Origin of the sequence: Micromonospora sp. NPDC049903 (assembly GCF_044460945.1) — a bacterium.
Taxonomy (GTDB): domain Bacteria; phylum Actinomycetota; class Actinomycetes; order Mycobacteriales; family Micromonosporaceae; genus Micromonospora.
The window spans coordinates 1-45235 of sequence record NZ_JBITKL010000036.1 but is presented as its reverse complement, the minus strand read 5'-3'; the positions used below and the strand labels follow the sequence as shown (position 1 = coordinate 45235).

Annotated in this window: 41 protein-coding genes and 1 pseudogene; 28 read left to right on the top strand and 14 right to left on the bottom strand. The window is 72.7% G+C overall.

Annotated elements, in window-relative coordinates; translation table 11 throughout:
* Nucleotides 1-378 precede the first annotated feature (378 nt).
* Nucleotides 379-807 (bottom strand): cytochrome c oxidase subunit 4, encoded by a 429-nt coding sequence (locus tag ACIBO1_RS30075; protein ID WP_396752363.1) that lies wholly within the window; start codon nucleotides 805-807, stop codon nucleotides 379-381.
* 11 nt (nucleotides 808-818) lie between these two features.
* Nucleotides 819-1790, bottom strand: coding sequence for a cytochrome c oxidase subunit II (gene coxB / locus ACIBO1_RS30070; protein ID WP_350696240.1), 972 nt, complete (start codon nucleotides 1788-1790; stop codon nucleotides 819-821).
* A gap of 195 nt (nucleotides 1791-1985) precedes the next feature.
* Between coxB and ACIBO1_RS30065 the strand changes: the two genes are divergently transcribed.
* Nucleotides 1986-3137: a cysteine desulfurase family protein gene (locus ACIBO1_RS30065; protein WP_396752361.1), complete on the top strand. Its 1152-nt coding sequence runs from the start codon at nucleotides 1986-1988 to the stop codon at nucleotides 3135-3137.
* Nucleotides 3134-3358 (top strand): sulfurtransferase TusA family protein, encoded by a 225-nt coding sequence (locus ACIBO1_RS30060; protein ID WP_396752359.1) that lies wholly within the window; start codon nucleotides 3134-3136, stop codon nucleotides 3356-3358. The genes ACIBO1_RS30065 and ACIBO1_RS30060 overlap by 4 nt, the downstream gene beginning before the upstream one ends.
* 154 nt (nucleotides 3359-3512) lie before the next feature.
* Here ACIBO1_RS30060 and ACIBO1_RS30055 read toward each other — a convergent pair whose 3' ends face one another.
* The 3 genes from ACIBO1_RS30055 to ACIBO1_RS30045 form a co-directional block, all read right to left on the bottom strand.
* Nucleotides 3513-4490 (bottom strand): carbohydrate kinase family protein, encoded by a 978-nt coding sequence (locus ACIBO1_RS30055; protein WP_396752357.1) that lies wholly within the window; start codon nucleotides 4488-4490, stop codon nucleotides 3513-3515.
* A 358-nt stretch (nucleotides 4491-4848) separates the two neighbouring features.
* Nucleotides 4849-5217 (bottom strand): iron-sulfur cluster insertion protein ErpA, encoded by a 369-nt coding sequence (gene erpA / locus ACIBO1_RS30050; protein ID WP_007072244.1) that lies wholly within the window; start codon nucleotides 5215-5217, stop codon nucleotides 4849-4851.
* 184 nt (nucleotides 5218-5401) lie between these two features.
* Complete coding sequence (locus tag ACIBO1_RS30045) at nucleotides 5402-6541, bottom strand: glycerate kinase (RefSeq protein ID WP_396752355.1); 1140 nt, start codon at nucleotides 6539-6541, stop codon at nucleotides 5402-5404.
* Between the two features lie 68 nt (nucleotides 6542-6609).
* On the opposite strand from ACIBO1_RS30045, the gene nadA reads away from it, so the two are divergent.
* The 3 genes from nadA to ACIBO1_RS30030 all read left to right on the top strand — a co-directional run bounded on the left by nadA (nucleotide 6610) and on the right by ACIBO1_RS30030 (nucleotide 10041).
* The gene (gene nadA / locus ACIBO1_RS30040; protein ID WP_350696232.1) at nucleotides 6610-7785 is read left to right on the top strand and encodes a quinolinate synthase NadA; all 1176 of its coding nucleotides are present in this window, start codon (nucleotides 6610-6612) and stop codon (nucleotides 7783-7785) included.
* 213 nt (nucleotides 7786-7998) lie between these two features.
* Entirely contained in the window at nucleotides 7999-9354 is a 1356-nt protein-coding gene (gene murA / locus ACIBO1_RS30035; RefSeq protein ID WP_396752353.1) for a UDP-N-acetylglucosamine 1-carboxyvinyltransferase, read from the top strand.
* Nucleotides 9355-9438: 84 nt separating this feature from the next.
* Nucleotides 9439-10041: a DUF3043 domain-containing protein gene (locus tag ACIBO1_RS30030; protein WP_396752351.1), complete on the top strand. Its 603-nt coding sequence runs from the start codon at nucleotides 9439-9441 to the stop codon at nucleotides 10039-10041.
* Between the two features lie 55 nt (nucleotides 10042-10096).
* Here ACIBO1_RS30030 and ACIBO1_RS30025 read toward each other — a convergent pair whose 3' ends face one another.
* Nucleotides 10097-10405, bottom strand: coding sequence for an AzlD domain-containing protein (locus ACIBO1_RS30025; protein WP_176094924.1), 309 nt, complete (start codon nucleotides 10403-10405; stop codon nucleotides 10097-10099).
* Nucleotides 10399-11268, bottom strand: coding sequence for an AzlC family ABC transporter permease (locus ACIBO1_RS30020; protein ID WP_396752349.1), 870 nt, complete (start codon nucleotides 11266-11268; stop codon nucleotides 10399-10401). Before ACIBO1_RS30020 ends, ACIBO1_RS30025 begins: the two co-directional genes overlap by 7 nt.
* Nucleotides 11269-11334: 66 nt before the next feature.
* On the opposite strand from ACIBO1_RS30020, the gene ACIBO1_RS30015 reads away from it, so the two are divergent.
* From ACIBO1_RS30015 to ACIBO1_RS30005, 3 genes are all read left to right on the top strand, one after another.
* On the top strand, nucleotides 11335-11895 hold the full coding sequence (locus ACIBO1_RS30015; RefSeq protein ID WP_396752347.1) for a helix-turn-helix domain-containing protein: 561 nt from the start codon (nucleotides 11335-11337) through the stop codon (nucleotides 11893-11895).
* A gap of 425 nt (nucleotides 11896-12320) precedes the next feature.
* Nucleotides 12321-17324, top strand: a complete 5004-nt coding sequence (locus ACIBO1_RS30010; RefSeq protein WP_396752345.1) for a WG repeat-containing protein — start codon at nucleotides 12321-12323, stop codon at nucleotides 17322-17324.
* A 139-nt stretch (nucleotides 17325-17463) separates the two neighbouring features.
* A complete protein-coding gene (locus tag ACIBO1_RS30005; protein WP_350696219.1) occupies nucleotides 17464-18462 on the top strand; it encodes an aldo/keto reductase family protein in 999 nt (332 codons plus the stop codon).
* 52 nt (nucleotides 18463-18514) lie between these two features.
* Here the strand turns inward: ACIBO1_RS30005 and ACIBO1_RS30000 are convergent, their stop codons facing one another.
* Together ACIBO1_RS30000 and ACIBO1_RS29995 are read right to left on the bottom strand one after the other, a co-directional pair.
* Nucleotides 18515-19306: a site-2 protease family protein gene (locus tag ACIBO1_RS30000; protein WP_396752367.1), complete on the bottom strand. Its 792-nt coding sequence runs from the start codon at nucleotides 19304-19306 to the stop codon at nucleotides 18515-18517.
* Nucleotides 19306-19506, bottom strand: coding sequence for a hypothetical protein (locus ACIBO1_RS29995; RefSeq protein ID WP_350696218.1), 201 nt, complete (start codon nucleotides 19504-19506; stop codon nucleotides 19306-19308). Before ACIBO1_RS29995 ends, ACIBO1_RS30000 begins: the two co-directional genes overlap by 1 nt.
* Nucleotides 19507-19685: 179 nt before the next feature.
* Between ACIBO1_RS29995 and ACIBO1_RS29990 the strand changes: the two genes are divergently transcribed.
* The 4 genes from ACIBO1_RS29990 to ACIBO1_RS29975 all read left to right on the top strand — a co-directional run bounded on the left by ACIBO1_RS29990 (nucleotide 19686) and on the right by ACIBO1_RS29975 (nucleotide 23997).
* The gene (locus ACIBO1_RS29990) at nucleotides 19686-19892 is read left to right on the top strand and encodes a hypothetical protein (protein ID WP_176094926.1); all 207 of its coding nucleotides are present in this window, start codon (nucleotides 19686-19688) and stop codon (nucleotides 19890-19892) included.
* A 63-nt stretch (nucleotides 19893-19955) separates the two neighbouring features.
* Nucleotides 19956-21878, top strand: coding sequence for a bifunctional adenosylcobinamide kinase/adenosylcobinamide-phosphate guanylyltransferase (cobU, locus tag ACIBO1_RS29985; protein WP_396752341.1), 1923 nt, complete (start codon nucleotides 19956-19958; stop codon nucleotides 21876-21878).
* Entirely contained in the window at nucleotides 21868-22641 is a 774-nt protein-coding gene (locus ACIBO1_RS29980) for an adenosylcobinamide-GDP ribazoletransferase (protein WP_396752339.1), read from the top strand. Before cobU ends, ACIBO1_RS29980 begins: the two co-directional genes overlap by 11 nt.
* Before the next feature lie 66 nt (nucleotides 22642-22707).
* Complete coding sequence (locus tag ACIBO1_RS29975; RefSeq protein ID WP_396752337.1) at nucleotides 22708-23997, top strand: DUF2314 domain-containing protein; 1290 nt, start codon at nucleotides 22708-22710, stop codon at nucleotides 23995-23997.
* A 21-nt stretch (nucleotides 23998-24018) separates the two neighbouring features.
* Here ACIBO1_RS29975 and gcvT read toward each other — a convergent pair whose 3' ends face one another.
* On the bottom strand, nucleotides 24019-25143 hold the full coding sequence (gene gcvT / locus ACIBO1_RS29970) for a glycine cleavage system aminomethyltransferase GcvT (protein WP_396752335.1): 1125 nt from the start codon (nucleotides 25141-25143) through the stop codon (nucleotides 24019-24021).
* Between the two features lie 165 nt (nucleotides 25144-25308).
* Between gcvT and ACIBO1_RS29965 the strand changes: the two genes are divergently transcribed.
* Nucleotides 25309-26880: a leucyl aminopeptidase gene (locus ACIBO1_RS29965; RefSeq protein ID WP_396752333.1), complete on the top strand. Its 1572-nt coding sequence runs from the start codon at nucleotides 25309-25311 to the stop codon at nucleotides 26878-26880.
* A gap of 113 nt (nucleotides 26881-26993) precedes the next feature.
* On the opposite strand, the gene ACIBO1_RS29960 is transcribed toward ACIBO1_RS29965, so the two are convergent.
* The gene (locus ACIBO1_RS29960; protein ID WP_117228376.1) at nucleotides 26994-27323 is read right to left on the bottom strand and encodes a hypothetical protein; all 330 of its coding nucleotides are present in this window, start codon (nucleotides 27321-27323) and stop codon (nucleotides 26994-26996) included.
* A 179-nt stretch (nucleotides 27324-27502) separates the two neighbouring features.
* On the opposite strand from ACIBO1_RS29960, the gene lpdA reads away from it, so the two are divergent.
* Entirely contained in the window at nucleotides 27503-28894 is a 1392-nt protein-coding gene (gene lpdA, locus ACIBO1_RS29955) for a dihydrolipoyl dehydrogenase (RefSeq protein ID WP_396752330.1), read from the top strand.
* A 71-nt stretch (nucleotides 28895-28965) separates the two neighbouring features.
* Nucleotides 28966-30771 (top strand): 2-oxoglutarate dehydrogenase, E2 component, dihydrolipoamide succinyltransferase, encoded by a 1806-nt coding sequence (gene sucB / locus ACIBO1_RS29950; RefSeq protein ID WP_396752328.1) that lies wholly within the window; start codon nucleotides 28966-28968, stop codon nucleotides 30769-30771.
* Nucleotides 30772-30842: 71 nt separating this feature from the next.
* On the opposite strand, the gene ACIBO1_RS29945 is transcribed toward sucB, so the two are convergent.
* Nucleotides 30843-31784, bottom strand: a complete 942-nt coding sequence (locus ACIBO1_RS29945; RefSeq protein WP_396752326.1) for an SDR family NAD(P)-dependent oxidoreductase — start codon at nucleotides 31782-31784, stop codon at nucleotides 30843-30845.
* A 137-nt stretch (nucleotides 31785-31921) separates the two neighbouring features.
* On the opposite strand from ACIBO1_RS29945, the gene ACIBO1_RS29940 reads away from it, so the two are divergent.
* The 10 genes from ACIBO1_RS29940 to ACIBO1_RS29895 all read left to right on the top strand — a co-directional run bounded on the left by ACIBO1_RS29940 (nucleotide 31922) and on the right by ACIBO1_RS29895 (nucleotide 40519).
* Nucleotides 31922-32500 (top strand): TetR/AcrR family transcriptional regulator, encoded by a 579-nt coding sequence (locus ACIBO1_RS29940; RefSeq protein ID WP_396752323.1) that lies wholly within the window; start codon nucleotides 31922-31924, stop codon nucleotides 32498-32500.
* A 46-nt stretch (nucleotides 32501-32546) separates the two neighbouring features.
* Complete coding sequence (locus ACIBO1_RS29935; RefSeq protein ID WP_396752320.1) at nucleotides 32547-33875, top strand: low temperature requirement protein A; 1329 nt, start codon at nucleotides 32547-32549, stop codon at nucleotides 33873-33875.
* A 41-nt stretch (nucleotides 33876-33916) separates the two neighbouring features.
* Nucleotides 33917-34186 (top strand): type II toxin-antitoxin system Phd/YefM family antitoxin, encoded by a 270-nt coding sequence (locus tag ACIBO1_RS29930; protein ID WP_176094937.1) that lies wholly within the window; start codon nucleotides 33917-33919, stop codon nucleotides 34184-34186.
* On the top strand, nucleotides 34176-34592 hold the full coding sequence (locus ACIBO1_RS29925) for a type II toxin-antitoxin system VapC family toxin (protein WP_396752317.1): 417 nt from the start codon (nucleotides 34176-34178) through the stop codon (nucleotides 34590-34592). Before ACIBO1_RS29930 ends, ACIBO1_RS29925 begins: the two co-directional genes overlap by 11 nt.
* Nucleotides 34593-34687: 95 nt before the next feature.
* Nucleotides 34688-35587, top strand: a complete 900-nt coding sequence (locus tag ACIBO1_RS29920; RefSeq protein ID WP_396752315.1) for a TIGR01777 family oxidoreductase — start codon at nucleotides 34688-34690, stop codon at nucleotides 35585-35587.
* A 153-nt stretch (nucleotides 35588-35740) separates the two neighbouring features.
* Nucleotides 35741-37558, top strand: a complete 1818-nt coding sequence (locus tag ACIBO1_RS29915; RefSeq protein WP_396752312.1) for a DUF2079 domain-containing protein — start codon at nucleotides 35741-35743, stop codon at nucleotides 37556-37558.
* A 64-nt stretch (nucleotides 37559-37622) separates the two neighbouring features.
* A complete protein-coding gene (gene lipB / locus ACIBO1_RS29910; RefSeq protein WP_396752310.1) occupies nucleotides 37623-38264 on the top strand; it encodes a lipoyl(octanoyl) transferase LipB in 642 nt (213 codons plus the stop codon).
* Between the two features lie 245 nt (nucleotides 38265-38509).
* Complete coding sequence (locus ACIBO1_RS29905) at nucleotides 38510-39214, top strand: SRPBCC domain-containing protein (protein ID WP_396752308.1); 705 nt, start codon at nucleotides 38510-38512, stop codon at nucleotides 39212-39214.
* Nucleotides 39211-39885: a DUF4166 domain-containing protein gene (locus ACIBO1_RS29900; RefSeq protein ID WP_396752305.1), complete on the top strand. Its 675-nt coding sequence runs from the start codon at nucleotides 39211-39213 to the stop codon at nucleotides 39883-39885. The genes ACIBO1_RS29905 and ACIBO1_RS29900 overlap by 4 nt, the downstream gene beginning before the upstream one ends.
* Before the next feature lie 10 nt (nucleotides 39886-39895).
* A complete protein-coding gene (locus ACIBO1_RS29895; RefSeq protein ID WP_396752365.1) occupies nucleotides 39896-40519 on the top strand; it encodes a TetR/AcrR family transcriptional regulator in 624 nt (207 codons plus the stop codon).
* A 201-nt stretch (nucleotides 40520-40720) separates the two neighbouring features.
* On the opposite strand, the gene aspS is transcribed toward ACIBO1_RS29895, so the two are convergent.
* A complete protein-coding gene (gene aspS / locus ACIBO1_RS29890; RefSeq protein WP_396752302.1) occupies nucleotides 40721-42007 on the bottom strand; it encodes an aspartate--tRNA(Asn) ligase in 1287 nt (428 codons plus the stop codon).
* A 473-nt stretch (nucleotides 42008-42480) separates the two neighbouring features.
* On the opposite strand from aspS, the gene lipA reads away from it, so the two are divergent.
* A complete protein-coding gene (gene lipA / locus ACIBO1_RS29885) occupies nucleotides 42481-43470 on the top strand; it encodes a lipoyl synthase (protein ID WP_396752300.1) in 990 nt (329 codons plus the stop codon).
* 242 nt (nucleotides 43471-43712) lie between these two features.
* Entirely contained in the window at nucleotides 43713-44405 is a 693-nt protein-coding gene (locus ACIBO1_RS29880) for a DUF4191 domain-containing protein (RefSeq protein ID WP_396752297.1), read from the top strand.
* A 15-nt stretch (nucleotides 44406-44420) separates the two neighbouring features.
* Here ACIBO1_RS29880 and ACIBO1_RS29875 read toward each other — a convergent pair whose 3' ends face one another.
* A complete protein-coding gene (locus tag ACIBO1_RS29875) occupies nucleotides 44421-44828 on the bottom strand; it encodes an RDD family protein (RefSeq protein ID WP_396752296.1) in 408 nt (135 codons plus the stop codon).
* Nucleotides 44829-45087: 259 nt separating this feature from the next.
* On the opposite strand from ACIBO1_RS29875, the pseudogene ACIBO1_RS29870 reads away from it, so the two are divergent.
* A pseudogene (locus ACIBO1_RS29870) lies at nucleotides 45088-45235 on the top strand (glutamine synthetase); the annotation flags it as partial.

The following is a 45235-nucleotide window of genomic DNA, read 5'->3' as shown; positions in this document are numbered from 1 at the left end:
ACCCGAAGATCACCTCTTCGTGGACCTGCTCAAACACCCACCACCACCCCACCGTCAAGACCTCCTGGCCAGCGGATTCAGGATGGAACTACTTCCAAGAAGTTGCGCGGATCATGAGGGTGACGGCGATCGAAGCCGTCCGGGGGTGCGGCACCACGCGCCACTACCACGTCCCGCTCGACGCGAGGGAGACAAGGGCGTCCTCCTCACCCTCGCCGCTCCGGTCCAGCAGCACGCGACACCTCCCCGCATCCCCCGTCCGCAGGCACGCGACACACCTCGTCCGCCGCAGCGACCGCACGCACGGACACGGAGACACGGACACGGGAAAGCCCGCCTCCCTCAAGGAGGCGGGCTTTCACCAGGTCGGTGCGCCGATCAGTGCTCGGCGGTGCGCCGGGTGCCGCTGTAGTACTCGAACAGCAGGCCGCAGGTGGCGAAGACCACTGCCACCATGCCGGCGACGAGCAGCCAGAGCTGCCAGAACACCAGGCCGAGGCCGGCGATGGCGGCGGCCAGGGCCAGACCGAAAGGCCAGTAGCTGCCGGGGCTGAAGAAGCCGATCTCGCCCGCGCCGTCGGCGATCTCACCGTCGGGACGGTCCTCGGGACGCAGGTCGATCCGGCGGGAGACGAACCAGAAGAAGCCGCCGCACATGGAGCAGAGCAGGAACGACAGCAGCAGGGCCACGGTGCCGATCCACTCGACCCGACCGCCCGAGTCGGCGAAGGTCCAACCGCCGTAGAGGGCGGTGGCGAACAGCAGGAACGCGGCGATGATGAGGAAGATGCGCCACTCGGTCTTCATCCGGGGTTACCTCAGTTTCCCGCGCCGGCCGTGGTGCTGGCCTGGTTGAAGTTGTCCTGGGTACGGCGCGTCTCGAACGGCTTGGTGGTGATCGCGTACGGCTCCTCGCCGATCGCGGTCAGCGCGTCCTGGGTCGACGCCCCGTCCTGCTTGGCCGCGAGGAACCGGTCGAAGTTCTCCGGCGAGACGACCCGCAGCTCGAAGTTCATGAAGGCGTGGTAGCTGCCGCACAGCTCGGCGCAGCGGCCCACGTACGCGCCCTCGGACTCCAGCGAGGAGACCTCGAAGACGTTGCGGATGCTGCCCGGCATCACGTCCCGCTTGAACAGCATCTCCGGCACCCAGAAGGAGTGGATGACGTCGCGGCTGGTCTCCTCGAACCGGATGGACCGGTTGCTCGGCAGCACCAAGATCGGGATGACCTCGCTGGTGCCCAGCACGGAGGCGGTGGTGTTCGCGTCCACACCCTGGCCGTCGCGGTAGTTGAACTGCCAGTTCCACTTGAAGGCGACCACCTCGACGGTCACGTCGGGGTTGTTGGTGGTCTTCACCACGTCGGTCTGCACGACCGCGGTGTAGTAGAAGAGCACGGCCACGACCAGCACCGGCGCGATGGTGTAGAGGAACTCCATCGGCAGGTTGTATCGGGTCTGCACCGGCAGCTCGTTGCCGCGCTTGCGGTAACGCACCACGCACCAGAAGATCAGGCCCCAGACGAAGACGCCGACCACCAGCGCGGCGATGCACGAGGCGATCCACAGGTCGTACATCCGCCGGGATTCCGGCGTGATGCCGCCCTGGGGCCAGCCGAAGCCGCCGAACGCCGCGCCGACATCACAGCCCGTGAGCAGGACCAGCAGCGCCGCCCCGCCGAAGCCGAGCCCGGCAAGACGCCCGGCGCGACGCCCCCGACGCCCGACGGCTCCTGGGGATGCGCTGCTCCGCACGGCCGTCGGCCGTACCTCCGAACTCCTTGCGACCACCTGGTCCTGCCTCCCTAGCGCGCCGCGGTGCTTCCTCGGTCCGGCCGGCTCCGCCGAGCGGAACCACCACACCAGCGGCAAAGGCGTCACCGACGGTCGCAGATTACTCGACCATGACGGGCTCGACCCGGTTGGGGTCAGTCTCCGCCCTGGACGGGGGATCTTGCGCGGACCGAGGCGATAGCGTGGGCAGACGTGATTCCTTCCCCGGTCTACCTGGACGCGGCCACCGCCGCGCCGCTGCATCCGGTCGCTCGGCAGGCGCTGCTGGCCGCCCTCGACGACGGTTGGGCCGACCCGGATCGGCTCTACACCCAGGCGCGCCGCGCCCGCCAGTTGCTCGACGCCGCCCGCGAGGCGGCGGCGGACACCCTCGGCGTACGCCCCGACGAGCTCTCCTTCACCCCCAGCGGTACGAGCGCGGCGCACGCGGCCGTGCTGGGTGGCCTGGTCGGCCGTCGGCGTGTCGGGGCGGGGCTGGTGCACTCGGCGATCGAGCACTCGGCGGTGTTGCACGCCGCCGAGCAGCACGTGGCGCGGGGCGGCACCACGACCGAGGTGCCGGTCGACCGGTCCGGCCGGCTGGACCTGGACGCCTGGTCGGCGGCGGTGGCGGGGCCCGGGGTGGCGCTGGCCGCGCTGATCGCCGCCAGCCACGAGGTGGGCACCGTGCAGCCGGTCGAGGACGCGGCGGCGGCCTGCGCCGAGGCGGGGGTGCCGCTGCACGTCGACGCCGCCCAGGTCGTGGGGCGGGTACCGGTGCCGGCCGGCTGGTCGGTGTTGACCGCGAGCGCCCGCAAGTGGGGCGGCCCCCCGGGCGTCGGGCTGCTGGTGGTCCGCAAGGGCACCCGCTGGGAGTCGCCGTGGCCGTCGGACGAGCACGAGTCGGGGCGTACCCCCGGCACGGTCAACCTGCCGGCGGTGGTCGCGGCGGCGGCGAGCCTGCGCGCGGCGGCGGCCGACGCCGACGCCGAGGCGGCCCGGCTGACCCCGCTGGTGGACCGGATCCGGGCCCGGGTGGCGGCCGACGTGCCGGATGTCGAGGTGGTGGGCGATCCCGAGCGGCGGCTGCCGCACCTGGTCACCTTCTCCTGCCTCTATGTCGACGGCGAGGCGCTGCTGCACGCGTTGGACCGGCGGGGCTTCGCGGTGTCGTCGGGCTCTTCCTGCACCTCGTCGACGTTGCGCCCGTCACACGTGCTGGAGGCGATGGGGGTGCTGTCCCACGGCAACGTCCGGGTCTCGCTGCACCGGGGCACCACCGAGGCGGACGTGGACCGGTTCCTCGCCGAGTTGCCGCAGATCGTGGCCGACCTGCGGGCCGAGGCGGGGGTGGTGGGGCTGTGACGACCCCCGACGAGGTGCTCGACTGTCTCGGCCAGCGGTGCCCGCTGCCGGTGATCGCGCTGGCCCGCCGGCTGCCGTCCCTGCCCGTCGGCGCGGTGATCCGCGTCCTCGCCGACGACCCGGCGGCGGCGGTGGACATCCCGGCCTGGTGCCGGATGCGCCAGCAGGAGTTCCTGGGCGCCGCACCCGGCCCCGGCTACGACGTCCGCCGGTCTCTGTGAAAGGAAGGGCACCTTATTAACGCCTCGTGCATAGGAAGGGCCCCCTGCTAACACCGCACCTAACACACGATCGGCTCTCGATCCCGTCCGCCGCAGCGGAACCGCTCGGAATCGAGAGCCGGGACACCGTACGGACGCCGCGACGGTGCAGTGGTCAGGGCAGCAGGTGGGGGCGGACCTCGTCGGCGGCCTCGTCGCCGTACGACTCGGCGAGGCGCTTGACGAACAGGTCGCGGCGCACCTGGTACTCCTGGGTGCCGACGGTCTCCAGCACCAGGGCGGCCAGCAGCGAACCGACCTGCGCGGCGCGCTCCAGCCCGACACCCCAGGAGAGCGCGGTGAAGAAGCCGGCGCGGAAGCCGTCGCCGACGCCGGTGGGGTCGATCGCCTGGGCCTCGCGGGCGATCGGCACGTGGATCGGGGCGAAGTCCCGCCCGGCGATCTCCACTCCGTGCTTGCCCAGCGTGGTGACCCGGATTCGGACCCGGTCCAGCAACTGCGCGTCGCTCAGCCCGGCCTTGGTCTGCAGCAGCGACTTCTCGTAGTCGTTGGTCATCAGGTACTCGGCGCCGTCGATCAGCGACACCACGTCCTCGCCATCCATCCGGGCGAGCTGCTGGGACGGGTCGGCGGCGAACCGGTAACCGCGCTCGCGGCACTCGGCGGAGTGGCGCAGCATCGCCTCCGGGTCGTTGGCGCCGACCAGGACCAGGTCCAGCCCGCCGAGCCGCTGCGCGACGGGGTGCAGCTCGATGTTGCGCGCCTCGCTCATCGCGCCGGCATAGAACGAGGCGATCTGGCACATGTCGGTGTCGGTGGTGCAGACGAAGCGGGCGGTGTGCGCCACCTCGCTGATGTGCACCGAGTCGCAGTCCACCCCGTGCCGCTCCAGCCAGGAGCGGTAGTCGGCGAAGTCGGCGCCGACGGCCCCGAGCAGCACCGGACGCAGGCCGAGTTGTCCCATGCCGAACGCGATGTTCGCCGCCACTCCGCCCCGGCGTAGCACCAGATCGTCCACCAGGAAGGAGAGCGAGACCTTGTGCAACTGGTCGGCGATGAGCTGGTCGGCGAACCGGCCCGGGAAGCTCATCAGGTGGTCGGTGGCGATCGAGCCGGTCACGGCGATCTTCATGGCAACCCTCGGGGTCGGGATCAGGGCGCGGTCAGCCTACCGGCACCACGCCCACCGAGCGACCAGCCCGCTCAACCTCCCCCACCGCCCACTTACCCACCCACCACCCCAAACCATCCCGCCCCCGGCCAACCCACCAACCACACCCCCGTACCCACCCCGGCCGGCCAGGTTGATCAAGGAGTTTTCGCCCTCCCGGCCGCCCTCACGTGACCAAAACCTCTTGATCACCGGCAGCAGGGCGGGCGGGGGCGGGCGGGAGCGCGGAGCCCGGGTGGGGGTGGGTGGGTGGGGGGTGGGAACGCGCGACGGCGGAACGGCCGGGGGGCCGTTCCGCCGTCGGAGGTTGGTTGGAGACTCAGCTGAAGGAGTCGCCGCAGGCGCAGGAGTTGCCTGCGTTGGGGTTGTCGATGGTGAAGCCCTGGGCGTCGATCCGGTCGGCGAAGTCGATGGTGGCGCCGGTCAGGTAGGGGGCGCTCATCCGGTCGACGACCACCTCGACACCGTCGTAGTCGGTGACGACGTCACCGTCGAGCGAACGCTCGTCGAAGAAGAGCTGATACCGCAGGCCGGAGCAGCCACCCGGCTGCACGGCGACGCGGAGCCGCAGGTCGTCGCGGCCCTCCTGCTCGATCAGGGCCTTGACCTTCTGCGCCGCGACGTCGGTGAGGACGACGGACGTGGGGGCCTTGGCCTCGGTCGACTCGGTCTGCGCTGGCGTGGTCACGTGGAATTCTCCCTGCGCGCGTTCGAAGAAGTGGTCTTCCCCTGGCCAACGTCGTTCGCCGGTCAGCGATTCCCACAGCGGTCCAGCTTCTGATTGTAGGCCGCCGAGCGCCCGGTGACCCGGCAGCGTGACGGGCCCCTCCGGCGCAGGCCGGACACCGGGGTGCTCCGGGGACGAGCTGCGGTCAGCGGCTCCACTGCCGGGCCAGTCGGGAGCCGAGTTCCCGCAGCCCCTGGGCCGGACGTTCCATCGCCGCCGCCAGCCCGCCGCGCTCCTCGCCGCCGAAGTGCTCCACCAGGCTGTACGCGTCGGTCACGCCGACCGACGCCGCCTCACGCCGACCGGTGCTGACCTGGCCGGCGAGCACGACGCAGGGTACGCCCCGGTCCCGGGCCGCGCCCGCCACCCCGGCCACCACCTTGCCGCGCAGCGACTGGTGGTCGAACTTGCCCTCGCCGGTGACCACCAGATCGACCTCGTCGAGCACGGTCTCCAGCCCGATCGCACGGCTGACCAGTCCGATGCCGGATTCGCACCGGCCACCGAGGGCGAGCAGTGCGGCACCGACACCACCGGCCGCGCCTCCGCCGGGCAGCGCGCCGAGCCCGCTGGGGCAGCCCGGCAGGTCGCGTTCGAGCACCTCGGCCCAGCGCCCGAGCGCGGCGTCGAGCAGCAGCACGTCAGCCCGGTCGGCGCCCTTCTGCGGCCCGAAGACGTTGCTCGCGCCGTGCAGCCCGAGCAGGGGGTTGTCGACGTCGGTGGCGGCGATCAGGCGGGCGTCGCGCAGCCGGGGCGCCCCGTCGAGCGTGGCGGCGGCGGCCAGCGCGGCACCGCCGTACGGCAGAGCGTTGCCGGTGTCGTCCAGCGGGACGGCACCCAAGGCGGTGATCATCCCGGCGCCGCCGTCGTTGGTGCCGGAGCCGCCCAGCCCGACGACCACCGTCCGGGCGCCCGCCTCGACCGCGGCGGCGATCAACTGACCCAGCCCGTACGACGTGGTGGCCCTGGGGTTGCGTTCGGCGGGGTCGAGCAGGTGCAGTCCGCACGCCTGGGCGCTCTCCAGCCAGGCGGTCGCGCCGTCGTCGGTGAGCAGGATCTCACCGGTGACGGCACGGCCCAGCGGATCGGTCGTCGGCACCGGCACCCGCCGGCCGGACAGCGCGCCGGCGAGCACGTCGAGGAAGCCCGGCCCGCCGTCGGCCAGCGGCCTGACCAGCAGATCGTCGCCGGGCGCGATCTCCCGCCAGCCGTCGGCCACCGCAGCGGCGACCTCGGGGGCCGGCAGCGTGCCGGCGAACTTGTCCGGACAGAGCAGTACGCGCATGCCTGGCAGTGTGGCAGCCCACACCGGCTCGGGCGGCACGCTGGTCATGCTGTGGGACCATGGTCAGCGTGACGTCGACCTGGGTTGAGCCCTCCAACACCGCGACTGCGCTGCTGCTTCTCGGCCGTGGCAGCGACCCCGCCACCGAGCGTGGCGTGGAGTGTCCGGGTGACCTGCCGGCACCGAGCGACCCCGATCTGGTGTCCCGGGCGGCGGCGGCCAAGGCCGCGCTCGGCGACCGGGTCTTCGTGCTGGGGCACCACTATCAGCGCGACGAGGTGATCCAGTTCGCCGACGTGACCGGTGACTCGTTCAAGCTGGCCCGCGAGGCGGCCGCCCGGCCGGACGCGGAGTACATCGTCTTCTGCGGTGTGCACTTCATGGCCGAGAGCGCCGACATCCTCACCTCGGACGCGCAGCAGGTGATCCTGCCGGACCTGGCGGCGGGCTGCTCGATGGCGGACATGGCCGCGCTGCCGCAGGTCGAGAGCGCGTGGGACGTCCTGACCGAGCTGGGCATCGCGGCGCAGACGGTCCCGGTGACCTACATGAACTCGTCGGCCGACATCAAGGGCTTCGTCGGTCGCAACGGCGGGGTCGTCTGCACCTCGTCGAACGCCAAGCGGGCCCTGGAGTGGGCCTACCAGCAGGGCGAGAAGGTACTCTTCCTGCCCGACCAGCACCTGGGCCGCAACACGGCCGTGCTGGAGATGGGCTTCTCGCTGGACGACTGTGTGCTCTACGACCCGCACAAGCCGGGCGGTGGGCTGACGCCCGAGCAGCTTCGCGACGCGCGGATGATTCTGTGGCGGGGGCACTGTTCGGTGCACGGCCGGTTCACCCTCGACAGCGTCAACGACGTACGCGAGCGGGTGCCAGGCGTGAACGTGCTGGTGCACCCCGAGTGCCGGCACGAGGTGGTCAACGCCGCCGATCTGGTCGGTTCGACGGAGTACATCATCCGTACGATCGAGGCGGCTCCGGCCGGTTCGGCATGGGCGGTCGGCACCGAGCTGAATCTGGTCCGCCGACTCGCGCTGGCGCACCCGGACAAGCAGATCATGTTCCTGGACAAGGCCGTCTGCTATTGCTCGACGATGAACCGCATCGATCTGCCGCACCTGGTGTGGGCGCTGGAGGAGCTGGTCGCGGGTCGGGTGGTCAACCGGATCACCGTCGACGCGGACACCGCGCACCACGCGCGGGTGGCGCTGGACCAGATGCTCGCACTACCGGGCGCCTGATCACTCTCGGCAACCATTGCCGTACACAAAAGTGCCGGATCACCGATAAATGCCCCCAGGGGTAGTGTGACCGGATCCATTCTCATCACAGAGGGCTATGCTGCCGGGCGGACGAGACACCGCGGGCGTGTGCGTTTGGCCGCGACCGCGCCGTGGGTAGCCACCTGCGGTGACCCAGATCGATACGGCAGCACGCACGCGCTGGAGGTTGCGTTGACCGACGACGTCCTGGTCGTACACGGAGGCACCCCGCTTCAAGGGCGGATCCGCGTGCGCGGTGCGAAGAACCTGGTTTCCAAGGCGATGGTCGCCGCCCTGCTGGGCGACAGCCCGAGCCGGTTGTTCGACGTACCCAAGATTCGCGACGTGGAGGTGGTCCGGGGCCTGCTCGGGCTGCACGGCGTCAAGGTGACCGACGGCCTCGAGGACGGCGAGCTGGTCTTCGACCCCGCCAACGTGGAGGGCGCCAGCACCGACCAGATCAACGTGCACGCCGGTTCCAGCCGGATCCCGATCCTGTTCTGCGGACCGCTGCTGCACCGCCTCGGGCACGCCTTCATCCCGGACCTGGGCGGCTGCCACATCGGCCCCCGGCCGATCGACTTCCACCTCCAGGCGCTGCGGGAGTTCGGCGCCACGGTCGAGAAGACCCCCGAGGGGCTGCACCTGTCCGCCCCGAACGGCCTGCACGGCACCAAGTTCTCTCTGCCCTACCCGAGTGTGGGCGCGACCGAGCAGGTGCTGCTCACCGCCGTGATGGCCGAGGGTGTCACCGAGCTACGCAACGCCGCCGTGGAGCCGGAGATCATCGACCTGATCTGCATCCTGCAGAAGATGGGCGCGATCATCAAGGTGCACACCGACCGGGTCATCGAGATCCAGGGCGTGCCCCGACTGCACGGCTACACGCACCGGCCGATCCCGGACCGGATCGAGGCGGCGAGCTGGGCCGCGGCGGCCCTGGCCACCCGGGGTCACGTCGAGGTGCTCGGTGCCGAGCAGGCCGACATGATGACCTTCCTGAACGTCTTTCGCTCGGTCGGCGGCGAGTACGAGGTGACCGACGCCCGCCCGCCGAAGCTGGGGCACCCGGGTCAGGAGGGCGGCATCCGGTTCTGGCACCCGGGCGGCGAGCTGAACGCGGTGGCCCTGGAGACCGACGTGCACCCGGGCTTCATGACCGACTGGCAGCAGCCCCTGGTGGTGGCGCTGACCCAGGCGCGGGGCCTGTCGATCGTCCACGAGACGGTCTACGAGCAGCGGCTGGGCTACACCGAGGCGCTCAACACGATGGGCGCGAACATCCAGGTCTACCGGGACTGCCTGGGCGGCACGCCGTGCCGCTTCGGCCGGCGCAACTTCAAGCACTCGGCGGTGATCGCCGGGCCGAGCAAACTGCACGCGGCCGACCTGGTCATCCCCGACCTGCGGGCCGGTTTCAGCCACCTGATCGCCGCGCTGGCCGCCGAGGGCACCTCCCGGGTGTACGGCGTCGACCTGATCAACCGGGGCTACGAGGACTTCGAGGCGAAGCTCGCCGACCTCGGCGCGCACGTCGAGCGACCCTGACCTCGACCGGGGACTCCGGCCCCTCCCGCACGGGTCCGGTGCACCGATGTGCACCGGCCTCGTGGCGTTGGCTACCCTTGCCGCGTGCCGTCGCTGTTTCGTCGTAAGTCCGCCGACCTCGCCGATCCCGTCACCGAGCCGGAGACCCCGGCCGAGGAGGAGTCGGATTCCACTCGTGCGCGTGGTTACACGCCGGGCAAGGGACGGGAGACGCCCAAGCGGCCCGTCACCGGCCGTCGGCCGGCCGGCGCGACCAAGCCGCTGAGCAAGGACGAGGCCAAGGCGCTGCGTCGCCAGCGGCGCGCCGAGGCGTCGGCGGAGTTCCGGCGCGAGGGCGGTCCGCGCGACCGGGGCCCGGAGCGGCTGCTCGCCCGCAACGTGGTGGACTCCCGGCGGACCGTCGGCACCTGGTTCTTCGGCGGCGCGCTGGTCGTGCTGATCGGCTCCAACCAGGCGATGCCCCCGGAGATCCGGCTCGCCTCGAACCTGCTCTGGGGCGCGCTGGCGCTGGGCGTGGTGATCGACTCCGTGCTCATCTCGCGCAAGATCAAGAAGCTGGTCCGGGAACGTTTCCCCCGCACCGACCAGCGGATGGGCTCGCTCTACTTCTACGCGATCATGCGGTCGATCACCTTCCGCAAGCTGCGTACCCCGGAGCCTCGGGTCGCCCTCGGCGACCCGGTCTGACCCGCCGGTCGCCGCCGCGCCGCGGCGACCCTCTCCGGCCCGTGACCGGCACCGGTCACGGCACGCCGAGCAGGCGCAGCACCGCAGCGGTGCCGGCGGCGGCGAGGACCACCACCACGAACGGCGCGCGTCGCCAGGCCAGCGCCACCCCGACCAGCACCCCCGCCGGTCGGGCCCAGCCGGCGAAGCCGCCCGCCTCGGTCAGCGCCGCAGTGGCCGCCAGCGCCGCCAGCAGGGCCGCCGCGCCGACCGGCAGCAACTGCCGCGCCCACGCCGGCAGGTCGAGCCGGTCCCGCAGCAGCACCCCGGCGACCCGGAAGGCGTACGTCCCGACGGCCAGCGCCACGATCGCCGCGATCAGCACGGCTCCTTCTCCCCTCGCCCGGCCGGCACCGGATCGGCCCCCGGCACGTCGACCGTCGGTGTGTCGACCGGCTGCGTAGCGATCTGCAGCGGATTCCCCGACGCGGGTGCCTCCAGCGCGTCGACCGGCCTGGAGTTCTGCGGCGTACCGCCCGGCGCGGAGGTCTGCGCTGCGTCGATCCGCGTACGGCCGGTCCGGATCCGCTGGACGGCCAGCAGCCCCGGGCCGGCCAGGGCGAGCAGCACCGGCAGGCCGGCGGGGAGCAGCGGCGTGGTGAGTACCGCCACCACGGCACCGGCCAGCGCCATCCGCCGGGTCTCGGGATCACGCAGGCTGGGCAGCAGCAGGGCGATCAGGCCGGCCGGGAAGGCCGCGTCCAGGCCGAGTGCGGCCGGGTCACCGGCCACCCCGCCGGCCAACACGCCGAGCACGGTGCCGGCGTTCCAGGCCAGGAAGAGCAGCACCCCGGCGAGCCAGAACGCCCGGCGGCGGTCGGCACCGGGCGGCCGGGCCAGGGTGAACGCGGTCGCCTCGTCGGTCATCAGGTGACTGCCGAGCAGACGGTGCCGCAGTCGGCGGCCGATCGTGTCACCGAGGGTCAACCCGAACGGCAGATGCCGGGCGTTGAGCAGCAGCCCGGCGAGGACGGCGGCGACCGGGTTGCCGGCGGCCAGCAACCCGACCGCCATGAACTGCGCGCCTCCGGCGTACACCAGGACCGACATCGTCACGGCGGCCCAGCCGGGAACTCCGGCCGCCACGGCGACCGCGCCGAACGAGGCGCCCACGGCGACCATCGCCGCCGCGATGGCGGCGACGTCCCGGAGGACGCCGGCCCCCGGTGTTCGTTCTGGCGTACGCATGGTTCATCATGATGAACACGCCGCTGATGTTCGTCAAATAGAACAGCATGACCGACGGAGCGAACCATGGCCCCCGAACCCACTCCCCCGTTGGCCACCATCGCCGCCGCCCTCCGCTACGAACGGCAACGGGTGGGCATCTCCCTCACCGAGCTCGCCCGGCGGGCCGGCATCGCCAAGTCGACGCTGTCGCAACTGGAGTCCGGCGTCGGCAACCCGAGTGTGGAGACACTGTGGGCGCTGGGAGTGGCGCTCGACGTGCCGTTCAGCCGGCTGGTCGAGCCGCCGGCCACCACGGTCCGGGTGGTCCGGGCCGGGGACGGCCCCCGCATCCGTTCCGAGCACGCCGACTTCGTCGGCACGCTGCTGACCGCCGGAGCCGCGCACGCCCGCCGGGACGTATACCTGATCGAGCTGGAGCCGGGCCGGGTACGTACCGCCGACCCGCACACCCCGCGCAGCGTGGAGCACGTGGTGGTGGGCGCCGGTCGACTGCGCTGCGGCCCCGAACAGGACCAGGTGGAACTCGGCCCGGGGGACTACGCGACCTTCCCGGGCGACGCCCCGCACCGCTACGAGGCCCTCGCACCGGGTACGTTCGCGGTGCTGGTGATGGAGCATCCCTGACTCGCGACCGGTGCCGCGACGGCGAGTTGACCAAGGGTTGCGGATCGCGGGAAGTCCGACCCGATCAAAGCCCTAAATGTCCTGATCAATAGGATAACGTTTGAGTTCGACGAGGGTGCCGCAGTGGCGGTGAACGAGCCCACGCCGCTACCCTCCATGCGCAGCCATTCGGTGCCGGGACGAGCGACTTCACCGGCCCGCAGGGGTGCCCAGCGCGACCATTTCCGACGAGGTGACATCGGCGTGAGCGAGCGGACGCGAGCCGACCACCGGGGCGCGCCCGTGAACGGGCGGACGTCGGTCCCGTGGTCTGCCGTGACCTTGCCTTCCGGTGTCGCGCCGTCCGTCGGGCCGGCCCGAGACCGCCATGCCGCAGCCGGCGCCGCCACCCGGCGACGTCCCGGCCGCAGCGACAGGCCCCGCGGATGAGTCGCGGCTACGCCGACCGGTGGCCGGGCCCCGCCGATCCGTCCTGGGTCGTCGAACCGACGGCCGAGTGGCAACCCCAGTTCCCGGGCCAGCGATACCCGGGTGACATCGGCCTCGACCACCAGCCGCCACCCGGCCGCAGCCGGTCCAGCGCGGTCGGCCGCGCCGAGGTGCCGCCACTCGCCCCGACACGGCCGGACGGCACGTACGTGGGCAGGTCCTGGGACGACGAGCCGGACGGTCGGCCGGGACGGCAGGAGATCCCGGAGCCCCGACGCCACGACGGGCCCACCAGCGCGCCACCGTACGACCGGTCGCTCGCCGGTGCGCGTCCGGAGCGACCCGGCCCCGAGGGCCGATGGTCCGAGCGCGAACGGGACGGGATCACCTGGTCCGAGATGGGCGCCCAGGGTGCCGCCGGTACACCGACTCGCCACGACCAGCGCGACCCCGACCGGTACCCGCCGAGGGACCCGGACCGCCGCGACCGGTACGCCCCGCCCGACCCGGACCGCCGCGACCAACGGGAACCCGACCGGTACGCCCGACGCGACCCGGACCGCCGCGACCCACGGGAACCCGACCGGTACGCCCGACGCGACGCCGACCGCCGCGACGCCGACCGCTACGCCCGCCGTGACCCAGACCGCCGTGACCCAGACCGGCGCGACCCAGACCGGCGCGACCCGGACCGGCGCGACCCAGACCGACGGGACCGGGACCGTTTCGGCTGGGACGCCCCCGAGCGCGGTGACGCCGACTGGTATGACCGCGATCCGGACCGACGCGACGCCAACCGACGCGACCCAGACAGGCGCGACCCAGACCGGCCTGCCCCGGACCGGCGCGACGCAGACCGGCCTGCCCCGGACCGGCGCGACGCAGACAGGCGCGCCCCGGACCGGCGCGAACCGGACGGCCGTGACCCGGACCGGTACGCCCGCCGTGATCCGGACCGACGCGACGACCGAGACCCCGACCGGTACGCCCGCCGTGGGACCGACCCACGCGACCCGGACCGCTTCGCCCGACGCGATCCGGACCGACGCGACGACCGTGCCCCGGACCGCTATGCCCGACGCGATCCGGACCGACGCGACGACCGGGATCCGGAGCGCTATGCCCGGCGTGGCCCGGACCGGTGGGACGAGCGCGACCCCGACCGCCACCCCCAGCGCCCACGTCGGTCCGAACCCGTCGGGCGCGACGGCCGCTGGGACCGGGATGCGCCGACCTCCCCGGCCGGACGCGCGGAGCCCGGTTGGGCCGCCGAGCCGGACGACGACCGGCGTCGGCCCTCCGCCGCGCGTCGACCGGCCGAGGACGCCGACCGGCGGCCGACCGGTGAATCCTCCTCACGGCCCCGCTACCAGTGGAGCAGCCACCCTGGCGAGCCGTCGGTCGACGACCGGCCGTCGGTGGAGCGGTACGACTACCGCGACGACTTCAGCGTGGGCGACCCGGACAGCGCCCCGTACCCGGACGGCTACGTCGACGAGGAGCCGATCCGCACCCGCGACGAGTGGGAGCGTCCCGAACCACCGGAACGGGATGCGGCGCCCACGAGCGGGGACCTGCCATGGCCTGCCCCCGGGCCGCTGCGCCCGAGCACCGGACGGGACCACCGCGAGTACCAGCGACCGGCGGCTCCCGAGCCCGGTACCGACCGGCACCGACCGGACGAGCGTCGCCGCGCCGACGAATTCCCGGACCCGGCGGGGCCCGAGCGGTTCGACTCGGACCGCCCAGCCGCCCGACGGCCCGACCTCGACCGGCCCGTCTCCCCGGCTCCCGACGACGACGTTCTCCGGACTGGCCGCCCCCATCTGTCGGTGGTCCCCGACCGACCGGTCTCCCCCGCGCCGGACTCGGACCGCCCGGTGTCGCCCGCCGCCGGTCGCGCCCGGCCCGTATCCCCCGCACCGGAGCGTGGTCGGCCCGACGTCACGCACCGGGACCGGCCGCTCACCGTGGTCCCGGACCGGCCCGACGACACCGACCGCGAGCGGGCCACCGGTGGCCGGCCAGATCGGGAACGTCTCGACCGTCCGGACCCGAACCGGGACCGGCCCGCCGCAGCCGCCGGGAACCGCACGCCGGCCGGGGACACCGTCCGGCCGGCACCACTGCACCAGCACGAGGTACGCCCGGCTCCGCTGCACGAGCACCAGGTTCGTCCCGCTCCCCTGCACGACCAGCCGGTCGTCGCCACCCCGCCGCCGACCCCGGCACCCTCGGTCGCGGCGGCACCACCCGCCGCCGGTCCGTCACCGGTGCGTCCGGTCTCCGCGCCGCCCACGCAGCGCGCCGTTCCGCCGCCACCGGCCCCCGCCACGCCGCCGGTCTCCGCACCCCCGAACCACCGACCGGTCAGCGGACCACCGAGCCACCGGCCCGCCGTTGTCCCGCCGCCGGTCTCCGCACCATCCTTCTCCGCGCCACCGAGTCAGCGTCCAGTCAGCGCACCGCCAGCAGCCTCGGCACCGCCGAGTCACCGCCCGGTCTCCGCACCGCCCACGCACGCGCCTACGACCGCCGGGCCGGCACGCCCACCACTCGACCACACGCCCATCGACCGCAGGCCGCTCGACCGCACGCCGATCGAACGGCCACCGGCCGACCGTCCACCACTCGACCGCAGGCCGCTCGACCGCACGCCGGGCGAGCGGCCACCGGGCGAGCGGTCCGGGTCGGAGACGTCGGAGCCACGGCCCGCCGCCCGGAAGCCGACCCGGTTCCTCCCGCCGCCGGCCGAGCCGGCCGCGCACTCGCCGTCCCCGGCACCGGCGGAGAGCGGAGCCGGGTGGTTCGGGGCAGCAGATCCCGGTCCGGCGGTCACCCCCGACCGGCCCGCCCGTCACGGTTCCCCCGAGGCACCTGAGCCGTCGTGGTTCAGCGCCGGGCCGGCCGAGACGGACCGGCCGGTCTCGGCACCGGCGACGCCGTCCCTCTCGACGCCGTCGTTCCGCGCCGATGCCGACATGTCGGCACGCCCGGCCTCCGGGCCACCTGCGACACCGGTCTCCGGACCACCCGCACGGCCGATCTCCGGACCGCCGGACCGACCCGTCTCCGGAATCCCGGACCGGCCGATCTCGGGACCGCCGGCCCGACCGGTGTCCGCGCCCGTGTTCCCGGAGACGTCCGTGGCGTCCGCCGCCGGGCCGTCCGATCCTTACTCGACGGACCCGGTACCGCAGCTCGCCATCCCGGTCTCCGCGCCGCCGGTCCTCGACACCTCGACGCCGGTCTCCGCACCACCCGGACCGCGCCCGGCGGAGCGGGACTTGCCGGCACCGGTCTCCGCACCGCCCGTCGCCCCGGTCTCCGCCGTGCCCTCCACCCCGTTGGATCGGACGAGCGTCACGGGCACCTCGCCGGAGACGGAGAGGTTCCCGGACCTCGACGACTCGTCGACGCCCGCCGCGCCGGTGTCCGCACCGCCGCACGACCCGACCACACCGTCGGACACCTCAGCGCCGTCGGACACCTCAGCGCTGCCGGACGACGCAGCAGCACCGACCGCCGGCGCCACGCCGTCCAGCGCCGCTACCGCGCCGTCGGCCACCGGAATGCCAACGGCGGACACCGACGACTCGCTCTCCGGGACCGATCGCCCGGCCACGGACGCCCGCTCGGCCGCATCGGACGACGAGCCGGAGCCCGACGAGGCACCAGAGCCGGAGGACGAACCCGAGGCACCGGCCGACCCGGAGCAGCTGCTGGCGCACTATCCCTGGCGGCTCGACCCGACGACGCTGCGCGAACTGGTCGACGATCCCGCGGAACTGCGGGAGCTTCGGCAGGGGCTCACCGACAAGCTCGCCTCCGCCCTGGACAACCGTTCCCGGGCCCGGTTGCTGAGCCTGCGGGCGGTGGCGTCGCGCGTACTCGGAGATCTCGACGACGCGGTGGACGACGGCCGGATGGCGCTGACCTACGCGGAGGCGACCGGCGAGCTGCGGCGGTCCGCGCTGGCGCAGGCCCGGTTGGCGCACGTGCTGCGCTGGCGGGGCGAGTTCGCCGAGGCCGACCGGTTGTTCGCGGAGGCCAACTCGGTGGAGCTGCCGGACCGGTTGCGCGCAGCGTTGCACGAACACGCCGCGCGCTCCTGCTACGACCAGGGTCGCCTGATGGAGGCGTGCCACCACTTCGAGCGCGCCCTCGACCTGCGCGGCGAGGGGGACGCCGAGTTGCTGGCCCGGGTACGCGTCGGGCTGGACGCGATCGCCGCGCGCGCCGAGGCGGGCGGCTTCGGGCCGTACCCGCGGAGTTGGGACGAGGTGTTGGAGCGGGAGCGGCCGCCGGTGCCGGCCCGCGACGGCGACGAGGGCCTGTGGGGGTACGCGGACGGCGAGGGTGACCTGGTCGTGCCGGCCCGGTACGCCGAGGCCCAGCCGTTCCGGGAGGGCCTGGCCTGGGTACGCGGCACGCAGAGCGACCGGTGGTCGTTGATCGACCTGACCGGCGAGACAGTGGTCGAGCCGACCTACCTCGCGGCCCGGCCCTTCTCCGACGGGCTGGCCTGGGTAATGCGCGACGACAGCGGCTGGCTGGCGGTGGACACCGCCGGTGCGGTGGTGGTGCCGCCCGGCTTCGCCGAGGTGCGGCCGTTCCGCCGGGGCGTGGCGGCGGTCCGGCGGGACGGGTGGGGTGCCGTCGACCGCACCGGGCAGATCGTGGTGCCGACCCGCTACCACGGTTTCCACACCACCCTCGCCGACGGCCGGTACGTCGACGGGTTCACCGACGAGGGGCTGGCCGTGGTCGACCTGGCCGGACGCAAGGGCGTGGTGGACCGGACCGGTCAGGTGCTGGTCGCCCCGGCGCACCCGGTGCTGCTGATCCATCCGGTGGCGTTCCTGGCCACCAACGGCGTCGGACAGTGGGGCGCGCTGGACCGGCGCGGCGGGTCTCTCATCGATCCGATGTTCCGCAACCCGGACGAGGTCGTCGCCGAGATCGAGGGACTGCTCAGCGACGCCAGCCCGATGCTCTGACCTGGACGGACCGCTCGTCGCGACCGAGGTGCGGCGGTCGTCCGCAACCGGCACGCCACCGACGACGGTGGCCACGTCGGCCGGTGCGTCGAGAATCGCCCCTGGCCGTTCGTACCCCCGGTGGGGCTAGGGTCGTGGCATGGAATTCCGACACCTGGGCCGCTCCGGCCTGATGGTCAGCGAGATCTCGTACGGCAACTGGATCACCCATGGCTCGCAGGTCGAGGAGGACGCCGCGTTCGCCTGCGTCCGAGCCGCCCTGGACGCCGGCATCACCACCTTCGACACCGCCGACGTGTACGCCGGCACCCGCGCCGAGGACGTCCTCGGCCGGGCGCTGGAGCAGGAGCGGCGCGAGGGCCTGGAGATCTTCACCAAGGTGTACTGGCCCACCGGTCCGGGCCGCAACGACCGGGGCCTGTCCCGCAAGCACATCATGGAGTCGATCAACGGGTCGCTGCGCCGGCTGCGGACCGACTACGTCGACCTGTACCAGGCCCACCGGTACGACTACAGCACGCCGCTGGAAGAGACGATGGAGGCGTTCGCCGACGTCGTGCACTCCGGCAAGGCGCACTACATCGGGGTCTCCGAGTGGAAGGCGTCGCAGATCCGCGAGGCCCACGCCCTCGCCCGTGAGCTGCGCATCCCGCTGGTCTCCAGCCAGCCGCAGTACTCGATGCTCTGGCGGGTCATCGAGAGCGAGGTCGTACCGACCAGTGAGGAACTGGGCATCGGTCAGATCGTCTGGTCCCCGATGGCGCAGGGCGTCCTCACCGGCAAGTACCTTCCCGGCCAGCCGCCGCCCGCCGGTTCCCGGGCCACCGACGAGAAGTCCGGCGCCGGCTTCATCGCCAAGTGGCTCACCGACGACGTGCTGACCCGGGTGCAGCAGCTGCGGCCGCTGGCCGACCAGGCCGGGCTGACCATGGCCCAGCTCGCCGTCGCCTGGGTGCTGCAGAACCCGAACGTCTCCTCGGCGATCATCGGTGCGTCCCGCCCCGAGCAGGTGCACGACAACGTCAAGGCGGCCGGGGTCAAGCTCGACGCCGGTCTGCTCAAGGCGATCGACGAGATCGTCGAGCCGGTCACCGAGCGGGACCCGGCGCGTACCGAGTCGCCGGCCGAGCGGCCCTGACCCGGCCCGTTCCCGGCCGAGGCAGGCACGTGCCCCGGCCGGGGACGGCGGTTCAGCTCTGCCAGAAGCGGACCAGGTCCAGGCCGGTGGCGTAGAGCCAGGGCGGCAGGCCCAGGACGTCACCGATGGCGAAGACCGCGTCGAAGAACCAGCCGCCGATCGTCGGGTTCCACAGCAGCGCGAACAGCAGGATGAAGCCGTACGGCGCGAAGAGGTCGTACATCCGCCGGTAGGGCGGGCTCAGCCAGGGCTGGATCATGTTGCCGCCGTCGAGTCCCGGCACCGGGAGCAGGTTGAGCAGGCTGGCGGTGATCTGAAGGAAGGCGAGCAGGGCGACGGCGGCCCAGAACTCCACCGGCCCGCCGCCGGACGCGCCGAGGCGCAGCACCGCCACCAGCACCAGCGCGAACACCACGTTGGTGGCCGGGCCGGCGAGGCTGACCAGGGTGTGTCGCAGTCGTCCGGCGATCACGTGCCGGTCCACCCAGACCGCGCCGCCGGGCAGTCCGATGCCGCCGAGCAGCACCACCGCCACCGGCAACGCGATGGACAGCAGAGGGTGGCTGTACTTGAGCGGGTTGAGCGTCAGGTAGCCGCGGTGGGCCACCCCCCGGTCACCGAACCGGTACGCGACCACGGCGTGGGCGTACTCGTGCAGGCAGAGCGAGACCAGCCAGCCGGTGACCACGAAGCCGAACACGGCGAGTCGGACGTTGCCCACCCCGTGCCAGGCCAGCAGCGCGCTGGTGACCAGCAACGCGACCAGGGCGAGGAACACCGGGCTGGGCCGGAACGCGGCCCGGGGTACCCCCAGCACCAGCGGCTCGGAGTCCCGGGATGGCATCACTGGGCCGGAGGTTGGAGGCTCATCCGGTAGTCCACCCGGTCGTCCTCCAGCAGCGTGACCGAGGTGACGCCGGACGCCGCGAGCTCCCGCCAGGTCTGGCCGATCCAGGACTCGGCGTCGGCCTGGCTGCCGAACGACTCCCCCGGCCCGTCGACCGACTCGCCGTTCGCGCCCTCGTACCGCCAGCTCCACGCCATGTGCGCGTCTCCCCTCGCCGCTGATGTCCCGCTGGGACGAACCCCCGCCAGCGTAGTCGCACCGCACCGCCGACCGCCCGGCCACGGGCGTCGATCGAGGGCGGACCGGTGCGCGGTCGGTGGTTGACCGTCGCCGGGCCGGGTATCTCCGGGGGAACCGGATCTTCACGGAGGCGACGATGACGACACCCATCCCGGAGATGGACACGGCACAGCTTCGCGACATCGCGGTACGCGGCGGTATCCAGGGCGCACGCGAGATGGACCGGGAGGAACTGGTCGACGCCCTGGTCGCCCGCCCCGGCGAAGGCGCCTGGCAGGAGGACCCGAAGCCGGCGGACGTCAACCCCAACGACTACATGTACCAGTCCCCCGAACCTCGGTGAGCTGGCGCGGGAGCGTGGCCCTGCGATGCCGCTCCCGCCCGGCCGGCCGTTAAGGTACGAGCCATGTCCCTAGACGGGTGGAACACGCTCCTGGTGCTCGGCGGCATCCGCTCCGGCAAGTCGGAGTTCGCCGAGGCCCTGGTGGCCGACGCGGTCACGGTCCGGTACGTGGCCACCGCCGCCGGCGGAGGCGACGACGACGCGGAGTGGGCGGCTCGGATCGCCACGCACCGCGAGCGCCGGCCGACGACCTGGAGCACCGAGGAGACGGCGGACGACCCGCGCCGGCTGGCCGACGTGATCGCCAGCGCCCGGCCGGACGAGACCCTGCTCGTCGACGACCTCGGCGGCTGGGTCACGGTGCTGCTCGACCCGGCCCACCAGCCGGCCGACGACACCGCGACCGTCGCCGAGCTGGCCGCCGCCGTCCGGGACTGCCCGGCACGGCTGGTGCTGGTCAGTCCCGAGGTCGGGCTCTCCCTGGTGCCGACCACGCCGCTGGGCCGGGCCTTCACCGACGCGCTCGGCGCGGTCAACCGGGCCGTCGCCGACGCCTGCGACACCGTGGTGCTGGTGGTCGCCGGCCAGCCGGTCCGGCTGAAGCCGGCCACGCCCGAGCCGGCGCCGACCGTCGAGACCTCGCCGGGTCCGTCCGCCGCCGTCAACGGCACGGCGGTGCCCGCACAGGCCGGCCCGAGCGACGCGCGACCGGCCGACGGCGCCGTGGCACTGCCCGCGTCGCCTCCGGTGACCACCCCGGAGGTACCGGCCGCACCGGCGCCGGTCCCGGCCGCCGACGACACCGGGTGGACCGCGCCCACCATGACGCTGCCGGTGGCCGACACCGGCCTGGTCATCCAGCCGGGCATGGACCTTCCGATGCCCGACGACTACGCCGGTCCGCAGGCGGTGGACCGGCTGGCCACGCTCGACGTGCCCGGCACCGGGCTCGGCGTCCTGGAACAGGTGGTCTCGTTCGCCGCCGCCACCCAGGGCACCCCGACCCCGGCACCCTGGCAGTCGGTCCGGGTGCTGCTGCTGCACGGCGACCACGACGGCGGAAGCTCCGCCGGTACCCGGGCCGGGGAGTCGGCCCGGCGTGCCGAGGCGGCCCGCGCCGGTCAGGGTGTGCTCGCCCGGCTGGCCGCCGAGAGCGGGGCGAGCCTGCAGGTGGTGGAGGCGCCCACCGCCGCCGCCATCGAGCACGGCCCGGCGCTCACCGCCGAACAGGTCGACGCCGCGCTGCGGTACGGCTGGCGGCTGGCCGAGGAGGCCGTGGACTCCGGCGTACAACTGCTGGTGGTGGCGGCGTGCGGCGCCGGCACCGAGGCTGCTGCGGCGGCGGTCCTGGCCGCGACCGCCGGTGCCGAGGCGCCCGCCGTGCTCGGCCGGGTGATCAACGAGAACGGCGAGATCGACGACGTGGCCTGGATGGCCCGGTGCGCGGCCGTCCGGGACGCCCTGCACCGCACCCGGCGGGCCTCCCGGGACGCCAAGGACGTGCTGGCCCAGCTCGGCGGTGGGGACATCGCCGTAGCCACCGGCCTCCTGCTGGGTGCGACCGCGCGACGCACGCCGGTGCTGCTGGACGGGCCGGTCGGCGTGGCCGCCGGCCTGGTCAGCCGGGACCTGGCCGGGCAGGCGCGGCACTGGTGCATGCTGGCCGACCACGGCGGGCACCCGGCCGTCAAGCTGGCCTCCGACGTGCTCGGCCTGAGCCCGCTCGCGCAGCTACGGCTGGACCTCGGCGAGGGCGCCAACGCGTTGACCGTGCTGCCGCTGCTGCGCTCGGTGCTGGCGCTGGCCGCCGCGCTGCCGCCCCGCCCGTCGCACGACCCGGCCGACGGCGTGGACGAGGCCGAGGAGCCGGAGCCGGACGAGCCGGACTTCCGCGAGCCCGAGCCGGCGGGCCCGGGACCGACCAGCACCGACCCGGCAGGACCGGCCGGCACCGACCCGGCGGAGCAGGGCACGCGTGCCGGCTGAGCCCCGGCTCGGCGACGGGGCGCGGCTGGCCCTGACCACGTTCACCATCCTGCCGGTACGCGCCGGCCGGATCGACCGGACCACGGCCGGTACGGCGATGGCGCTCGCCCCGCTGGTCGGCGCCCTGCTGGCCGTGCCACTCGGCGCTCTCCTGCTGCTGCTCGACGCGGTCACCGCGCCGCTGGTCGCCGCCGGGGTGACCGTCGCGGCGGGCGCCCTGCTCACCCGGGGTCTGCACCTGGACGGGCTGGCCGACACGGTGGACGCGCTCGGGTCGTACCGGAGGGGGCCGGCCGCGCTGGAGATCATGAAGAAGCCGGACGTCGGGCCGTTCGGCGTGGTCGCCCTGGTGCTCGTCCTGCTGGTGCAGGCCGCGGCGCTGGCGGAGCTGGCCGGCCGGCCCCGGCCGGCAACGTTCGCGGCGGTGCTGGCGGCCGTGGCGGCCGGTCGGCTCGGGGTATCGCTGGCCTGCCGGCGGGGTGTCCCGGCGGCCCGTCCGGACGGGCTCGGCGCGCTGGTCGCCGGCACCGTCGGGCCGGTCACGCTGGCCGTGGCGACGGTCGCCGTGGCGCTGGCGGCGGTCCCGGCCGTGCCGGATCGCCCCTGGCAGGGACCGCTGGTGGTGCTCGCCGCGCTGGCCGTCGCGGCCGGGCTGCTGCGACACGTGGTACGCCGTCTCGGCGGCATCACCGGCGACGTGCTCGGCGCCACCGTGGAGCTGGTCACCACGCTGGTCTACCTGGGTCTGGTGCTGTCCGGCTGAGCAGTGCGGTCGCCGGCGGGTAGCGTTCCTTGTCGACAGCACCGGCGCGGCCACCCTGGGGACGACATGCTCATCACCGACGACTTCCTGCCCGTACCGGTCCCGGAGTCGCTCACCGCGACCTATCTGGTGCCGACGGTGGGACTGCCGTCGGTGACCGCCCGCACGGCGGTCCGTGGACTGGCCGGTCGACTGGCCGAGCCGGTGCACGGGCTGGCCGTGCAGATGCTGGACAGCCCGCTGATGAGCGTCGACATCCGCCCGATCGGCGAGTTCCCCGAGCTGCCGCCGGACCTGCTCACCGCGTTCGGCGCCACCGAGGAACAGCTCGGCCGGCTGGCCGCCGCGAGCCACCTGGTGGTGGTGCAGGCCGAGTACCGGCCGGGCTGGCCGCCGGCCCACGAGTGGGCGGCCCGGGCGGTGGCCGCCGCCGTGGCCGAGGAGGTCGGCGGCGACGTTGTCGACGTGTTCGGGTTGCAGTTCCTGGACCCGGCGGCGGCCCTGCGCTCGCTGCCCGACGCCGAGGGCCGGGTCCGGCTGGTCGACTGGGTGCTGGTGCCGTACTCCTCGGACGCCGAGGGGCTCTGGTTCACCACCAAGGGGCTGCGCCGCTTCGGTCTGCTGGAGTTGCAGACCCAGGGTGTGCCGGACCACCTCACCCGGGCCTGGGGCGCGGTGATGACCGGCGCCGCCCGCCGACTGCTCCGGGACTGGACCGACGGGCTGGCCGGCGAGGAGGTGCCGGCGTTCGTGCCGCTGCCGGTGCTGGCCACGGTCACCGGGCACGACATCGCGGTCGCGTACGGCAATCCGGAGCAGCACGGCGCGACCGCGCCGGTGCTGCTGCGGCTGGAGCTGGACCCGGCCACCGACCCGGACGCCGACTCGTTCCTGAGCCTGCGGCCCCCGGCCGGGCACCCCGGCCCGGACGGGCGCTACTTCGCCGCCGCCTGCGGCACCCTGTTCGCCGGTATCCAGCCCGACGTGCGGTACGCGCGCTCCGGCGACGCGATGAGCCGGGCGGTGGCCACCGCCCGCGCCGGACTGGGCGACGTCCGGGCCCGGTTCCGCGCCGGACAGCTCCCGCCGCAGACCCAGCTCGTGGTGAAGTACGGGCTGCCCGGCGACGACGGCCCGGAGTACGTCTGGGCCGGGGTGACCGCCTGGGACACGCCCGAACGGATCGTCGGCACCAGCGCCAGCGACGCCAACACCGACCCGACGGTCCGGATCGGCTCGCCGGTGCAGGTCGAGACCGCCGACATCGTCGACTGGGCCGTCCTGGACACCTCCGGCGTCATCGAGGGCGGCTGGACCCAGGCCGTGCTGGACGCCGGGGAGCCGCCCCGCTCCTGAGTCACCGCACGCGGTCGCCGGTCACTTCACCGAGGGGTCGACGAACGGCGGCCGGGCCAGCCGGACCGGCAGGCGACGACCGCGCACGTCCACCTGGAGTTCGGTGCCGTCGGTCAGGGCCGAGGCGGTGTCGACCAGCGCCAGGGCGATGCCCTGCTTCCGGGTCGGGCTGAACGTGCCGCTGGTGACCGTGCCGACCCGGTTGTCACCGTCGTACACCGCCATGCCGGGGCGCGGGATGGCCCGGTCGACCGCCTCCAGGCCGCGCAGCGTACGCGCCGGACCGGCGGCCTTCTCCGCGAGCAGCGCGTCCCGGCCCCAGAAGGCCGGCTTGTCCCAGCCCACCGCCCAGCCCGAACGGGCCTGCACCGGGCTGATCTGAAGCGACAGGTCCTGCCCGTGCAGCGGGTACCCCATCTCGGTGCGCAGGGTGTCCCGGGCGGCCAGCCCGCAGGCGCGCGGCGCGGGCTCGGCGGCGAACAGCGCGTCCCAGACGGTCACCGCGTCGGCCGCCGGGACCACCAGCTCGAAGCCCAGCTCACCGGTGTAGCCGGTGCGGCACACGGTCAGCGCGACGCCGTCGAGGGTGGCCGGCGAGAAGCTCATGTAGCCGTGGTCGGTGGGCAGGCCCAGCCCGGCCAGCAGCGCCGCCGAACGCGGTCCCTGGACCGCCAGCACCGCGTACGCCTCGTGCTCGTCGATGACCGTGACCTGCTCCGGCGCGGCGGCGCGCAGCCGGCGCACCACCTCGGCGGTGTTCGCGGCGTTCGGGATCAGGAAGACGTGGTCGTCGGCGTACAGGTAGGCGATGATGTCGTCCACCACGCCGCCGGTGGCCTCGTCGCAGCAGAGCGTGTACTGCGCTCGGCCGGGCCCGATCCGCCCCAGGTCGTTGCTGAGGCAGGAGTTCACGAACTCCGCCGCGCCCGGCCCGGTCACCCGCACCTTGCCCAGGTGCGAGACGTCGAACACGCCGACGTCGGTACGCACTGCGGTGTGTTCCCGCAGCACCCCGCCACCGGCGTACTCCAGCGGCATCTCCCAGCCGCCGAACGGGGCGAACTTGGCACCGAGTGCGGAGTGTCGCTCGGCCAGCGGAGAACGACGCAGCCGGGTCTCGGCGGCGTCGGTGGTCACGTCGGTCATGGGTGGGAACTTACCGGGGCGGACCGGTCTGGTTAGCATCGGCGGGACCCACCGGAGGAACCGGCGGGGCAGCACCGACGTCCGACGGGTACCTCATCCGTCGGCACCAACCGAACCGCCGGTACGCCACACGCGGCCGGCCCGGCCCGCCCGGGAGCAGCTTCCGTGACATCGCCCAGCACCACCCTGAGCCTGGTCGACACCGACCCCGCCGAACTCGCCGTCGACGCCATCGTGATCGGCGTGCACAGCACGACCGGTGAACAGGACGCCACCAGCGGCCTCGCCGGCACCCTGCTGCTCGCCAGCGGCGCCGAGAGCATCGCCGCCGCCTTCGACGGCAAGCTGACCGAGACGCTGGCACTGCTCGGCGCGACCGGCGGCCCCGGCGAGGTGATCAAACTGGCCACCCTGGGCACCGTCACCGCCCCGCTGGTCGCCGCCGTCGGCCTCGGCCCGGAGCCCACCGGCGCGGCACCCGCCCCGGAGACCCTGCGGCGGGCGGCGGGGGCCGCCGTACGGGCGCTGGCCGGTGCGTCCCGGGTGGCGCTCGCGCTGCCGCTGCCGGACGACGCCGACGGCCCCGCCGCGCTGCGCGCGGTCGGCGAGGGAGCGCTGCTCGGCGGGTACCGGTTCGCCGGCTACAAGACCCGCCCGCAGCCGACCCGGCGCGAGCCGGTGGCCGAGGTGCTGGTCGCCGTCCCGGACGCCGCGGACGCCGGAGCGCAGGCCGAGGTGACCCGGGCCCGGACGGTGGCCGCCGCGGTCCGGCAGACCCGCGACTGGGTCAACGTGGCGCCGAACGAGCTGCGCCCGCCGGTCTTCGCCGACGCGGTCGCCGAGGCCGGCCGGGCGGCGGGCCTGGAGGTCGAGGTGCTCGACGAGGTCGCCCTGCGCGAGGGCGGCTACGGCGGCATCATCGCGGTCGGTCAGGGCTCGGAGGCCCCGCCGCGCCTGGTCAAGCTGACCTGGACGCCGGAGGGCGGCGGCACCGGCAAGCGGGTGGCGCTGGTCGGCAAGGGCATCACCTTCGACACCGGCGGCATCTCGATCAAGCCGGCGCAGGGCATGTGGGAGATGAAGTCGGACATGGCCGGGGCGGCGGCGGTGGCCGCCACCATGCTGGCCGTAGCGGAGCTGAAGCCGGCGGTGACGGTGACCGCGTACGTGCCGATGGCGGAGAACATGCCGTCCGGGACGTCGTACCGGCCGGGTGACGTGATCACCATGTTCAACGGCAAGCGGGTCGAGGTGCTCAACACCGACGCCGAGGGCCGGATGATCCTCGGTGACGCGATGGCCCGGGCCTGCGCGGACGGCTGCGACTACCTCTTCGAGACCTCCACCCTCACCGGCGGGCAGGTGGTGGCGCTGGGCAAGCGGATCTCCGGTCTGATGGGCACCGCCGAGCTGTGCGAGCGGGTCCGCGACGCCGGTGACGCGGTCGGCGAGCCGGCCTGGCCGATGCCGCTGCCGGACGACGTGCGCAAGGGCATGGACTCGGACGTGGCCGACATCTCGCAGGTCAACGCCGGCATGGACCGGGCCGGTCACATGCTCCAGGGCGGTGTGTTCCTGCGCGAGTTCGTCACCGACGACGTCGCCTGGGCGCACATCGACATCGCCGGTCCGTCGTACCACGCGGGCGAGGCGACCGGTTACTGGACCAAGGGCGGCACCGGGGTCCCGGTCCGTACCCTGCTGCACCTGATCGACGACGTCACCGCGAACGGCTGATCTGCGGGTAGGGATTCATGCAAGGAGGGGTCCCCTGCTAACGCCTGGTGCATAGCAGGGGACCCCTCCTAACATCCGAGCTGAGCCGCACGGGCACGGCGCGGTGGGACGGGTCAGTACTGCTCGGGGCGGCGCTTGCGGCGCTCGTTGTAGTCGCGCATCCGCTGCGGGTAGCCCATCAGGGCGATGTCGTAGACGGGGATGCTGACCCGGTACGCGAAGCGGCGCGCCCCGTCCGGCCCGTCGATGCGGCGCCGGGTCCACTCGCCGTCGTCGGCGATCAGGATGACGGTGGTCTCGGTCACCGTGGTGCGGGGTTCGATGAACGCCTCGACACCCTTGCGGGTCCGGACAAAGTTCTCCAAGTGCTCCAGATCCGCGCGATTGGCCGTACGGTCGGAGTCAACCGCGCGTGCCTGCTTGCGTCGCCGGAACAGTCCCACCGAGCCGTCTCCCCACGCGTCCGTCGTCGAAGGCAGTGCCAAGGGTACGTGGCGGCAACGTGTCGTTGGGCACCTCGGTACGCGGCTTCCGCACGGTGGTGACAAGATGGCCGAGGTGGGGTGTGTCCCTGTTACCCCGCCGTGACCCCCGATGCAGCGACGCGACCTGGGAGTTGGACGTGAGCGAGCCGAACGACGCAACCTTCGACATCGTCATCCTCGGAGGTGGCAGTGGCGGCTACGCGACCGCCCTGCGCGCCGCCCAGCTGGGCCTGAACGTCGCGCTGGTCGAGAAGGGCAAGCTGGGCGGGACCTGCCTGCACAACGGCTGCATCCCGACCAAGGCGCTGCTGCACGCGGCCGAGATCGCCGACCAGACCCGCGAGTCGGAGCAGTTCGGCATCAAGGCCGAGCTGGTCGGCATCGACATGGCCGGGGTGAACGCGTACAAGGACGGCGTGATCTCCCGCCTCTACAAGGGCCTGCAGGGCCTGGTCGGCGGCTCCAAGAACATCACCTTCGTGGCCGGGGCCGGCAAGCTGGTCGCCCCGAACGCGGTCGAGGTGGACGGCAAGCGGTACACCGGCCGCAGCGTGGTGCTGGCCTCCGGCTCGTACGCCAAGAGCCTGCCGGGCCTGGAGGTCGACGGCGAGCGGGTCATCACCAGCGACCACGCCCTGACCCTGGACCGGGTCCCGAGTTCGGCGATCGTGCTCGGCGGCGGTGTGATCGGCGTCGAGTTCGCCAGCGTGTGGAAGTCCTTCGGGGTGGACGTGACCATCATCGAGGCGCTGCCCCGCCTGGTCGCCGCCGAGGACGAGGAGTCGTCGAAGGCGCTGGAGCGGGCGTTCCGCAAGCGGAAGATCAACTTCAAGGTCGGCAAGCCGTTCGAGAAGGTCGAGAAGACCGACAACGGCGTCAAGGTGACCATCGCCGGCGGCGACACGGTCGAGGCCGAGCTGCTGCTGGTCGCCGTCGGCCGGGGCCCGAACACCGCCGACCTCGGCTACGAGGAGCAGGGCGTCAAGACCGACCGTGGGTACGTGCTGACCGACGAGCGGCTGCGCACCAGCGTGCCGAACGTGTACGCGGTCGGCGACATCGTGCCCGGCCTCCAGCTCGCCCACCGCGGCTTCCAGCAGGGCATCTTCGTCGCCGAGGAGATCGCCGGCCAGAACCCGGCCGTGATCGACGAGGCGGGCATCCCCCGGGTCACCTACTCCGAGCCGGAGCTGGCCTCGGTCGGCCTCACCGAGGCCAAGGCCAAGGAGCAGTACGGCGCCGACAAGATCAAGACCTACAACTACAACCTCGGCGGCAACGGCAAGAGCCAGATCCTCAAGACGGCCGGCTTCGTGAAGCTCGTCCGGGTCGACGACGGCCCGGTGGTCGGCGTGCACATGGTCGGCGCTCGGGTCGGTGAGCTGGTCGGCGAGGCGCAGCTGATCTACAACTGGGAGGCGTACCCGGGCGAGGTCGCGCAGCTCGTGCACGCCCACCCGACGCAGAACGAAGCCCTGGGCGAGGCGCACCTGGCCCTCGCCGGCAAGCCGCTGCACGCGCACGCCTGACCACGACAACCCGCGGCGTCCGGCGACGGGCGATGATCCCCCCACCAGGGAAATGAAGGAGTCTGGAGAACATGCCGGTATCGGTCACCATGCCCCGGCTCGGCGAGAGCGTCACCGAGGGCACCGTCACGCGCTGGCTCAAGCAGGAGGGTGAGACCGTCGAGGTCGACGAGCCCCTGCTCGAGGTTTCCACCGACAAGGTCGACACCGAGATCCCGTCGCCCGCGGCCGGCGTGCTGACCCGGATCGTGGTGGGCGAGGACGAGACGGCCGAGGTCGGCAGCGAGCTGGCGGTGATCTCCGGCGAGGGCGAGTCGGCCGGCGGCGAGGCCGCCCCGCAGCAGCAGGAGGCCCCCGCCGAGCAGGCCGCCGAGGCGGCCGAGGAGCCGCAGGCCGAGGCGGAGCAGTCGGCCGTCGAGGAGCCGGCCCAGCAGCCGGCCCAGGCCTCCGCGCCGTCGGGCGAGGGCACCCCGGTGCAGATGCCGGCCCTGGGCGAGAGCGTCACCGAGGGTACGGTCACCCGCTGGCTCAAGCAGGTCGGCGACAGCGTCGAGGTGGACGAGCCGCTGCTGGAGGTCTCCACCGACAAGGTCGACACCGAGATCCCCTCTCCGGTCGCCGGCACCGTCCTGGAGATCAAGGTCCCCGAGGACGAGACCGCCGAGGTCGGCGCCACGCTGGCCGTCGTCGGTGCGGCCGGTGCCGCCCCGGCCGAGGCCACGCCGGAGCCGAAGCCCGAGCCCAAGGCGGAGCCGAAGGCCGAGGCCAAGCCCGAGCCGAAGCCGGAGGTCTCCGAGCCGACGCCGGGTGCCTCGTACAACGAGCCCGCGCCGGAGGCCGAGCAGGCCAAGGAGCCGGCAAAGGCCGAGCAGGCCGCCCAGCCGGCCGCTCCCGCCACGCAGCGCGCGGCGGCCCCGTCGAACGGTGGCGAGCAGGCGGCCGGCTACGTGACGCCGCTGGTCCGCAAGCTGGCCGGTGAGCACGGCGTCGACCTCGCCTCGGTGAACGGCACCGGTGTCGGCGGGCGGATTCGCAAGCAGGACGTGCTGGACGCGGCCGAGAAGGCCAAGGCCGCCCAGGCCGCGCCCGCTGCGGCGCAGCCGGCCGCCGCCACGGCTCCGGCCAAGCCGGCCGCCAAGCCGCAGCCGAGCGCCAAGCGCGGCACCACCGAGAAGCTGCCCCGGATCCGTTCGGCGATCGCCAAGCGGATGCAGCAGTCGCTGCACGAGATGGCGCAGCTCACCACCGTGATCGAGGTGGACGTCACCAAGATCGCCAAGCTGCGGGCGCAGGCCAAGGACTCGTTCCTGGCCCGGCACGGCGTCAAGCTGTCGTTCCTGCCGTTCTTCGCCCTCGCCGCGATCGAGGCGCTCCAGACGTACCCGATCGTCAACGCCCGAATGGACCTCGACGGCGGGACGATCACGTACCCGGACGCCGAGAACCTCGGCATCGCCGTGGACACCGAGCGCGGCCTGCTGGTGCCGGTCATCCACAACGCCGGCGACCTCAACCTGGGCGGCATCGCCAAGCGGGTGGCCGACCTGGCCGAGCGCACCCGGACCAACAAGATCAGCCCGGACGAGATCGCCGGTGCGACGTTCACGCTGACCAACACCGGCAGCCGGGGCGCCCTGTTCGACACCCCGATCGTGCCGTCGCCGCAGTCGGCGATGCTCGGCACGGGTGCCGTGGTCAAGCGTCCGGTCGTGGTCAACGACGCGGAGCTGGGCGAGGTCGTCGCGGTCCGGTCGATGATCTACCTGGCCCTCTCCTACGACCACCGACTGATCGACGGTGCCGACGCGGCCCGCTTCCTGGTCGCGGTCAAGGAGCGGCTGGAGGGCGGCAACTTCGAGGCCGAGCTGGGCCTGTAACCGCAGTCAGCAGCACGAGAGGGCGCCCCGGTCGACGACCGGGGCGCCCTCGCTCGTTGGGCCTACGGGTCTCAGCCCGCCAGGGTCTGCTCGCTGACCTGCCAGAGCCGCTGGGCGGCCGCCGGGTCGACGGCGTACGCGGCGACGCCGGTCCGGGTGCCGGGCTCGTGCGGCCCGGCCTGCTGGCAGTCCTCGAAGTAGCGCCCGCCGACACCGTCGAGCAGCGGCGAGGTGGCCACCAGCACCGACGTGGCAGCGCCCTGCTCGGGCGTCTTCCAGGGGGCGACCGGGCCGCTGGAGGCGCGCAGCCGGGCCAGCTCCTCCTCGTCCACGTACCGCTGGAGGTTGGTGCGGATCCCGCCGGGGTGCAGCGCGTTGGCCAGGATGCCGTCGTCGGCCCAGCGGCGGCTGGCCTCCACGGCGAAGAGCACGTTCGCGGTCTTGGACTGCCCGTACGCGGTCCACGGCTCGTACTCGCGCTTCGCGAAGTGGATGTCGTCGAAGTCGACGGGTGAGCGCAGGTGGGCCGCCGAGCTGACCGAGACGACGCGGGCGCCCCCGGCTGCGGCAAGGGCCGGACGCAGCCCGGTGGCCAGCGCGAAGTGGCCGAGGTGGTTGGTGGCGAACTGCATCTCCCAGCCCTGCGGCGTCCGCATCTCGGGCGAGGCCATCATGCCGGCGTTGTTGACCAGGATGTGCAGGGGTCCGTCCCAGTTTGCCACGAAGGCGGCGACCGAGGCCGGGTCGGCCAAGTCGAGCGCGGCCACCGTGATCCGGTCGTTGCCGGTGGTACGGGTGATCTCCTCGGCCGCGCGGTGGCCCTGGTCGGGCTGGCGTACGGCCAGGGTGACGTCGGCTCCGGCGGCGGCGAGCGCACGGGCGGTCTCGACCCCGATGCCCGATCCGCCGCCGGTGACGACGGCCCGGCGACCGGTGAGGTCGATGCCCGCGACGACCTCCAGCGCGGTGGACTCGGCGGTGAACGGGGTGCTGACAGGCGTGCCGATGGCCATGATCCATCCTTGTCGACAGAGGCGCGGCGGGTGTGGACCGCCGCTACGATGAGAAGCGGAGGCTCCTCCGTTACCACCACACTAACCGGAGGCTCCTCCGCTTGCCACCCGGGTTCCGGCCCAGTTCAGGAGGAGACGTGCCGCAGACCGGTCCCCGACCGCTCCGCGCCGACGCCCAGCGCAACCGCGAGCGGCTGCTGGACGCGGCCGTCCGGGCGTTTTCCCAGGCAGGCCCGGAGGTAACCCTCGACTCGATCGCCAAGGACGCCGGGGTCGGCATCGGCACCCTCTATCGCCACTTCCCCACCCGGGAGTCGCTCGTCGAGGCGGCCTACCGCAACGAGCTGGCGAAACTCTGCGACGCGGCGGCCGAACTCCGCGACCGCCTCCCACCGGTCGAGGCGATCCGGGAGTGGATGGACCGGTTCATCGACTACCTGACCACCAAACGGGAGATGGCCGACGCCCTCCGGCTGGTGATCGCCTCCGGCACCAACCCGTACGCCCAGAGCCGCGACCGCCTCGTCGGCGCGATCGGCCTGCTGCTGGAGGCCGGCGCGGCGGCCGGCACCGTACGTACCGACGTCGACCCCACCGACGTACTGGTCGGACTCAGCGGCGTCAGTCTCGCCTCCGGCGGCCGAGACCAGCGTGACCAGGCACGACGGCTGCTGGACCTGCTGATGGACGGATTGCGGTACCGCCCGGCGGGCTGATCCGAAACGCGCCCCTCACGACCTGCGCCACTGCGAAACTCAGGCCGTGGACGACAGGCGCCGGCGGCAACGGCTGGGACCGGCGGTCGGGATCGCACCGGGCGCCCGGGTCGACAAGTTCGAGATCTTCTTCGACCTGGTCTTCGTCTTCTCCTTCTTCAACATCGCCCGGGCCACCGCCGCCAACATCAGCGACCGGCAACTGCTGCACGCCCTGCTGGTCCTCGCCGTGCTCTGGTGGTGCTGGGTGGTGCACACGGTGGTGGCCACCCGGGTACGCATCGGCGAGGGCTTCGTACCCGTCCTGATGATCGCCGGGATGGCCGCGCTGTTCTGCTTCGCGCTCGCGCTGCCCCAGGCGTTCATGGACTCCGGCGGCACCGAGGCCGGGCCGATCGTGGTGGCGGTCAGCTACGTGGTCATCCGGGCCGTACACCTGGCGCTGTTCCTGCACGCCGTCCGCGACGACCCGGTGGAACGCCGCCAGTTGGTCCGGTACGCCCCCGAACTGACCCTGAGCACCGCGCTGCTGCTCGTCGCCGCCCTGCTGCCCGGCCACCTACCCGACGACGACATGGCGGCGCTGGTCCGCGACGGCCTGTGGATCAGCGTCGTGCTGCTCCAGTACGGCACCGGACTACTGGCCCGCACCTGGGGCTGGGGGGTCACCTCGGCCGAGCACTGGACCGAACGGTACGACCTGATCCTGATCATCGCGCTCGGCGAGTCGGTGATCTCCATCGGCCTGGGCAGCAACCTGCTCGGCCAACCGCCCACCCTGCCGGGGGTGACCGCCGCCGTGCTCGGGATCGTCTTCAGCGCCGCCATGTGGTGGATCCACTACGACGTGATCGGCCCGGCCGCGCGGATCGCGCTGCACGCCAGCCAGGGCCGCCCCCGGGTGCTGATGGCCCGGGACGCCTACGCCTACCTCTACCTGCCGATGATCGTCGGCATCCTGCTGTTCGCCCTCGGCGCCGAGGGCATCGTGCACGACATCGCCGAGCCCGGCGTCCCGATCAGCCAGCCGGCACGGGGGCCGGACGTACCGCTGTTGTTCTCCGGGGTGCTCTGCTATCTGGCCGGGAACATGCTGTTCCAGTGGCGCACCCTGCGCACGCTGTCCTGGCTGCGGCTGGGCACCGTGGTCCTGCTCGCGCTGGGCATCCCGATCGCCATACCGCTGCCCGGACTGCTCGCGCTCGGCGTGCTCGCCGTGATCCTGGTCGGCATGATCGTCGTCGAGGTGGTGGTGATGTCCGAGGGCCGGCACGCGTTGCGCGCGGTGGTCTTCGAGGAGCGCACCGCCCACGAGGCGGCCGAGGCCGCCTACCGTGCCCGCTGGCACGACAACCCGCCCGACCCGCACCCGTGACATGCGTAGCACTCTGTAGCACCCATGGCTAGAATGGGTGGGTGGCTGAGCACGCCCATCGGGAGATCACACAGCGAGAGTTGCGCAACGACTCCGGCGCGATCATGCGCGGGGTGGAGCGCGGAGACTCCTACGTCATCACCCGCAACGGCACCCCCATCGGCAAGCTGATCCCGCTTCGGCGGCGCACCTTCGTTCCGCGCGCCGAAGTGATGGCCGCATTCGCCACCGCGCCCCCGCTCGACGCGGAGCGATTCCGCCGAGATCTCGACTCCGCCGTCGATCAGGACCCATTCGATCGTGAGTGGTGAGACTGCGGCCCGGGGCCTGATCGACACGAACATCGTGATCCTCCTCGGCGCGCTGGACCCGGACGAACTGCCGGAGGAGATGGTGATCAGCGCCGTGACGCTCGCGGAACTGTCCGCCGGCCCGCACCACGCCGACGATCACGCTGAACGAGCCCGCCGGACCAGCGTGCTCCAACACACCGAGGCCACCTTCGACCCGCTACCGTTCGACGCCGAGGCGGCCCGAGCGTTCGGGATGATCTCCAGCGCCGTCCTCGCCACCGGCCGCACCACCCGCCGTCGGCTCGCGGATCTCATGATCGCCTCGGTGGCCCATGCCAACCGCCTGCCGCTCTACACGACCAACCCGAACGACTTCGCCGGTCTGACGGAACTGGTCGACGTCCGGCACGTGCGCCGTCCCTGACTTCGTCGTTCGACAGACCCGCGTCGGGTCAGCCGAGACATCGGCGTGACCGACTCGACCCAGCCGGATGGCTGCGCGTACCCGAAGATGTCTGTATGCGGATCCTGATGGCCGGCGCGTCCGGCTTCCTCGGCACCCGGCTGGTCGACCTGCTCGTGGCCGACGGGCACCAGGTCACCCGGCTGGTCCGACGACCACCGCGCCGGCCGGACGAGCGGCAGTGGACCCCGTCGGCGGCGCAGCTCGACCCGGCGCTGGTCGCGGAGGCGGACGCGGTGGTCAACCTGGCCGGCGCCGGGGTGGGCGACCGCCGCTGGAACGACCAGTACAAACAGCTCATCCGCTCCAGCCGGGTGGACACCACCAGCACCCTGGCCATCACCATCGCCGGCCTGCCCGGGGCCGACCGGCCCAAGGTGCTGCTGAACGGCTCGGCGATCGGCTGGTACGGCAACACCGGGGACCGCGTGGTCGAGGAGGACGCGCCGGCCGGTGAGGGCTTCCTGGCCGACGTGGCCCGGGTCTGGGAGGCGGCCACGCGCCCGGCCGAGGACGCCGGGGTACGTGTGGTGCGGCTGCGCACCGGGCTGCCATTGCACCGCGACGGTGGACTGCTCAAGCCGCAACTGCTGCCGTTCAAGCTGGGCATCGCCGGTCGACTCGGCAGCGGACGCCAGTGGATCCCGTGGATCTCGATGACCGACTGGCTGCACGCGGTCACGTTCCTGCTGGCCCACGACGACCTGAGCGGCCCGGTGAACGTGGTCGGCCCGGCACCGGTCACCAACGCCGAGTTCACCCGGGAACTGGCCCGCCAGTTGCGCCGTCCGGCGATCATTCCGATCCCGGCGCTGGCTCTGAAGGCGGTCCTCGGCGGCTTCGCCCAGGAGGCGCTGACCAGTACGCGGGTCCTGCCCGGCGTACTCAACCGGGCCGCCTTCACCTTCCGTCACCCGGACCTGCCCACCGCTCTGCACGCCGCCCTGCACGACTGATCTCGCTCCCCGCCGCCACCCCGTCCGGCCGTCGTGCCCTGCTGAGGTGTTAGGAAGGGTCCCTTTATATGCACCAGGCGTTAGCAGGGGACCCTTCCTTACAAACGACGGGTCTGACCTGAGGTGTCCGGTGAGGTTGGTAACGTCCGCTAGGTGCCCAGCTCCCCGTCCTCGGCGTCCGTGACCACCTCGCCGCCGCGCGTCACCCGTGACCGCCGCGCCGACCTGATCGTGGCGTTGATCGCGCTGGCGCTCGCCGTCTGGGTGACCAGCGGGCTGTGGCGGGACCCCAACGGCCGCGCGATCACGGTCAACTCCAGCGACCAGGCGCTGTTCGAGTGGCTGCTGGCCTTCGGCGGGCACACGGTCAGTCACGGGGAGAACCCGTTCTTCACGTACCTGATCAACGTCCCGGACGGCGTCAACCTCGCGGTCAACACCTCGATCACCGTGTACGCGGTGGTCTTCGCCCCGCTGACGTACCTGATCGGGCCGCCGGCCACCTTCCTGGTGATCCTCACCCTGAACCTGGCCGCCACCGCCGTCGCCTGGTACTGGCTGCTCTCCCGACACCTCGTCGGCAGTCGACTCGCCGCCGCCGTCGGCGGACTGTTCATCGGCTTCTCCCCCGGCATGGTCTCGCACGCCAACGCCCACCTGAACTGGACCGCCGGCTGGCTGGTGCCGCTGCTGGTGTGGCGGCTGTTCGTGCTGCGCCGGTCGGCGCACCCGCTGCGTGACGGGGCGATCCTCGGCGTACTCGTCGCGATCGCCTTCTCCATCGCCGCCGAGGGGCTGTTCTTCACCGCGTTGGGGCTCGGCCTCTTCGTCGCCGTCTGGGCACTGCACCCGGCCAACCGGGTCGAGGCGCGGTCCGTGCTGCCGTCGTTCCTGCGCGGTCTCGCGGTGACCACCGTGGTCGCCGGGGTGCTGCTGGCGTACCCGCTCTGGCTGCACTTCGCCGGGCCCCAGCGCTTCCACGGCACCGGATTCGACTCGGTGATCCACTCCGAGGACATCGCCGCGTACGCCGCCTACCCGCGCCGATCGCTGGCCGGCGAGGCCGGACTGGGCACCTCGCTGGCGCCGAACCCAACCGAGGAGAACTCCTTCTTCGGGCTGCCCCTGCTGCTGCTCACCGTCGCCTGCTTCGCCCTGCTGTGGCGGTCGGCCACGCCACGACGCCGGGCCACGCTGTGGGGGCTGGGCGTCCTCGCGGTGGCCTTCACCGCGCTCTCCTTCGGGCCGGTGGCGAAGGTCAACGGCCACCGCACCGACCTGCCCATGCCGTTCGACCTGCTCGGGCATCTGCCCGTCGTGAACGCCGCGCTGCCGGCCCGACTCGCGCTGGTGGTGACGCCGGTGATCGGGCTGCTGCTGGCGTTCGCGGTGGACCGGCTCCGCCAGCACCGCCCGGGTCGGCCGGCGGCGGTGGCCTGGACGGCCGCCTTCGCGGTCGCGCTGGTGCCGCTGGTCCCGACGCCGCTGCTCACCATCGAACGGGAACCGATCCCCCGCTTCATCACCTCCGGCGCGTGGCGCGACTACGTCTCCCCGGGCGGGGTGCTGACCCCGGCGCCGCTGGCCCTCGACGTCTATCCGGACGGCCAGCGCTGGCAGGCGTACGCGCTGGCGAACCGGCAGGGCGAGTTCGCCATCCCGTCCGGCTTCTTCCTCGGCCCCGGCGGGCCCGACGGCCGCGGCCGGATCGGGCCGGTGCCGCGTCCGTTCGGCGCGCTGCTCGACCAGGCCGCGCGCAGCGGCCTGCCGCCGATCGTCACCGAGGGCACCCGCGAGGAGGTACGCGCCGACCTGGAGCACTGGCGGATCGAGACGGTGGTGCTCCCCGACGAGGTGCACGGCGCCAAGTGGCCGGTCGACGAGGAGGCGGTACGCCGGACGTTGACCCTGCTCTTCGGCGAGCCGGAACGGGTCGAGGACGTCTGGCTGTGGCGGGTCGGGCAGCGGTGAGCCGCCCGGCCCGTGAGCCGGCTCACCGGAGGTGACCAGCGAGTACGGGTCTAGGCTGGTGAGCGTGACCGCGACGACCTCCGGCCTGACGGCCGTACGTGCCGGCGTCCTCGACTACACCGCCGCCTGGGACGAGCAGCGCCGCCTGCACGAGACCGTGGTCGCCGGGGAGCAGGGCGACACGGTGCTGCTGCTGGAGCACCCCAGCGTCTATACCGCCGGCAAGCGCACCGAGCCGTGGGACCGGCCGATGGACGGCACCCCGGTGGTGGACGTGGATCGCGGCGGCAAGATCACTTGGCACGGTCCGGGGCAACTGGTCGGCTACCCGATCCTGCGCCTGCCCGACCCGGTCGACGTAGTCGCGTACGTGCGGCGGGTCGAGCAGTTGCTGATCGACGTGTGCGCCGAGTTCGGCCTGACCGCCAACCGGGTCGACGGACGCAGCGGCGTCTGGGTGCCGGCCGACGAGCGAGGGCCGGACCGCAAGGTGGCCGCCATCGGCATCCGGGTCGCCCGGGGCGTCACCCTGCACGGATTCTCGATCAACTGCGACTGTGACCTGACCTACTTCGACCGGATCGTGCCGTGCGGCATCCGGGACGCCGGAGTCACCTCGCTCTCGGCCGAGCTGGGCCGCCCGGTCACCGTGGCCGAGGTGCTCCCCGTCGTCGAGCGTCACCTGCCGACCATCGTCACCACCTGACCCCGAGCGCCTACACCCGCGGACCTCTCCCCCGCCGTTCCATCCCGGTCGCCGACCACTTCTGCGTCGATCATGGAGTTGTGGCTGACGTTTCGTCGGCATTAATCCGGTTTCATCCTCACCACAAGTCCATGATCGCCGGGGCCGAGGGGGCTTCCGGCGCGGGTGGGGTTCCCTGTCGCCACTCTTGAGCGAGTGCTTAAATTCGGATACGTTTAAGCGGTCGCTCAAATGCGGGGGTGGGCATGCGGACTGTCTATGTCGAGACCTTGATCGACGCGCCGATCGAGCAGGTCTGGTGGGCGACCCAGGATCCCGGGGAGCACCGTCGGTGGGATCTGCGGTTCAGCCGGATCGACCCGGTGCCGGGCAGCCGGCCCGCCCGATTCCGGTACGCCACCACCGTGCTCCCCGGGCTCACCGTGCGCGGCTGGGGCGTCCACGCCGGTGAGCGCCAGCGACCCGACGGCACCCGCACCTCGGCGCTGCGGTTCGGCTCCGACGATCCGCGGTCACTCGTCGAAGCCGGCTCCGGCCACTGGCGATACCTGCCCGGGCCGCACGGCGTCCGGTTCCTGACCGGCTACTCGTACACCCCTCGCTGGGGTCTCCCGGGTCGGCTCGCCGACCTCGCCTTCCGGCCGCTGTTCGGCTGGGCCACCGCGTGGTCGTTCGACCGGCTGCGACTCTGGCTGACGGCGGGCGTACCACCGGAACGGGCCCGGGCCAACGCGATGCGCGACGTCGCCCTCCGGTTGCTCGCGGTGGTCTCGGTCACCGTGGCGGCCGGGGCCGCAGGCCGGACACCGGCCGCGCTGGGGTTGGTCGTCGCCGCAGCGGTCGCCTGCCTGGTGCCCCCACATCCGCACACCCCGGCGGCCCGACGTTGCCGACGCCGCCCGCCGGACCGCCTCGCCGCCCGGCCACCCCGTCTTCTGGAGCATCTGTGACCTCCGTCTTCGAGCACGCCCTCGGTGCCGACTTCGACCGTCTGCACCCGCGCCTGCGCCGCCGCTTCGCGGTCGACGGCGACGCCGACCTCGGCTGCGTCGGCACCGGGACGATGGACCGGGTCTGGCGCGGCGGCGCCTTCACGTGGCCGTTCCTGCGCCTCGGCGCCCTGCGGCACATCCTGTTCCCGGAGACCGGCCGACAGATCCCGTTCACCATCGAGAACTACGCCTACACCGACACGTACGGCCGCCCCACGCTGACCTTCGTCCGTACCTTTCAGGTCACCCCGCACCGGCGGCGACGCTTCGACGCCACCATGGTGTGGAGCGCCCGTCGCGGGGTCCTGGTCGACTATCTGGGTACGCACCAGCACCTCGCGGTCGACCTGCACCCGTCCGTCGACGCCGCCGGTGGGCTGACCATCCGCAGCGGGCTCCAACGGTTCCCGAACGGGCTGACCTGCCCCGCCGCGCTGACCGGCGAGGCACGCGTACGCGAGTGGTACGACGACCGGGCCGACCGGTTCCGCATCGAGGTCAGGGTCACCAACCGCCGGTTCGGCCCGCTCTTCGGCTACGAGGGCAGCTTTACCGTCGACCACGTCCCGTCGCACCGGGCACCGGTGCCCGCCGCCGTACGGCCGCTGCGCGAGAATCCCCGGGAGTAGACGAGAGGACATCATGGCCACCCGGGACAGACTGATCGACGGTGCCATCGCCGCGATCCGTGAGCACGGCATCGCCGGCGTGTCGGCGCGTACGATCGCGGCCACGGCCGGAGTCAACCAGGCCCTGGTCTTCTATCACTTCGGCAGCGTGGACGACCTGCTGGCCGAGGCGTGCCGGAGCGTCACCGCCGCCCGGGTGGCCGTGTACCGGGCCCGCCTCGCCGACGTGTCGTCCCTGCGCGAACTGCTCGACATCGGGCGTACCCTGCACCGCCAGGAACAGGCCGAGGGCAACCTGGCGGTGCTGGCCCAACTGCTGGCCGGCGCACAGAACGACCCCACGCTCGCCGAGTCCACCGCAGCGGCCCTGCGGATCTGGACGGTGGAGATCGAGTCGGTGCTGCACCGGCTGCTCGACGGCTCGCCGATCGCCCCGGTCGTCGACCCCGCTGGGTTGGCCCGGGCCGTCAGCGCCGCCTTCATCGGCCTGGAACTCTATGACGGCGTCGACCCGGAGGGCGCCAGCGCCGCCTTCGACGCCCTGGAACGGCTCGCCGTACTGGTCGAGGTGATCGACGACCTCGGCCCCCTCGCCCGCCGAGCCGCCCGCGCCAAACTCCGCCACCTCACCTGACCAACCCGCCGCTCGCCCGCCCGCCGTCCGTCCACCCCGGCGTCCCACCCACCGCCTTGTCCGTCCCGGCCTGGGCCGCTGCCCCTCCCCCGCGATCATGGAGTTGTGGTCGCGACGAAACGGAAATACATCCGCGATTCCAGTGCCACAACTCCATGATCGACGCGATCGGGCGACGGGCGGGTCAGGAGGGTGGGGCGGTCAGGGGGTCAGGCGGTGGAGGTCGCGGGGGAAGGCGGTGACCTCGCGGACGTTGGCGGCTCCGGTCAGCCGGGCGACGAAGCGTTCCAGACCGATGGCGAAGCCACCGTGCGGCGGCATGCCGTGCCGGAAGGCGTCGACGTATCCGGCGTACGGCTCGACCGGCTCGCCCCGGTCGGCGAGTGCGGCCAGGTAGTCGGCGTGCCGGTGCAGCCGCTGCCCGCCGGTCACCAGTTCCAGGCCACGGAAGAGCAGGTCGAAGCCGTTCGAGTAGTCCGGCCGGTCCGGGTCGGGGTGGGTGTAGAAAGGCCGCTTCGCCATCGGGTACCCGGTGACGAAGACGAAGTCCGACCCGTGCTCCCGGCGTGCCCACTCGCCCAGCGCCCGTTCGTGCGCGGGCGCCAGGTCCGGTTCGTCGGCGGGCGCCCCGGCGATCCGCAGCGCCTCGGTGAAATGCACGTCCGGGATCTGCGTCGGCACGTCCGGCGGTCGTACGCCGAGGGTGGCCAGCGCGGCTCCGGCCCGGTCGTCGACCGTCGCCATCATGCCGGCCAGGGTGTCCCGCAGCACCGCCATCACGTCCCGGTGGTCGGTGACGAAGCCCAGTTCGGCGTCGAGGGAGGTGTACTGCGCCAGGTGCCGTACGGTGTCGTGCGGCTCGGCGCGGAACACCGGCCCGACCTCGTAGACCCGCTCGAAGACACCGACCATGAGCTGCTTGTAGAACTGCGGCGACTGGGCCAGGTACGCCGGACGACCGAACCAGTCGAGCGCGAAGACGTTCGCCCCGCTCTCGGTGGAAGAGCCGACGACCTTCGGGGTGTGGATCTCGACGAACCGCTGGGCGTCCAGCGTGGCCCGGAAACCGGCCACCGCCGCCGCCGAGATGCGCAGTGCCGCCGAACGGCTCGGGTGGCGCAGCGCGACGGGTGCGTGGTCGAGCTGGGTGGGCAGGCTGGCGGTGAGCGTCGGCCGGTACAGGTCGAAGGGCGGCGGCACGGCGGGCGGCCCGAGCGGGCGTACCACCGGGTCGGTCAGCTCGACCCCGGCGGGCGCGGTGGCGTTGGCGACCACCGTGCCGTCGACGGAGACGACGCTCTCTTCGGGCAGCGCCTCGATCTCGGCGCGGACCGCCGGGTCGGTGACCACCACCTGGGTGAGACCGGCGGCGTCCCGGACGATCAGGAAGGCCACCGACTTGAGCAGTCGGCGGCGGTGGACCCAGCCGGCGATCCGGACGGTACGGCCGGTGTGCGGGGTGAGTCGGTCGGACAGGATGCGTTGCACGGTTACCTCCTCGTCAATCGCAACGCGATCCCCGGGAGGTGTGGGCGAGCGGGAACCTCGCGGTGCCACCACACCTTCGCCCCCGTCGAGACGGGAGCCTCATTCGTCGCCTTTTCACCGGGGCCAGCCGGGCGGGCTCTACTGAACGCGGATGTTAAGCGGGGTCCCCTGCTCTACCGCAGGCGTTAACAGGGGGCCCTTCCTTACACATCGCACGCCGTTCTTCCCGCAGCTCGGGAGGGTCTTCACGGCCCGACGCCAGACCGCCTCGCAGCAACCGGCGGCTCTCTTCAACTGGCGGATCGGGGCGCTACTCGGCTCCGTCGTCGCTCTCGAACGGCAACGCTAGCACTCGAGAAGGCCGTCCTGTGACGCGTAATTTCCGCCCTCGGTGTCCGGCGTCACAGGATTTCCCAGGTGACGGCGGTCGCCCGCAGTTCATCGACGGCCACCATCCGGCGTAGGCTCGTTTTGTGACGATCGAGCACTCCGCGCCGACGACCGGCCAGGCCGCGCGTACCGCGACGCCCGCCCCCGAGGGGCGGCGACTGCTGCGTATCGAGGCCCGCAACGCCGAGACGCCGATCGAGCGCAAACCCCCGTGGATCAAGGTCAAGGCCAAGATGGGCCCGGAGTACACCCAGTTGCGTGGGCTGGTCTCGCGCGAGGGGCTGCACACCGTGTGCCAGGAGGCCGGGTGCCCCAACATCTATGAATGTTGGGAGGACCGGGAGGCCACCTTCCTCATCGGCGGCGACCAGTGCACCCGCCGCTGTGACTTCTGCCAGATCGACACCGGCAAGCCGGCCGAGTTCGACGCCGACGAGCCGCGCCGGGTCGCCGAGTCGGTGGTCTCGATGGGTCTGCGGTACGCGACCATCACCGGCGTCGCCCGTGACGACCTGCCCGACGGCGGTGCCTGGCTGTACGCGGAGACCGTCCGGCAGATCCACGCCCTGCAACCGGGCTGCGGCGTCGAGCTGTTGATCCCCGACTTCAACGCGGTCCCCGAGCAGCTCGCCGAGGTGTTCGGTGCTCGGCCCGAGGTGCTGGCGCACAACGTCGAGACGGTGCCACGGATCTTCAAGCGGATCCGGCCGGCGTTCCGCTACGAGCGCTCGCTGGACGTCATCAGCCAGGCTCGCGCCGCCGGCCTGGTCACCAAGAGCAACCTGATCCTGGGGATGGGCGAGGAGCGCGCCGAGGTCTCCCAGGCGCTGCGCGACCTGCACTCCGCCGGCTGTGAGCTGATCACCATCACGCAGTACCTTCGCCCCTCCCCCCGACACCACCCGGTGGAGCGCTGGGTCAAGCCGGAGGAGTTCGTCGAGCTGCGCGAGGAGGCCGAGGAGATCGGCTTCGCCGGGGTGATGAGCGGGCCGCTGGTGCGCTCGTCCTACCGCGCCGGCCGCCTCTACCAGCAGGCCCTGGCCGCCCGGGAAAGCGTCGCCGTCGCGAACTGAGCCGGTGGCCGACATCAGCGGGCACCGGGCTGAGCCTCCGGTCGGTCCAAGGAAGTCGCCGGCTGAGCCTCCGGCCGGTCCCAGGGAATCGCCGGTTGGGCCTGCGGCCGGTCCCAGGAAGTCGCCGGCTTGCCGGTGACCGACCGCACGGACCGAGGTCAGGACGGGTCGGCGAGCAGCGCTCGACGGGCAGGACCGGACGGGGATCAACCGCACGGCGGGCGACCACTAGACTTGCCCGCATGGCAAAGCCCCAGGAGAAGGTCTCGTTCGGCCAGCGGCTGAAGCAGATCGGGTTGGTGTTCCGGTTCACCGCCAAGCAGGACAAGTGGTTCGCGCCACTGGCGGCCGGCGCGGTGCTGATCCCGCTCGCGCTGACCGTGGTCGCGGTCATGATCTGGGGCTGGCTCTGGTTGCCGCTGGGCATCCTCCTCGCCCTGCTCGCCCTGCTGATCGTGCTCAACCTGCGGTCGAACCGGGCGATGATGAACGCCGCCGAGGGGCAGCCGGGGGCCGCCGCACAGATCATGGAGAGCATGCGGGGCGACTGGCGGGTCTCCCCCGCGGTCAGCTCGACCACCCAGATGGACATGGTCCACCTGGTGATCGGCAAGCCGGGCGTGATCCTGCTGGCCGAGGGCAACCCGCAGCGGGTACGCGGGCTGCTCGGCCAGGAGAAGCGCCGGCTGGCCAAGGTGATCGGCAACGCACCGCTCTACGACTACGTCATCGGCCAGGACGAGGGCGAGCTGCCGATCCGCAAGCTGCGGATGACGCTGATGCGGCTGCCGCGCAACCTCAGCGGCAAGGACGTCAACTCGCTGGACAAGCGACTCAAGGCGCTCACTTCCGCCAAGCCGCAGATGCCCAAGGGCGCCATCCCGAAGAACCTGCGCCCGCCGCGCGGTGCCTTCCGGCAGAGCCGGGGCCGCTGAGGTCGGGTCGGGCGGTCAGCGCCCGGCGCGTACGGCAGGGACCACGACCGCACCGCTGAGGCGGTCGTGCAGGCCCCGACGGTGCTGGTCCATCACCAGCGCCGGGACGACAAGCGCCAGCAGTACGCCGCGCAGCAGCGCCCGGACCAGGCCGATCCGTCCGCCGTCGGCCCAGGCGACGCAGCGGATCCTGGTGATGAACATGCCGGGGGTCTGCGCGAACAGGCCGAGGAAGAAGCCGTACATCACGATCAGCACGACGACAGGTGCCCACGGGTCGCCGGTGGGGCTGGCGAACAGGCCCGACGCGAGTAGGCAGAGCACCCAGTCGATGACCAGTGCCCCGAACCGGCGGCCCAGGTCGGCCGGGACGAAGGTGGGGTCGGTGGCGGGCGGCGGCGCGTGGTGTGGCTCGGTCGTCACAGCGGACAAGACTAGCCAGCACGCTGGTGCGGGCCCGGCGCAGGTCCGGCACGTGATACCGAAAAGGGTCAATAGCAGCAATCTTCACTACACTGGCACCGCCGGACCAGTCCGTCGCGTATCGGGTCCGTCCCACCAGGGAACATGACACAACGCGAGGGACGTAACACGGCAGAAACACTGGAGACATGGCCGGGCAACCGCACGGCCATAGCGTCGCCAGGAGCCTAGCTACCCCGTGGACGTGCCAGGAGGACGAGTGTTCGCCAATCCCGAGGAACTCCTGCGTTACCTCAAGAACGAGGACGTGAAGTTCGTCGACGTACGTTTCTGTGACCTGCCCGGTGTGATGCAGCATTTCAATCTGCCGGTGGAGTCTGTCGACGACAACTTCTTCACTGATGGTC

Coding starts and splice junctions, on each gene's coding strand:
- ACIBO1_RS29995 (WP_350696218.1), bottom strand. CDS start 19,506: ATGGCGTGGAGCTGGCGGTACGAGGGCGCGAACGGCGAGTCGGTCGAC.
- ACIBO1_RS30045 (WP_396752355.1), bottom strand. CDS start 6,541: ATGCGCGTACTGCTCTGTCCGGACAAGTTCGCCGGCACGCTGCCGGCC.
- gcvT (WP_396752335.1), bottom strand. CDS start 25,143: ATGACCGACGTGACCACCGACGCCGCCGAGACCCGGCTGCGTCGTTCT.
- ACIBO1_RS30005 (WP_350696219.1), top strand. CDS start 17,464: ATGGAATTCCGACACCTGGGCCGCTCCGGCCTGATGGTCAGCGAGATC.
- ACIBO1_RS30010 (WP_396752345.1), top strand. CDS start 12,321: ATGAGTCGCGGCTACGCCGACCGGTGGCCGGGCCCCGCCGATCCGTCC.
- ACIBO1_RS29945 (WP_396752326.1), bottom strand. CDS start 31,784: ATGGCCATCGGCACGCCTGTCAGCACCCCGTTCACCGCCGAGTCCACC.
- sucB (WP_396752328.1), top strand. CDS start 28,966: ATGCCGGTATCGGTCACCATGCCCCGGCTCGGCGAGAGCGTCACCGAG.
- cobU (WP_396752341.1), top strand. CDS start 19,956: ATGTCCCTAGACGGGTGGAACACGCTCCTGGTGCTCGGCGGCATCCGC.
- ACIBO1_RS30055 (WP_396752357.1), bottom strand. CDS start 4,490: ATGAAGATCGCCGTGACCGGCTCGATCGCCACCGACCACCTGATGAGC.
- ACIBO1_RS30020 (WP_396752349.1), bottom strand. CDS start 11,268: ATGCGTACGCCAGAACGAACACCGGGGGCCGGCGTCCTCCGGGACGTC.
- ACIBO1_RS30000 (WP_396752367.1), bottom strand. CDS start 19,306: ATGCCATCCCGGGACTCCGAGCCGCTGGTGCTGGGGGTACCCCGGGCC.
- ACIBO1_RS29880 (WP_396752297.1), top strand. CDS start 43,713: ATGGCAAAGCCCCAGGAGAAGGTCTCGTTCGGCCAGCGGCTGAAGCAG.
- ACIBO1_RS30015 (WP_396752347.1), top strand. CDS start 11,335: ATGGCCCCCGAACCCACTCCCCCGTTGGCCACCATCGCCGCCGCCCTC.
- ACIBO1_RS30075 (WP_396752363.1), bottom strand. CDS start 807: ATGAAGACCGAGTGGCGCATCTTCCTCATCATCGCCGCGTTCCTGCTG.
- ACIBO1_RS29975 (WP_396752337.1), top strand. CDS start 22,708: ATGCTCATCACCGACGACTTCCTGCCCGTACCGGTCCCGGAGTCGCTC.
- ACIBO1_RS29905 (WP_396752308.1), top strand. CDS start 38,510: ATGCGGACTGTCTATGTCGAGACCTTGATCGACGCGCCGATCGAGCAG.
- ACIBO1_RS29990 (WP_176094926.1), top strand. CDS start 19,686: ATGACGACACCCATCCCGGAGATGGACACGGCACAGCTTCGCGACATC.
- ACIBO1_RS29920 (WP_396752315.1), top strand. CDS start 34,688: ATGCGGATCCTGATGGCCGGCGCGTCCGGCTTCCTCGGCACCCGGCTG.